We start from the raw sequence: 57,671 nt of genomic DNA on the forward strand, positions 1-57,671 counted from the left end.
TTTGAACGGTTACAAGCAAAACTAAACGGCCTCAGTCCGATTGAATTCAGGACCAAGGCCGCTTAAATAATTTTTATTTATTGTACTGTCTACTTGACGGGGTGCAGTTCAAAATTCTAGGTTGCCGCTTTTTCCTTACCCCTCCTGCAGCGAATACGAAATGATCGCATTCGGCAGCTGGCGGAGAACCATCGACACGCCGCCGTAAGCGACGCCGAGCTCGCCGAGATCGGAGGAGATCAGCTCCAGATTGTGTAGGAAGCGCACGGGAATCATGTCATGTAGCGTCTTCCAAATGGCGTTAATAAGAGGCGCTCCGAGTAGCGCAAGGAGACCGCCGACGCAGATAACGCGAGGATTGTAGGCATTGATGACGTTGGCAAGGCCGATGCCTTGATAATGCCCGAGCTCGTTCACGGCTGCGATGATGCGGGTGTCGCCTTGCTGCAAGCCCTGCACAATGTCACTGAACGCCGTTTGCTGCGGTGTTGTATCCAACATGTCGTACAGCGCCTTCACAGAGGCGTACATTTCCCAGCAGCCTCGGTTGCCGCAAGAGCATTTTTTTCCGTTCATATGAATGGTGGAGTGTCCCAAACGACCTGCGGTTCCAGACGAACCGGCAAAAATCTCGCCTTTATGATACACGCCAACCGAGAGTCCCCAAGAGGAAGTTACGTAGACGAGATGATCCACCGTACGGGAACGGCCGAACTGAACTTCACCGATGGCCCCGGCGTAAGGCGCAGGATGGATGTAAAACGAAAGATTCGGATGAGGCTTCGTTAAGCTATCCAGCAATGGGAAATTCGTCCAACCGTTCAGGTTCGCGCTATATTCCACGACTTTATCTTGAATGTTGTAGTAAATCGGGATGACAATGCCGACACCGATGAGACCGAGTACACGATGGGCGTGTTCTTTCTCCAAAGCGGTGAGGATGCCAGATATGGCCTCAATCACAGGCTGCGGCTCGCTACAGGACATAGACACGATGCGGCTGTCCAGCTTTTTCCCTGAAATGTCAGTGATCAGCACGGTGAATTGATTGACTTCGATATCCATACCGACACAGATGCCGGCTTGATCGTTCAAGTCGACTAAGGTAGGCGGACGCCCACGGGAAGTGCCGGTGGTGCCAAGCTCCACAAGGAGTCCTTTTTGCAAGAATAAATCGACGCAGCTGGAAACGGTCATTTTATTGAGCCCGGTGATCGCGGCAATTTTAGCTCTGGAAATCGGGCGATAGGTGAGAATGGCTCCGATGGCATGCTCCATATTTATTTTTTTCACGAGATCAAAGTTGCCGATAGGGCTCTTGATATTCATGGTTAACCCCCTTAACATGAAGCGTAACACCCTTATTTAGTAAAAATACTATACAAATAAATCGAAGTTGTCAAAGATAAAGTTTATTTTTCCTAAAATGGTTGACGACATGTAGATCTGGTGCTAACATGAAAAACAAATCAAATCCAACTAAAATAGTCTGAATTTAAAAATAACGTGAAAAGTCGACCAGAACACTGGAGACTCCTGCACTTCCTCGCCAAAGTCGACGGAAGAAGTAGGAGTTTTTTTATTTCATGTTAGGAAAGAAGGGGTACATAAAAAATAGTGTAAAACTACAAAGAAATACAGTTTTTCAAATATGGAAAAAGAATTTTTTAGAAATTAATGCATTTTATTAGTATAACATTTATATTAAATAGGGAATGAACTGAAATCGTTTTCCTAATTAAGAACAAGGGGTGTTCAAAAATGAGGAAGTTGAGTCTAGCAAGTACGATCTTAGCATCATTCTTATTGGTGACTGCGTGCTCTTCGCAATCCACAAGCACGACGACGCAATCTGGTGCTAGTTCACCAGCAGCTGCTGCATCCAAAGCGCCGGAAACACAGAAGCCGGCAGACATCAAGGGAGAAATTTCATTTTGGTCTTGGTCGCCGGAGGATAATATTTGGCAGCAATTGATTAAGACTTTCAACGATAAATATCCGAATATTAAAGTGAATTATGTGCGTACGCCATCAGGTGATTATGAGAAGAAAATTCAAGTAGCAATTCAAGGCGGTGAAGTGCCGGACGTCATGGCGTTTCAGAACGGTCCGATGATCAAAAATTACTCGCCGATTCTTGAACCGCTCGCCCCTCTCGCCGAAAAGTCGCTCGGAAAAGACTGGGAAAAGTCGTTTAAGCAGACACCGCTGGACTCCGCGAAAAAGAACGACTTTAAGACGCTGCCGACTGGCGTAGCTGTCACGCCTTTCCTTTCCTATGATGTTGATCTCTTTAAAAAGGTCGGGGCTGAGCCGCCAAAAACGTACGATGAACTGAAGGCGGTCGTGAAAAAGTTTGAAGACGCCAAGCTGCCGGGCATCGTGCCTCGTTTAGGATTTGCAGGTGGGAAAGGTACGACAGTAACCGATGTCTTTTACACGCTGGTGAATCAGATTGCTCCAGGCAAGCTGTACGAGGCTGATGCAGGCAAAGCGAAGTTTACGGAGCCTGCGTTTATTCAAGCGACGAGTGCATTCAAACAATTTTACACAGATAAGCTGTTTCAAGATGGTAATTTGACAACGAAATTTGATCCGGATCTTCGTGAAATGTATGAAGGCAAGCGTCAGCTTCCGATGATTCTTGTTGGTGCTTGGATCATGACGGACGTTGCGAATAAAGATGGATTAAAAATCGGCGACCGTACCTTCGGTCTCGCACCAATGCCGACGATTGCCGGCGGAAAATCAAGCGTGCTCATTAACGGTGACGTGCCATTAGGCATTTCTAAGGATTCCAAGAACAAAGAAGCCGCATGGCGCTTCGTGGAATTCATGGCAACTGGCGAGTACCAAACGATTTTGAGCAAGGGTCTGCAATTTTTGCCGGTGAAGGAAGGCTTGTCGATGGATAAAACGAATCTGAAAACCGACATCGAGAAGCAATCCGTCGATCTCATTATTAATGAAATGACGAAGAACGTTGGCGGTATTCGTTTCTTGGATAATGCTTCGATTGAGCAAGCGATATTTGTGAATTTGCAAAAGGTAGCAAGTGGAACCATTACTGCAGAGCAGGCTATGGCCGAAGTGCAAAAAGCCTCTGATGCCGTGAAACGCTAATCTACATGACATGCACAAGGAGTGAATCTCTTGCCAGCATCGAGGACGAGAGATTCCCTCATTGGGATGTGAAGTGAGGAGGATACCTGTGGAAATGGCCATAACCGAACCGAGATCAACTAGCACGATCATCAAAAAAAAACGCAGGAGAAGCTACACGGGGTTACTGTACGTTCTCCCACTTCTTCTCTTCGTGTCTGTCTTCACGTTTTTTGGCATTTTTTATAACGTTTATATCGGCCTGTTCGAATGGACGGGGATCGGTGCCAAGTCGTTTATCGGATTGGATAACTATGTGCATCTGTTTCAGGATGCGAATTTTTATGAGGCACTCGCTCATACGGGATATTTTCTACTGCTGACGATACCGCTCTCCTTACTGATCGGGCTGCTGCTAGCCATTTTACTGAACGGTGTGTGGAAAGGGGCGAGCTTGTTCAAGTCCATTTTCTTTCTCCCGCATATCATTGCTGTTGTTACGATCGGGACGACGTTCTCGGGAATTTACGAGCCGAACTTCGGCCTGCTGAACAAGGTGTTACAAGCGCTGCATTTGTCCGGTTGGACGCATGCGTGGCTATCGGAGCCTGGCTCCGCCTTAAATGCGATTGCGGTGGTCTATATTTTTGCCAATAGCGGCTTCTATATGTTGATTTACTATACGAGCCTTCTTCATATTGATCAAGACATATTTGAAGCGTCTACCATGGATGGTGCCAACGTCTGGAAGCAAGTCTGGTATATCCTTGTGCCCATGTTGAGTGGGACGCATATTACATTGAGTATTTTAGGGATTATCCACGCCCTGAAGGTGTTCGATTTAGTTTGGATTATGACAGAAGGCGGACCGGGCGGGTCGACGGAGTTGATCTCCACCTTTTTATTCCGGGAATCGCTGCTAAAATACAACACGGGCTACAGTGGTGCGGTATCTGTCGTGCTTTTGCTTATTGCATTCGGGTATACCCTTGTTCAATTGCGTGTGTACAATCGGGTGAGGAGGTAGTGCTATGTTTGGTCATATGAAGCTGACGGAAAAGCTGTCCATGAATGTTCTGCTCGTCCTTTTGGCACTAATCTGGCTGATACCTCTCGCTTATTTACTCATGTACTCATTTGAAGGTGGGGTATGGGAAAATTATCGGGCCGTGCTGACGCTGGATTTGTTTCCGCATTTTCTGTTGAACAGTCTGATTGTCTCGACGTCGGTTGTCATACTGCTGCTAGTGGTCGTCGCTTTTGCGGCGTATGGGTTCAGCAAGCTTCGTTTTCCTGGTGATACCACCGTATTCGCTGTGTGTCTCATCGGGCTCATGATTCCGCCGGTCGCCATGCTGGTGCCGCTGTTTCAAACGATTAAATCGTTTCACTGGATGAATACGTATCTCTCCTTGATCGGCCCGGAGGTGGCGATGAGCATTCCGTTCTCGCTGCTGCTGGCGCGCAATGCGTTTGATGAGATGCCTGGCGAGCTGTTGGAAGCAGCGCAAATGGACGGCGCGAGCAGCTGGCGCAGGTTTGCACAAATTGTGCTGCCGTTGGCAGTTCCGGTATTAACGACGATCGGCATTCTTGCCTTCCTGAATTCTTGGAATCAGTATTTACTCCCGCTTGTGTTTATCAACAAAGAGACGATGCTGACGGTGACGATGGCGCCGAAGTTTTTTATTAATGAATATACCTCTGATTATCATAAAGTGTTTGCTGCGCTGGTGCTTATTACCATTCCTATCGTGATTCTGTATCTATTCGGGCAAACGTATATGCAGCGTGGTCTAACGAGCGGTGCAATCAAATAAGAAGCATGACAAGGAGGTACCGATGAGAGAACGGCAAACGACTACGTCTAAACCGAATATTGTTTTTCTGATTGCCGATGATCACCGCTTTGACGGGATTGGGTCTTATGGCAATCCAGTTGTCCAGACGCCAGTGCTGGATCAATTGGCTGCGAACGGCATTCTTTTTCAATCCATCTACACGATGGGCGGTCAAAATGCTGCGCTATGCGTGCCGTGTCGTGCGAGCCTGCTGACGGGAATGAATGTGTTCAATGCGACGGGTTCGGCAGGTGAAGTGACGTTGGGCCAGACAGAGAACAAGAAGCTCTGGGCGCTTAATCCCGACTGTACGTACTTGCCGGAGGTGTTTCGCACGAGCGGATATCGTACATTCGGTACGGGCAAATGGCATAACGGCAAGGAAAGCTTTGCTCGCAGTTTTATGGAAGGGTCTTCCATTTTCTTCGGTGGTATGGGCGATCATGTAGGGCTTCCGGTTCATGAATACGATGCGACCGGGCAATTTCCCGATGAGGCTGCGCGGCTTTCTACGACGTTCTCTTCGGAGTTGTTTGCGGACAGCGCCATCCGTTTTATTGAGGAGGCGGCGGCTGAGCCGGAGCAGCCTTTTTTCCTATACTGCGCGTTTACCGCGCCGCATGATCCGCGCACACCGCCGCCTGCGTATGCAGCGCAATACCCTGCAGCGGCGATTCCGCTGCCAGATAATTTCATGACCGAGCACCCGTTTGATAACGGCGAGCTGTCGGTTCGAGATGAGCAGCTTGCTGCGCTGCCGCGCGATCCGGCGGAAATCCGCCAACATATTGCGGACTACTATGCAATGATCACGCATCTGGACGAGCAGATTGGTCGGATTGTGCAGGCGTTGAAGGAGCATCAGCTCGACGGGGAGACCATCATCGTCTACACGGCTGATCATGGTTTGGCGCTTGGGCAGCACGGTTTATTAGGCAAGCAAAATGTGTATGAGCACAGTGTGCATATTCCGCTTCTGATGCGCGGTCCGAATCTGCCGGAAGGCTTTATCGTGAACGGCTTAGGTTGTCAGATGGACATTTTCCCAACGCTCTGCGAGCTTGCCGGACAGCCGGTGCCTGCGCACGTGGAAGGGAGCAGCATGCTGCCGCTTGTGCAAGGTGTTCAGGGGGCAGGCCGAGAGAGCGTGTTCGCGGTGTATAAAAATATGCAGCGCATGGTTAACGATGGCCGCTGGAAATATATCCGTTATATGCGTTCAGGTGAACGTGGAACGAATCGGATTCAATTGTTTGATTTAGAGGAGGATCCTGGCGAGGTGTGGGATCTTTCGCAGGAACCGGAAATGCAGGTGCATGTAAGTAGACTTGAGCAAGTTCTGCTCGATTGGCAGAGGGCTGTGAAGGATCCTCTTTTGCAGCAAATGAACGCTTAGTAGAAGAATGGAGGTGCTGCTCAGGATGAGACGTCCGAATTTCTTATTCTTGTTTCCAGATACGCATCGAGGGGATTGGATGCCCTATCCGCCGGATGTCTTGGCGGCGCTCGGGATGGAGGAGCTGCCGCTGCGCATGCCGAATCTGGAGGCTTTGATGTCACGCGGCGTGACGTTCACCAGAGCGATTACGCCTTCTCCGCTATGTGCGCCAGCTAGAGCTTGTCTGGCTTCCGGCAAGCGGTATGAGCAGGCGGGCGTCGTTGGGAATCACATGAATTACGATGTGGAGCAGCGGACCTTTTATTCGGTGTTGAAGGAGCAGGGCTACCGAGTAGGCGGTGTCGGCAAATTTGATCTCACGAAGGCAACGCCTTGGTGGGGGCTGGACGGCTGGGTCGACGAGCTGGGGCAAATGGGCTTTACCGATGGCGTCGATAATGCCGGCAAAATCGATGCCATTATTTCCGGCGCGGAGTCGCCGAAGGATCCGTACATGGCCTATTTGTATGAAAAGGGGCTCGCCGAGCTTCATCTGCGGGATATGACGGGGCGGGGGCATCAGACGCACGCCACGGACTTGCCGGACGAAGCATACTGCGACAACTGGCTGACGCGCAACGGGCTTGAGATGCTGCGGGGATTTCCGCAGGAGCAGCCTTGGTTTTTGATGGTTAATTTTACAGGGCCGCATGAACCGTGGGATGTGACGCAGAGCATGAAGGCGCAGTGGAACGATGTTTCGTTCCCTGAGCCGCGGGGCAGTTCGAAGCTGGTCAGCAACTCCAACGAGATTCGGCAAAACTATGCCGCTATGCTGGCGAATATTGACCGCAAGGTAGGAGAGCTCTTGGAGGAAGTTGCTCGTCGTGGAGAACTGGAGCACACGGTTGTCATCTATGCTTCTGACCATGGCGATATGCTAGGAGATCATGACAAATGGGGCAAATGCAAGCCCGAGCGCGGCTCGATCTCGATTCCGCTCGTAATGAGCGGACCGGGCATTGTACGCGGGCAGGTTCGCTCTACGTTGGTAGAGCTGCAGGATGTCGGGCGTACCATTGTGGAGCTGGCCGGGGCGGATATGCCCGAGGCGGTGAATGCAGTGTCGTTGGTCCCGGTGCTTGCAGGGGACGTAAACGAGCTGCGCGAGGTGCAGATCTCAGCGCTGGATGAGGGGCCTCAGCATCCAAGCGCTTGGCGAGTCGTCGCGAACAAGACGTGGAAGCTCATTGTGGAGCGGGATCGGCGGGAGCGGTTGTATGACTTGGTTCGTGATCCTTGGGAGTGTCGGAATGTTGCGGAGGCGCATCCGGATGTCGTGGCTAAGCTGCAAGCTGAACTGGAAGCGGATAAGTAACACACTTTTTGATACCGAGAACCGGATCACCTCTTCACTGAAGAGGTGATCCGGTTTTTTTTGAACATTGCGATGACCACCGATAGTTCGATATTTCCGAACTAAAACGAGGATTACGTTTGAAAAAAGGCCTGTAGTCCGATTCTGCCGAACTATTTCCCCATTTCTCATGAGGAAAGTCCGTTTGGGTTGATTTAGTTAGGCTATTTCGGACTATTTCAGATTTATTGATGTGTACAGTGAAATTAGTTCTGTAAATTCGAACTATCGGTACAGCCTTAGCAGCTCCCCCCTGTCAGATGGCATATACAAGCTCTCGAAACATACAATGAGATTGTACAAGATATTGCTGGATGATGGGGGAGCTATGAATCCAAAAACACGAATGATTTTACAAATTGCCGCGACTTACATGGGGACTGTCGTTGGTGCAGGCTTTGCCTCCGGGCAGTCGATCATGCAATTCTTCACGATATATGGTGACTATGGCGGGGTTGGCATCTTAATTGCCACGTTATTTTTTATATGGATCGGTACGAAAATGATGATTCTTTCCCACAGGCTGCAAGCCTCCTCCTATCAGGAGCTGAACAATTATTTGTTCGGTGACTTTTTTGGGAAAGTCGCTAATACCTTGACGTTTATCATCCTATTTGGCGTCACCGCTGTGATGATGTCGGGTACGGGCTCTATTTTTGAGGAGCAGCTGGGGTTACCGTATCAATTGGGCATTATCCTTAGTATTTTACTGAGCTATCTGGTGATGAACAAAGAAATGAGTGGCGTTCTGGCGGTAAATTCACTTGTGATGCCGTTGATGATCTTTTTCATGGTACTTGTGTTCATCAAGGTGATCGGCTTAGATGGCATTGGGGAAGCTTTACATTGGCAAGGGCAGCAGCCTTGGAACAATTTGAAATGGATAGCTAGTCCCTTTACCTATGTTGCACTAAACTTTGCATTTGCGCAGGCGGTCTTGGTACCATTAGGGAGTGAGGTCAAAGATGAGAGCACGCTGAAATGGGGAGGCCTCTGGGGTGGCGTAGGGCTAGGTGTTATGCTACTCATTAGCCATTTTGCGATACATACGCGGATGCCGGAAATCTTGAACGTTGATATTCCCATGGCTGAAATTATCCGAGATTTCGGGCGTTTCTTCCATGTTCTATTCATCGTGGTTATTTACGGGGAAATACTTACGACGATTATTGGCAATGTGTTTGGCATCACTCGACATATTGGGCGGATCTATGCGCTACCGCGAAATTGGGTAGTTCTAGCTACGTTGTTCTCCTGTTTGTTAATTAGTCAGGTAGGTTTTACTTCACTTCTCACTTATTTGTATCCGCTTTTCGGGTACATGGGGATGATTCTGCTTATTTTTTTAATGGTAAGACCTGCACCTGGCAAGTAATGTTGGATAAAAAGTTGAGGAGCACGCATCATGTTGGTTCAAAAAATAGCTGATTTAGAGATTCGTCGTTTGCAGTATAAGGATGTGGCAACGATTGCGGCTTTGATGAAAGACGTGGTGACTCGTCTGGCTTCACAGGATCTTTTTGCGGCGGATAATGAAGAATACTTTCACGCTCACATTGAAGATAAAGGTGAAATCTATGGCGCCTTTCAAAATGGTGAGCTTGTTGCCTATACATGTCTGGCATTTCCTGGGTTAAGTGAAGGTAATCTTGCTAGGGAGTTCGGGGTGCCTGAGCAAGAGCTGCCTTACGTAGCCGTCCTTGATGCCACAATCGTCCACGAATCGGTTCGAGGTCGAGGTTTGCAACGATATTTCAATGAGTTGCGTGAACAACGTGCACGGGAAAAAGGCTGTCGCTACCTGTACGCTACTGTTCATCCAGACAATGGGGTGAGCCTTGCGAATTTAGAAGCACAAGGCTTGATCCACCAATTTACTCGGCCCATGTATGGTGGTAAACTAAGGCATTGCTATGCCAAAAGGTTACAATAATAAGGTGAGAAAGGATTGGAAAGCAGCATGATCAGAGAGATGACGATACAAGACTATGAGGGCATGATCCAATTGTGGAATGAAATTGACGGGCTGGTCCTCAGCGAGGCCGATTCGAAGGCGAATATTGAGATGTATTTACATAGAAATAAAGGCCTCAGTTATGTATACGAAGTGGACAATGAAGTTGTCGGAACCATTCTATGCGGGCATGATGGCAGAAGGGGATTTATTTATCACGTTGCTGTAAGTCCTCAATTCCGGAATCGACGCATTGGCGTTCAGCTGGTTGAGTTAAGCTTGGGTAAACTGAAAGAGGAAGGCATTGATAAATGCCATATCTTCGTTCTCGTCGATAATGAGGTAGGAAGCCAATTTTGGGCTAAAACGGGTTGGGCGAAACGCAGCGGATTTGCGGTATATTCGAGGGACACAATTAGGTAGTCGCAGACGCTAACCAAGATAGCAGGAGCTGCAGGAAGCAGCTCTTTTTAATTTCAATAAGTGCGGGGGAACTATGCAGGAAGCAATTGATGAACTAGTCCGTCATTATTTTATAGATGCAGCTTATGAAATAGAGTCGGTTCCTTTTGGACTGACAAACACAACCAAGATTATAAGAATAGATGGAGATAAGTACGTAGTTCGAATCTACAATCCACACACCAAACATATAGCAGGACTTGAGCTAGAAGGCAAAATAACGTCTTTTTTAAGTAAACAAAATCTTACATTTCAAGTGCCTGTGTTTCTTCGTACACCTACTGGCGAGGATTACGTACAATTGTCGAACGGTATGCTAGGTGCTATTGTGTCCTTTGTTGAAGGGGACGTTCCTACATTGGTGGACATCAAGCATGCTGCTGATTACGGTCGTGTTGTCGGGGAAATATCATCTGCGCTAAGTAAATATGATGAATCGCTGGGATATGCGGGAATCGCTTTTTTGGACATGTTTGCAATTCATCTACTTGCGGATCATCAGGCTGTCATGTCGTTTATGGCGGTTCCGCCTTTTTACATTTCCGAAGCCAATTTGACGTTCTATCATGAAATGATTTCTTCAGTGAATAAAAATCTTGGTCAGTTAACGGAACTGCCCATGCAGCTTGTGCATCACGATGTCCTGATTTTTAACTTATTGGCTCTGGAAAATAAGATCTGCGGTGTGCTGGATTTGGATTTAACGTCACGTGATGTCGGCTTTATGGAATTCGCCATTGCCCTGAATCATGTTCTGCAGATGAGTCACGGTTCGTTGGAACTGGCTGAAGCTTTTATTAGAGGCTATGCTGAATTCCGAACATGCTCGCGGCAAGAAATCGATCAACTTCAGTTATTGACTCAGGTGTATCATGTGGCGGTTCTTCATTTTTATATAGGCCAGCATTATGCAGGGAACGCCATTGAACAGAATTTCACATACATATTGAATCAATTCTACACCAGACATCACTGGTTGAATCAAAATAGTGGATACATTCAAGAGTTATTACAATCTTACTTGCTGGAGGAAAAATGATTACATTTAACATTTGCTTCATTAGACAAGGCAATCATGTGTTATTACTAAATCGAGAGTTCCCAAGTTGGATGGGATGTTGGAATGGCATTGGCGGGAAGCTTGAACGGGATGAATCCCCAAGGCATTCTATGGTTCGTGAAATAACGGAGGAAACCGAAATAGCCGAATCGGACTATCTCCTGCTGTATAAAGGACTGGTCACGTGGACCGTAGATCACCAGGAGTTCGGGGGCATGTACTTGTATGAGGCACAGGTTCAGGAGGATCACGTGTACAGCACGCCTAGAAAAACTTCGGAGGGTATTTTGGACTGGAAATCCATAGAATGGATTATGAACCCGAAGAACCAAGGGCTCGCTGCGAATATAACAACCGTCATGAATTACTTGAACGAAGAATCACCTTACCATCATCATTGCAACTATGTAGAGGGGAAATTGGCTGGTATTTCATCGGAAGTCATTGACGAGAAGACGGAAGACAGTGAACGGATGCAACGATATGCAGCGTTATATACCGAGAGATTGGTAGGTGTAAAATGATCTATGTTGAAACGTCTAGACTCCTGTTACGCGATTGGGAAGAAGCGGATTTAGCGCCATTTTGTCAGCTGAATGCGGATGAACAGGTAATGAATTATTTCCCAAAGACTTTATCGAGCGATGAGACAAACGTGTTCTATCAATCCATTATTTCTGAATTTAAGGAATGTGGATTCGGGCTATATGCCGTGGAAGTCAAAGAAACTAAAGAGTTTATCGGGTTTATTGGGTTTCATAGGGCCAACTTTGAGGCTGATTTTATGCCGTGTATAGAAATTGGATGGCGTTTGAAGCAAGAGGCATGGGGCAAAGGCTACGCAACGGAGGGGGCGGCAGCTTGTTTACAGTATGGATTTAACGAATTGGGATTAACCGATGTGTATAGTTTCACAGCCGATGTGAATAAGCCTTCACAAAATGTCATGATCAAAATTGGCATGCGCTTTGTGAAAACATTCGACCACCCGAAGGTTGAGCGGGATAGTTTTTTGAGTAAGCATGTTCTGTATCACATCAATCGGAAATAAAATTGAGGTTCTCATGTATATACGGAGAAAACTTGGGCATACTAAACATTACTGCGTTAGAATTGAAAAAAGAAGTAAACCTGTTTACCGGATAATGTTCGAATAATAAATGTATCCATTTTGGAATTGAAATTGAATAAAGTATTGCCTGCAATATGTTTAAGTTCTCTTTTTCGGATAAAACGCAAGAAGGAAGAAGCTGTGATCTATGGATCCGGCTTCTTTTTTTGTTGTTAAATATATACAAATTCATCCAAATGCAATATTATGGTAAAGTGGTACAGCAATAAAGTCGAGGTGTCTGGTTATATGTATAAAGCGGTGTTTCTTGATTTTTACGGTACGCTCGTGCATGAAGATGATGTCTTAATTGAGGAAATATGCCAAAAGATTTTGACATCGACATTTACGCAAACAACAACGAAAGACATCGGGAAATATTGGTGGAATGCTTTTTCTAAAGCTTTTTATGCATCATATGGTGATCATTATAAAACACAGCGTGAAATCGAGCTTTGTTCCCTAGAGGATACGATTTCCCATTACAATTCGTCTGAAAATCCAAGAGAACTAAGTGACATGTTATTTAAGTATTGGGAAGCTCCTGATCTCTTCGAGGACACTCCTGTATTTTTGCGAAACATTCGCCTACCTAAAATCATTCTTTCAAACATTGACCGGCATGACATTGAATCAGCCATTATTCATAACGGGTTATCCTTCGAAAATATAATAACCAGTGAAGACGTCAAATCGTATAAGCCCAGATCTGAAATGTTTCAACATGCCCTGAAGACCTTTCATCTTAATCCCTCGGAGGTATTACATGTTGGTGACTCCTTGACTAGTGATGTTGCAGGTGCCCAAAACGCAGGTATTAAAGTTGCATGGATAAATAGGAAAAATAAAGATTTGCCAGCAAATTGTAACCCAGATTACATCATCACTTCGTTGGAAGAACTGATTCCTTTGTTATCTAAATAAACATGAGAAGGTGAGCGCATGAACATAGAAATAGAAAATCTAAAACCAAAAGCAATCCTCATAGACCTAGATGATACCATTATCTCGTATGATCAAGGTGTAGATACAGACGCCTGCTGGCGGAGAGCCATTCTTACACATCTACAAGGGGAAAAGGCAGCTGCTCAAGTAGATGACATGCTCTCCGCTATTAAAGATCGCGCCAAATGGCACTGGAGTGATCCTGAGAGACACCGAATTGGCAGGCAAGATCTAACGTCAGCAAGACAGGAGATCATTGCGGCAGCTTTCCTGAAATTTGACATTCATGAGCTTCATCTAGCAAGAAATATCGCCATAACTTTTGGGGAAGAACGCGAAAAAGCTTTGACCATTTTTGCGGATTCTGTTGAGACCATTACCCAATTACGAGCGCGCGGTATTAAACTTGCCCTAGTGACCAATGGAAATGCGAAAGTGCAATGGGGCAAAATTCATCGCTTTGAGCTTTCTCAGCTTTTTGACTGCATCGCGGTTGAAGGAGATTTAGGCTTCGGCAAGCCAGATGAACGGGTGTATCAGCATGTTCTGGAACAATTAGGCGTCACGGCGGAGGAAGCATGGATGGTTGGCGATAATTATGAATGGGAGGTAGTGTCGCCACAGCGCTTGGGAATTAAGGGCATTTGGGTTGATCACAAAGGCATGGGCGTCACTTCTAACGAATCCGCGCAGCCTTTTATGATGATTAAGTCATTGGGTGATTTGCTATCCGTGATATGACCCGGAATATCCTGCTGTCCTTTGTGTTTCATGTTTTGATTCTCGTTATATCAGGTATGCTAAAAACCCACAACCGCCCCGGTTGTGGGTTTCACCATTTGCGCTTACGCATGTCTGCGCGCCCGGTATTGTTTCCAGTGAAAATAGATGAAACATCCAAAGCAAAATCCGCTTAAAGCCAGCACGACAGCTAGGGTCAGCATGCTTAGTGTAATATAGGCCAGTAGCGTGAAGTTAACTAGGGAAGCCGTAATCGTAATGATGAGAAAAAGAATGGTCAACAAGTTGTTGAAACGCAGCAGCTCGCGGCTTTCTGTTCTTGTACTAACAGGGAAGAGTGGAGAGAACAGTCGGACAAAAAGGTTGTATTTTACGCCATAAGAACGACTAATGATCTGAACGATCAAAGGAAGGACCAAAATCCAAAACTGTTGACTGAGTACACTCACAACAATACATAGCAAAATACCAAGTTGATTACCCCGCACATAATGCAAAGGAACCTCATCTACACAATCGTAATTGCCCCGCAGTAGTTGGTTCGCCATGGTTATCCTCCTATCACAATGAATTGTTATCCTCATTATACATTAATTCATAGTATTCTGATAGGGATTTACAAAATAATTTTACCGTTGGTTTTTCATATACATACTTGGGGTCATGCCCTGCCATTTACGGAATTGATTCGTGAAGTGGTTATAATTTTGAAATCCAACATCATAACAAACGTCTGATGCACTGCGTCCCGTATGGGCTAGCATGAGAACTGCCTGTTGGATCCGCATGCGATTGAGTGTATCAATGATGGAGTAGCCGGTGCTCTCTTTAAAAAGATGAGATAATCGCGACGGGGAGAGGCCGACGGTTTGAGCAAGATCTTCAAGCCGGATCTGTTCACGCATCTGTTGTGAAAGCAGGAGAAGAACTTCTTCAATGCGCGGGTCCATTTTGCGAATGCTTTTCTGCGCCATGATGAGCAGAATTTCCCGCAAGGAGCTGCTGCAAAGTTCGAACCAATACTCGCCGCGTTCCCTGGAATCTGCCAAAATACGGGTGAAAGCCAAGTGAATCCGCTCTTGAATCGATTCGTTCTCGAACGTGACGAGGAACTGCTCCTCCGGCGGAAGCAAGTTGGTCTCCGGCATGGAAGCAGGGAAATGGACCCATACAAAATGCCAAGTATGGTTTTTCACTGTGCCATAATATTGCGGAGTTCCAGGTGCCAAGATGAGGAGAGTTCCTTTTTTACAAATATGCTCGGTACCTTGGTGATTGACGTAGCCTGTGCCCTCCAAGGTAAAAATCATTAACCAATCATTACGGCCTTGAGGGCGTTTCGTCACATAGGAATCAGATTCTAGGAAATTGCCAGCGAATATCGCATTTGTATCCAAAATCATGGTGGGAAATCCCTTCTTTATCTGCATAAGTTAACTCCAAGTATATCATAAAATAGCAGGATCGTAGGAATCATTAGCATGATTATTACTTCTATGAAATTGTTTTTTTCGTTATGCTTAAGACATAGAAATTCAAGTTGGCTGTGGAGGTCAGAGCGATGACGAAAACACTAGTAAGATTGACGAAGGAACAAAAGCAGCATTTTGAATCAGAGGGATATTTGATTGTGAAGGGCTTATTCTCAGAAGCAAATCTAGCTGAAATTGACGAGACTTTTGAAGCGATCAGTCATCAAACGATTCCTGGTTATTTTGTGCCTGAGCTTACGGGGGAAGTCGTAGATCCATTGAAACGCTACCCGCGCGTTATGCATCCGCATCGATTTAATGAGACGGCAAAGTCATACATGCTACATCAGCCTGTATTAGAAGTATTAGCAGATTTGTATGAGGAAGAAGCACTGGCTGCGCAAAGCATGTTTTATTACAAACCGCCGGGCTCTCGCGGGCAGGCGCTTCATCAGGATAATTTTTACCTGCAAGTGGAGCCAGGCAACTGTATTGCGGCTTGGACGGCAATCGACGCGGCTGACGAGGAAAATGGCGGATTGCTCGTTGTACCTAAAACGAACGAACTCACAATCTCATGTCCTGATATCGCGGATTCCAAAGAATCATTTACGACGCACTATGTCAAACCGCCGAAGGACGAAAAAGCAATGCCGGTCATTATGGACCGAGGCGATGTCCTCTTTTTCAATGGTAATCTGATACATGGTTCGTATCGAAATAAGACGAAGGATCGCTTCCGCCGCGCGTTCATCTGCCATTACGCCAATGCCTCTGCGACGCATATTAACACTCATTATCGACCTTTGTTCCGCGCCAACGGGGAAGCTGTTTCTTTGGAGGCTAACCCGGATGGCGGACCATGCGGCAACGAGTTTGAGACAGTGTACCCACATTAAACATGAATAATCGATGGAAAAGAATCGTTTCTAAGGCAGAGTTAGGGCCTGGGGACGATTCTTTTTTTAAATAGTTAGGGATTCCCTCGTGTATCGCTTGACAGGCTAACCTGTTCACTTTAATCTAGAGGTAAATGTTAAACGTTTAACCGATGGAGTTGAAACATAGATGAGTAAACCAAAACAAGTTACCATTGTAGAAGTGGCAGCAGCAGCAGGGGTATCGATTGCCACGGTCTCCAATGTGCTGAATCGAGGTGGGATTCGCTCGTCCAAAGAGACGATTCGCAAAGTCGAATTGGCAGCAGAGCAATTGGGGTATCGCCGCAACACCATGGCAGCAGGGTTAAGCCGGAACAAAACGTTTGAGATCGGTCTTATCGTTCCTGGTTTGAACAGCTATTATGGAGGGTTAGCGGAGCATTTGCAGCTGGAAGCTCACCATGCAGGCTATCATTTATCTGTCTTTTCCTCAGGCGGATTTGATCCGACGATCGAGCGAAGAAATTTAGAGGTGTTGCTGCAGCGCAGAGTGGATGGACTAATATGTCACGGATTAGCGATGGGGAAGGAGTCCACACGCGAAATTGTAAATAGCGGAACGCCTTTAGTGCTCATCAATGGCTGGGGGTGGCCGGAGGATATTGCGGTAGGGGCCGTCAATTTAGGCTTTGCTGAAGCTTGCAGACAGTCAACGAAGCTGCTCGCGGATCGCGGCTGTGATGAACTCATCTATGTGAGTAGCAAGCACTCGAATGTCATTGATGAGCAGCGCCGGAATGGATTTCATCTAGGTTTACAGCAGCTGACCGTGGAGATTCCACATCGCATCGTCGAAATGAAGGAACTGGACTTGGAGTCATTCTTCAGGGGGCTTATGGCGGGGAGCGCGCGTCGTACGGGGATCATTGCGTTTGATGACCATGTCGCTTTCAAGCTGCTTTCGGCCGCCAATAAGCTGAAAGTCGACATACCGGACCGTCTGCAAATGATCGGCATTAATAACGAGTATCTTGCTATGCATAGCTACCCTGGTATCTCGACTTGGGACATTCCTTACGAGCTCCAGGCCCGAATGGCCATTAGCAAGCTGCTGCATAAGTTTGGGCATGCCGTAGACGCGGGTGAGGAACGGGAGTTTGAGGTTCCGCTTGTTTTTATAGAACGAGAAACGACCAGATTGATGGAGTAAAAATGATGCGTCGCAGTCCCCTTTGGAGGGGATTGCGGCGTTTTTTTATTTGTAGGCGGAAATAGTGAGCATGTTCTGCGATATCTTTTTCGGTTCCCTCGTACCACTATGCTCCTCCCAGCCCCGTCCCCCGTCCCCCGTCCCCCGTACCTCCGTTCTCCCACTAGCTGGATTTTATGTAGTTAATTTCTCGGAATTAGCGGGAAAACGAGGAGTAGATGGATTTTGTACAGTTAATTTTAGGCGTAAGGGCCAATTGAGTCGAAACTGTGGAAATTAACTGTAGGTTTTCCAGTAAGATTGAATTTGGAGCGAAATCGTCCCCAAATAGCTGGAGTTTTTCCAGTTATACTAACGCACAAACTATAATGAGAGGCATGAAGGGCCCCTTCATGCCAGGAAGAGATTAGCGTGTTTAAATGCGCGGAAAGCTGCAGAGGGTGGTTTAGAAGGTAGGTTGGAGGGATGCCGATCATTCTACAATCACCATTTGACACAGTTAATACAATTCCCCTATAGTCAAAGTATTCTGATCCCAAAGGCAGGACTACGATGACAACTTATCCCTACTCACGTATTAAGGATGAAATCAAAAAACGAATCATGGAAGGCGAGTGGCTAAGCGAAGCTAGGCTGCCATCGTCGCGTGATTTTGCTAAATACTACGGCTCCAGTGTGAACACGGTGGAGAAAGCGATCAAGGAACTGTGCGCAGAGGGCTTGCTGACGAGGGATAACCGCAGGGGCACATATATGGAAAAAGGTGTCGCAACCCAAGAAGCACTAACAACTCCAGCCGGACAGCATCGCTCAGGCTTAGTGGCGGCCTCCGTCATCGGGATTGAAAATCCACTATGGGCCACAGCTTTACGTGGGATTGAAGATGTGCTGCATCTGCACGGCTTTCACTTGTTGAGCTATAGCGATGACCGCAACTTAGACAAGCTGGAGTCGTTGATGAAAGGTGCGATCGCTAAGCGCGTGGACGGCGTGATTCTTAGCCCGATTTACGATACAAAGCATGAAGAACGCAATCAACGGCTGTATCAATTATTGCAAACCAATGGCATCAAAGTTGTCTGTCTAGACCGCCATTTATATAACAGTGATCTTCCGTATATTACTAGCGATAACGTTGCGGGGGCGTATAAACTCACGAAAATGCTGATCGCAAAAGGTCATAGACGGATTCTTTTCATACGTAACTCCGATTTGAGCACGTTCCACGAACGCTTACTGGGCATGAAGCAAGCTTTTATGGATGCAGGCGTTCCTTTCAACGCGGATCAGGATGTGTTAATTCCTACGAAGTTTGAGAACTTCGTAGATGAGCTGGAAGCCTATAGTCATAAGATTTCAACAGTGATAAAAGAAAGCGCATGTACGGCTATTTTTGCAGCGAATGATCAAATCGCAGAGGCGGTTATCGCAGCCACGGAGCTGCTTGCACTCTCGATACCGCAGGATCTCTCGCTAGTCACCTACGATGCTTTAAATGTGAACCGGAAATTGAAGCGCAATGTAACGGGGGTTAATCAGCCGTTTTATGATATGGGGAGAGCCGCTGCCATGCAGCTCATGAACGAGCTGGAGGGGAAGAACCAGTTCTCGGTTCAGGGTCAGATTTGTCGAGCGGAAATTCATGATGGCGATACGATAGCTAAAATAGGCTGAAATATAAGGGGACTCCATTAAATGGGGTCCTTATTTGTATTAACTGTATTAAAATGTAGGCGAAAACCATTCCTTTATTGACACATACAAATGATCAACTTATTATTTAATTATATTTATAATACAGATAACGCTAAACTGTATTAATTATATTGATACAGAATTCATCATCATCCGACAAACGGAGGCTCACTCATATGCAATCACAATCCAAAGAATTGCTATTCCACATCGAAAAGTGGCTCAGAGAAAAAGATCAACTCATCTACAGACCTATCGCAACCGTCGATTTTCAATATACGCTTGTTAATCAATGGCTTCCCTACGAGGAAGCAATAGCAGGCTCGTTCCAAGCCATTGAACCCGGCACGCAATGGGGCATTAACTCGCACTACGGCTGGTTCAAAGCCACAGTAGCCATAACGCCCGAGTGCGCTGGCAAACGTGTAGAGCTTCATTTTAACATTGGCGGTGAGAGTACGATTTATGTCAATGGAAAGCTGGCTGGCGCTAGCGATTTGCAGCATACCGGCGTCACACTATCACGAGATGCCTCCAGCGGAGACGTGTACGAGATCCTTACTGAAGTCTACGCAGGCCATGATCGTCCATTGCCAGTGTACGGCACCTCACAGCTTGTCATTGTTAACGAAGAACTGTATCAGTTCTTCATCGACCTGCAAACCTTGCTGCAGCTTCGCAATGGGCTCGACTCCGCATCCCTACGCGTTAGCGAGATCGATAAAGGCTTCCGCAAGCTTATCACGACGTTGGACTGGGGAACCCACGACAACAGCGACTATGCTGGACTTGCGAAGTTAGCCCACCAAGGACGCCAAATTTTGAAACCGCTGCTAGATTGCGTGAATGGTTCTACGGCTCCAAAGCTGTATATGATGGGTCAATCCCATCTAGATATCGCGTGGTTATGGCCGATTGAAGAGACCAAACGGAAAATTGCCCGCACCTTATCCAACCAGATGGCGCTTCTGGATCAGTATCCGGAGTATAAGTATGTGCAGAGCCAGCCGTATTTGTTCCAAATGGTGAAAGAGCTATACCCTGAACTGTTTGAACGCATGAAACGTTACGTTGCGGAAGGCAGAATCATTCCGGAAGGCGGCATGTGGGTTGAGCCGGATACGAACATCCCGAGCGGTGAAAGTCTAGTTCGTCAATTCCTATACGGCAAGGCGTTCTTCCGTGAACAGTTCGGCGTAGATAATGAAATGCTGTGGCTGCCAGACGTGTTTGGCTATTCGGGAAGCTTACCGCAAATTATGCGGAAGAGTGGTATTCGTTATTTTGCATCGGTCAAAATGTATCAAACCTACGACAACGTAGCGGATCCGTTCCCCTACAATACGTTTACGTGGGAGGGGATTGACGGCTCGACCGTCAATGTCCACTTGCTGGATTATGGTCCATTCCCGAATCCAACGGATGCAGCGTATGTCCTCCTCCAGTGGAATGAACGTATTCAAAAGCAAGACATTTCCACCCGACTCGTACAATTCGGATACGGGGACGGGGGCGGCGGCGCGAATCGCGACGACTTGGAATTCCTACGAAGATTGGGCAACCTGGAAGGTGCGCCACAGACGGAGATCGCTTCGCCGATCGATTATTTTGAAGATGTACAGCAGCGTGGAATGCCAGATAGCCACTATGTTGGGGAGCTTTACTACCCTGCGCACAGAGGAACGTTCACCAGCCAAGCGAAGATGAAGAGCGGCAATCGCGCTGGGGAATTTGCATTAAGAGAGGCAGAGCTGTGGAATGCGATCGCATCTAAATTACATGGCCATACCTATGCCCAACAATCCTTAGCCGAAACATGGCGTAATCTACTGCTGCTGCAGTTCCACGATATTTTGCCTGGGACATCAATTACCAGAGTACACGTGGAGGCGGAGAAGGCCTTCGAAGAAGTATTGGATTCGGCAACTAAATTAACAAACGAAGCATTAACGGCACTGGTATCGTCTACTCGTGAAGGACAGTCGCTCTTTAACTCCTTAGCGTGGGATCGCTCGGCGATCGTGGAGTTGCCAAACAGCGACGGCCGAGACAACAAGCTTCCAAACTCGCAGGTACATGGCGGCAAAACGTATGTCCAAGTGGAGCTTCCAGCTATGGGCTATACCACCGTAGATACAGCAATTAACCGCAAGGAATCCGTCATCAGTAACGAGCTTTCAGCAACACCGACATCTCTAGAAAATCAATGGCTGAAACTTAGCCTCAACGAATATGGTGAAATCACCAGCATTATCGATAAGGAAACAGGCGAGGACTGGTCCAACGGATTAAGCAATCAATTCCTTATGTATCGCGATCAAACGTCGAATTACGATGCGTGGGAAATCGACCGCCGATACACAGAATCACCGATTGAGCTGAGCGAAAAAGCACGGATTACCGTGCTGGCGGAAGGTCCTCTTTTCGCAACTATACTTGTCGAGCGCACGTTAAATCAATCCACACTTACGCAAGAAATCCGCTTAGAAGCGGGAAGCGGACGTGTTGATTTCCGTACAAAAATCATGTGGAAAGAGAAGCACAAGCTGCTGAAGGTTGGTTTTCATGTGAACCTGCACAGTCATGAGGTGCTGAATGAGATTCAATTCGGTTATGCGAAAAGACCAACGCATTTCTCACGCCTCCACGACGCCGACCGATACGAAGTCAATCAACACAAATGGTCCGCGCTGGTAGAAGGAGACCGCTGCTTCTCCCTTTTAAATGATAGTAAATATGGGATGAATGCTGCAGGGAAGCAAATGAATTTAACCCTGCTGCGCGCTCCGATGTACCCGGATGATCGAGCAGATGAAGGCTTGCATGAGTTTACGTATGCGATGCATGTTTGGAATAAAGGCTTCATGAGCAATCCGGTCATTCAGGAAGCTTACGAATTGAACAGTCCTGTCGTAGCTGCTGCAGGCACCGTGCACCAACCGTTCAGTCTCATGAGCTGCGATCGCGCGAACATCATCCTGGACACCGTCAAGCTTGCTGAAGATGGCTCCGGTGATTGGATCTTAAGAGCGTACGAAGCTAAAGGCGCAACGACACGCTGCTCACTCCACTTGGGCATAGCCGTCACACAAGCGTGTGAAACCGACATGCTGGAACAGGATGTCATCATGGATTACGGCGATCGAACAGGCACCAGCACCCTGGCGTTATCCTTTACACCTTTTGAAGTAAAAACGATTCGAATTAAATAATCATCACTGTCCGAGAAAGTCCCTATGATGCAAATCAGTAGGGACTGTTCCCGTTGAAACGGTTATAATAAGGTGCATGGGATTCGTGCCTACGATTGATTAGACAGAAAGGGGAGCTGGCATGAAGCTTTGGCGAATCGTTCAGGAAAAGAAGTATTTGCTGCGCATTTTTTTATGGATCAACTGCATGATGCTGCTCATTTTACTTTCATTTTCCAGCCTTATCTATGTGAATGTTGAGAAAAATGTGTTTCAAAGCGAATACGAGGGAAGCCAGAAGGTCTTGTCTCAAATGAAGTACAATATCGATTATTTGGACACGATGATCAGCAAGCTTACCTTTTCTACCTATGGAAATAATGACGTCAAGGCGCTCATGTATTTGAATGACGAAGAGACGTATGATCATATGAATACGATTAATAAATTGAACGCGACCGTCGTCGCCAATTATCCGTTCGTTCAATCGGTCTATGTCTATAACAACCATAAGAAGATGTATTATTCGACGTTCGGTGATTTGTACCATAAGGATGCCGAATTAGATAAGGTTCTCGCGGAGAATCCGCATATTACCCCGTTAAAGGCGATTGTGCGGAAAATGCAAACCGGCGGCAGCGCTGCGAACCCAACCTATGATACCGTGCTGAGTTATATCATGTTTGAAAATGTGGATGAAAAAGGCGTGATGGACGGCGCCATCATTCTGAACGTGAAATTGGACTGGCTCGTCGATAACATTCGCACGATTAACCAGTTTGATTCGCGAACGCAGAGCGATTTATATATTTTAGACAATAAGAAACAGTTCATTGAAACCGATACCAACCATTTGATTGCTGAAAATGCTTCGGCCGTTACGATCAAGCAAGCTTTCGAAACGTCGGTCTCCCAAGATCGGATGCAAGCGGGGGAGCCTGCTGGATTTTATGAGTCGAAAGTGAATGGTGAGAAGTTCATCATCTCGTACATCTATCTGGAAAACACAGGCTGGACGTTGTTGGAAGCGAAGCCGTATAAAGAAGTGTACGCAAATTTGAAGCAGCTGATGGATACGATTTTGTTAATTACGGGTGCAGTATTAGTTGGGGCGTTGATCCTAACCTTATCCGTCTCTCGTGGCATTTATCGACCAGTTAAAAGGCTCATGGAACAAACATCGCTATCTGGAGCTGGAAAGGATGGGTTCCTGAAGCCTGGGGTGAAGGATGAGTTTTCGTATTTGACCGAGGTATATCGCAAGTCCAGAGAGCAGTTGTATGAATATAATTTGGAAAAGAACAATAATACAAGCATTATGAAGATTTACTTTTTGAAGAAGCTGATGGCCGATAGCTACAGTATGAATGCTGCGGAGTTTGAGGATGTTTTGCGGTTGCTGAATGACGCTTTAACGAAGGATAAGCCGTTCTTGATCTGCGTTCTGCGCATCGATGAGTACAAAAAATTCCTTAGCCATAAAAGCTTGGCTGAAAGAGAACTGCTGCGCTTTGCGATTGCGAACGTCACGACGGATGCACTATCTCAGATGAGTGTTGCTCAAACCGTGGATATGAAAGACGACTCGTTCACCATTTTATTGAACACGTCTGATGGTCAAGAGGACTCCGTGGAACAGGTGGAACAAGCGCTGCAGGAAGCGCAAAACTACATTCAGAAGCACTATCATATCTCTTTTTCGGCGACGGTTAGCGATGTCATTACGGAGTATACGGCGATTGCCGCTGCCTATAACCATACCTTGGCGAATAGCTCTTATCGGTATGTGTTTGGCACGAAGTCTGTGATCACCCAAGATCGGATCGATAGGAATATGGGGAATGTGGATGTCGAGCAAGTGTTGGAGATGGTAAGCAAATTTACGGATGCGGTGCCGAAGGGGAATGGGGTCAAAACAGAAGAAAAACTGCGCGATGTGTTCGCGCTGATCCGGAAGCTGGACTACGGCAGCATCATGTTGGTGAGCATGCAGGTTGTGCATCATTTGAAGAAGACGATTTTTGAAATGAACCGTACGAGTAAGGAGCCGATTGCTGTTCCGTCCAGACTCATGAGCCGTGAGTTGTACGAGGAGGAGACGATTGAACAGTTTGAAGGACTTTTGCTGGAAGCGGTACGTGCTATTCACAGCGAAGGGGAAGAAAAAGGCATCCAAGGCAACCAAGTCGTTGCCGATACGATCAAGGAAATCATTGACTCCAACTATTTCGATTCTTCCCTCTCTGCGGCAAGTATTTCTGACATGATGAGACTGCCTGCTTATAAGCTGAGCAAAATATCCAAGATCCACCTCGGGATGTCGATTCCCGAATATATTAATCAAGTGAAGCTGCACAAAGCGGTGGAATGGATGGAGAACTCCAAGCTCAGCATCCAGGAGATTATGCAGCGCGTGGGTGTTGAGAACGAGAGTTATTTTTATAAACTGTTCAAGGCCAAGTTTGGGATGACGCCGAGGGAGTATATGGCGAAGCGGACGCGGTAGTATAAGGAAAAAAGCCTCGGTTGACCATCATTAATGGACACCCGGGGCTTTTTATTATGTTGTAAAGTCTTATTTAATTGTGTATGGCAATTTAAATGTCCAGAGAAGTGTACCATTTTCTGGGCTTGTGCTGTCGATACCGAAATCGTTATCGTTCGTGATCGCAAGTGTATCGCCATTGATGAGCGAAACACCTTCAATTTTCTCGTAAGGGAACTTGAATTGCACGGCATCCAGTACGGTTCTCTTCGTTGTAGGCAGAATACCAGTTGCTTTCAGATCTGCCGTTGTCATTTGCTCAATCGTTTTACCTGTTGCTGCGGAAGTGTCGTATTTACCAAGAATATTGGTAGCTGTTGAAAGGTCAATGGCATAAATGCGCTTCAACTGTGCTTTATCGCCAGAGAATTTATCCCGCTCATCGATTAACAGCGTATTCTCGTTCACGACAACCATATCGGAGATTACGATATCTCCTTGAGCCAGCTCTTTAAATTGCTTCGCATCTTCAAGGACGTATACAAACTCAGCAACCGGGTTAAGCGTCGCAAGATCAAACTTAATAATCCGCACCTGACGTGAATTGTCCATTGCTTTATCCGGATTACGAAGCGCATTTTGCATCGCCATGAACATATATTTGCCATCAGGCGTAATCCCAACAGCTTCAGCTCCGCGGTTTTGGCGCAGTTTGTTGTATACTTCTGGCAGCGTCTCACGAGATGGCACAAGCGGAGCGGACGCCTGACTTGCCCAACCTTTAGGCACAATACGCTCGATGATCGTGCCATCGCGTTTCACATGGACTATTGAAGGACCGTACTCATCGGAAATCCAGAAAGTATCATCTTTCGGATTGTAGGCCAAGCCTTCGATATCAAGTCCGTATGGATCGTAAGCGAGTACCTTCTCGCCTTTCGCATCATAAGGCTCTTCGTCGCGCCCTTTAATATTTGGAAGCCCGGTAATCGTTGCTTTGCCTGAAACAGGGTCTACACCTGCGAGCTTCAAAGGGAACTTGTCTAAAATGTTGATTTCACCTTTACTAACCTCGATTTTATAAATCGTTGGTATGTAGTCTGGAAGCGGGAACGTGCGCACTGTTTTACCATTAATCGTCGGTTGGCCGTTTGGTCCGCGATCTGCTGTCGTATAGAACACATTATCAGGGTCACCTGGCAGGTGCGTTAACGAGGAGCCTACGCCCATTTTAATGCCTTCGGCAAGATTGGGTGCCTTAAGCTCGTATTTACCAGTCAAAACAGGCTTGTCCGTCAAAGATACACTGCTGCGGAACTCATCCCAATCGACATATTTGCCCATGGCTTCAGAAAGTGCGCGAACTGGCATGTACAAGCTGCCGTCCAAATTGACTGCCGGTGCTGATGGCTTAATCACTGCTCCATTGCTTGAATACGTTACATTTTCGGAGGTTACCCCGTTTACTTGCTGAGCCGTTACTGTTCCAGAAACCGCCACAGGAAGAGTAAGCAGTAAAGATGTTAACACGATCCATTTACGTTTCATTCGTAGTCATTCTCCCCTCGGTATTGTCCGCATTTTTCTTAACTTCTTACTTATACCAAAGTTATGTATGGGGCATGTAAATGGCATATTGCGAAATTGTAAATTTTTGCATAAGAGCGATTGTGATATACTGTATATGTGATATACATTTTCGGCATGCAAGGATGATGGAGGATTATGAGGATAGATGATGAGATTGATGAGGAAGTTATACAGAGCTTACCCTCAGGGGTAGCCCTGAGTTGGGGATTTATTAAGCAGCCTAGCAGGGGCCCGAAAGGCGAGCTTAGTATTAAGAAAATTGTGGACGCAGCCATCGTCATTGCGGATCGGGACGGTCTTGCGGCGGTTTCGATGAGCAGAGTCGCACAGTCATTGGGGTTTACGACGATGTCCTTGTATCGCTACATCACAAGCAAGGAAGACTTGCTCGTGCTGATGCAGGATGCCGTCTGCGATATTCCAATTCCACCGGAAGTAGCGGGTAAGCCGTGGCGCGAGGAAATAGGGGAATACGTCTGGGCTTGCGTAGATGTGTTTCGGAAGCATCCGTGGTATGGCGATATTCCGATTACGAGCGTTCCCCTTGCGCCAAATAATCTACAAGTGATCGACTGGATGCTGCGGATTATGCGGGATTTCCCGCTGAACGATTTCGAGAAAATGTCGTTCCTATTGCTCGTAAGCAGCTATGCTAGAGCATGCGGCCTGATTGCACGGGACATGGACAAGGCCATCCGCGATGGCGCGAGTCCGGAAGCATTCAGCGGCATCAACTATGGTGCTGCACTCAAGCAGTTGGTTAAGCCGGATCGTTTCCCCAATCTGTATCCGATACTGATGGCCGGTGCTTACACGGATGAGGTGGAGAATCCGATCGGTAACGATTTGGATTTTGGGCTCGAGCGGATATTGGATGGGATCGAGGAGTACCTGCGGCGGAAATAGTGGAGTAGGGGAAAGTTGATAAAAAAACGGCTGTCCGCAAGTAAAGGGATCTACTTGGGAGGGCCGTTTTTTATTAGAAGCTATTCATGTGGCTGCGAAAAATGCAAAAGTGCAACCTTTGTTATCGAGTAAACCTCGCGATCTGAAATGCGTGCGAAAATGCAACTATTTTGCTCGAATTCACCCTTTGGGCACCTTTTCGGGGCAAAAGGATGCCTTTTTGCACTTATTTATCTCGTTTGAGCTGTTTTCCCCGAAAATAAGTGTACTTTTGCATTTTTGGACGATGTTCCCAGTAAGGAACACGACCTGCTCAGGGTGAGAAGCAAGCTCACTTCCCGCCCTTCCGACGAAAAGCCAGGATACACCAGCCGATGGCAACGATCAGCAGGACTGCGCACCAACCGATGGCCCACCAGCCATTGTTTAACACCGGCGTGCCGGTAAGCAGCGCACGGATCGTCTCGATCACCGGGGTGATCGGCTGATGATTGGCGAATCCTTGCAGCCACGACGGCATCGTGTTCGTTGGAACGAAGGCGCTGGAGAGATACGGGAGGAACAGCAGCGCAAAGCCGTATCCGCTGGCAGCGGAAGGGCTGCCCGTGACGAGACCTATCGCGGCGAACAGCCACGTAAAGGTCAGAATGAACAAGATGATGATGCCAATGGCTCCCAGCCAATCTATGAATGAGCCGTTCGGGCGGAAGCCGACGAGCAGGGCGACGCCGATGACGATACAAGTAGCCAGCAAGTTTCGTGCAAGGCTTGCCGCGACATGCCCCGTGATGACGCTTATGCTGCTGATCGGCATGGTACGGAAACGGTTGATAATGCCGTTGGTCATATCCGTGGCCACATCAACAGCTGTGCTGGATGAGCCGAAGCCTGCGCACAGAAGGATAATACCTGGTACGACATAGTTCACATAGTCGCCGCTCGGATCGAGTGCACCGCCGAAAATATAGGTGAACAGCAGCATTAACATCACAGGAAGCATGATGGCCATCATGAGCGACTCGACGTTGCGCAAGCTATGACGGAAGCTGCGTCCGATGAAGACAGTATTGGTCGAAACGAAAGACGCAGGTTTTGGTGCACTTTGAACTTTATTCACATTCATACAAAAGAAGCCTCCTTATGATCAGTTGTCGTTAACGCCAGAAAGACGTCGTCCATGCTTGGCTTGCGAATGAAGATGCGCGTACCCGGCGGGCACGAGCTGCCTAAATCGTTCAACGTTTGGCGAACATCCTGAACCGTGCCGCTCGTCGGGATGGACAGAATGACTTCGTCCAACTGATTCCTGAGCTCGATGACTTCGCCGCCAACACGAGCTTTTAAGGACTCGGCGGAGCCGGATGCGACGATGCGTCCGTGATTCAGCACCGCGATTTCGTCTGCAAGCTGATCCGCTTCCTCTAAATACTGCGTCGTCAACAGAATTGTCATGCCTTGCTGCTTCAGTCGCAAAATCGTCTCCCATAGAGCGCGACGGCTCACCGTATCTAAGCCCGTCGTAGGCTCATCGAGGAAGAGCACGGGCCGGTTGACGACAAGGCTGACAGCAAGATCCAGCCTACGGCGCATGCCGCCGGAGTAAGTTTTTACCCGCCTACCCGCCGCGCCTTCAAGCTCGAATTGCCTAAGCAGCTCGGCAGCTCGCAAGCGAGCCTCACTCGTAGATAAGCCGGACAAGCGGCACATCATGATGAGATTCTCTTGGCCGGTCAGCACCTCATCCACCGCAGCGAATTGACCTGTGAGCGAGATTGAGCGTCGCACCGCATCGCGGTCAGTGATAACGTCGTATCCTTCGATAAAAGCGTCCCCCGCATCTGGCTCAGATAGCGTCGACAGGATGTTAATTAATGTAGTCTTACCAGCACCGTTAGGCCCAAGCAACGCAAATATCGTACCTTTGCCCACCACCAGGTCGATGCCGTCTAAAACGGTTTGTTTGCCAAAGCTTTTGCGCAAGCCGCTTACTTCAATAGAATTCATAGTCATTCATTTGCCCCCGTCCTTTGAATTGTCGATCATACAAACAGTGTATTGCATACTCAGTTATTTATGATCGTTCTCAAGACCGATATTGCACTCCGTCGTGCGAATCATTCATTTTGCCTCAAACGCTCCCTGCACCCCGCAGAAACCCGCATTCTATAAGGGTTCGCCAAGCCTCGATTACGAAAAGTACAGTAGAAAATCAGCCGATTTTCAAATCGTACAGTCTATTTTAACCCCAGCAAAAATGAGCAGTATCCAATTCCCTACCTACTTTCGTATGATGAAATCGCAAAGAGGACGCAAGGCCATACAGACAGAGGGAGGTAGCATACTTGGGAATCTTCACAGCTTTACGCAAGGAATGGAAGCATCTCTGGAAGGCGAGAAGCTTGTTTCTAATCGGACTGCCGGCCATTATCGTGGTGTTTATCTTTTACTACTTGCCTATGTACGGTATCGTAATCGCCTTCAAAGATATCAACTACGCCAAAGGCATTTGGGGAAGCGATTGGGTAGGGCTGCATAACTTTAAGTTTTTCTTCAACTCACAAGATGCACTTAGGATTACACGAAACACACTGCTATTAAATGGATTGTTTATCGTGGTGGGTATGTCCTGCGCTTTAGTCATCGGGTTAATGCTGGCGGAATTGGGCCGAAGATGGGTGAAGCTGTTTCAGACAATCTTGTTCTTTCCTTATTTTCTATCGTGGGTCGTCGTAGGTTTCGTCAGCTACATTCTGCTGAATCCTACCTTCGGCGTGATCAATAAGACGTTGGAGCAGCTCCATTTTGCCCCGATCGATTGGTACAGTAAGCCGGGGTATTGGCCTATCATTTTAACACTCACCTACTTATGGAAAAATGTCGGCTACACCGCCATCATCTTCTTCACGGGACTGCTGTCCATCGATAACAGTTATTATGAGGCTGCTTCTATAGATGGCGCTTCGCGATTACAGCAAATTCGGAAGATCTCGATCCCGCTCATTTTGCCGCTGATTACGATGCTGTTTATGCTCAATGTGGGTCGCATCTTTTACTCGGATTTCGGATTATTCTACTTCGTCCCCCGGGATGCTGGGATGCTCTACCCGACGACAGATGTCGTGGATACGTATGTGTTCCGTTCGCTGCGGGTTGTGGGAGATTTGGGAATGGCTTCTGCGGCTAGCTTGTACCAGGCGGTTGTTGGTCTCATTTTAGTCGTAACGACCAATTTGCTGGTCAGAAAATTTAATAAAGAGAATGCGATGTTCTAAGGAGGAGGGTGGCGGTGAAATTATCTATCAAGAAAAAGTCAGAAAATAACTGGCTAATCATTCTATTCTTTATTATTCTATCCATGTTGTTCATCTATCCCATGCTGTACGTCATTTCGGTCTCACTCTCCTTCGACGGGGATATCGCCAAATATGGCTACAAGCTGATTCCAGAGCGGATTACGTTAGTCGCGTATTCGTATATTTTTCAAACGCCGAAGGCGCTGCTGCAATCCTATATGGTGACGATTTTTGTGACCGTTGTAGGAACCGTGTTAAGCTTGATACTCACTTCTTCCTTGGCGTATATTATGACTCGGAAGGATTATCGGTATAGTAAAATAACGAGCTACTTCGTATTCTTCACGCTGCTTTTTAATGCAGGACTGGTTCCGTCGTATATCGTAATGACCAGTGTTCTGCACTTGCAGGATACGATTTGGGCCTTAATTCTTCCTTATGGCGTCAGCGCTTGGTTTACAATGCTCATGAAGGGCTTTATGGATGGATTGCCGTTTGAAATTATTGAGTCAGCTAAAATCGATGGATCTTCCGAACTGAGCACTTTCGTGCGAATTGTTCTTCCGCTTTCGAAACCAGCCCTAGCGACAGTAGGTTTGTTCTACGCCCTGGCTTATTGGAATGATTGGTGGCTGGCGATGCTGTATATTCAAAATGAGAATCTGATTCCGCTTCAATACTACTTGCAGCGTATCATGTCTAATATCGAGTTTTTGACGAAAAATATGCAAGCGGGGATCAGCATTGATATGAGTGCGATTCCAGCTGAATCTTCCCGTATGGGGATTGCCATTTTGGCAGCTGGTCCGATGTTGTTCGCTTTCCCTTTCTTCCAGAAATACTTGATTAAAGGATTAACAGTTGGCGCTGTTAAAGGCTAGCTCCATGTAAGTTTCCCATCGTTTGTCAATCCGAATCCGGATCGGATGATAATAAATAGCTTCATTAGTACCAATTCGACCATGAAATCAGGAGGGTTCGATCATATGAAAAATAGAACAATTAAAGCGTTATCTCCCGTTATTGTAAGCTGCGTGTCCCTTTCTATGCTGCTCAGCGCTTGTGGTTCCAGCACGAACAGTTCTTCACCATCCCCAGCAGCCGCTACTACACCTGCATCTCCAGCGGCTTCGACAGCTGCTGCGTCCCCAGCAGCAACGGAGCTTAAACCATATGAAATTACTTGGTATTTGCCACAAAGCGTATTCCCTGATGCGAAGCTCGTTCAGGATGCGATGAGTAAGATTACCAAAGAGAAAATAAACGCAACATTGAACATCCAATTGGTTGATTGGGGTACGTACGATCAGAAAATGCAAGCGATTGCAGCTTCTGGCGAGAAAGCGGATCTGATCTTCACATCCAACTGGACGAATGACTACCTGCAAAATGTAAACAAAGGGGCATTCCTCGATATTACGGATTTGCTGCCGAAGTACGGTCCAGATATTCTGAAGCAAGTTCCTCCATCAGCTTGGGATGCGGCGAAAGTCAAAGGCAAGCTGTATGGGATCATCAATACGCAAGTTCTAGCTCGTACACCGGGTGTACTAATCAATAAAACTACATTGGACAAATATGGCTATAAAGCTGATCAGTTTAAGACATTGGCCGATTTGACACCATTTTTCGAAAAAGTGAAAGCATCTGAGCCTGATAAATATCCGTTCAGCTTAAAAGGTGATATGGATGTCATGGGCAACTACGGCAGCGCCATCGGTCTTGAATATTTTTCACAAAAGAACCCAGGTGTTGTTCGCATCGACGATGCTTCCTCCAAAGTTGTGAATCTGTATGAGACGAAGGAATTCACGGCCTTTTTGAAACAAATGCGCGAATGGTATTCCAAAGGCATTATTCGTAAAGATGCAGCAACGATTAAAGATACGAACTCCGATGAGCTGGCAGGCAAATATGTCTCCTCCACGTTCACGGTTATCAATCCAGATACAGCAGCTAACCAAGCGCAAAAATTCGGTGGCGGCAACGCAGCGAACGTAGCAGCGATCGAGTTCTCTAAGCCTTATATGAGCACAGGCTCCATTATTGCGACTATGACGGCGATTTCCCGCACATCCAAGGATCCAGCAAGAGCGATGATGTTCTACAATTTGATGTACTCCAATGCGGAACTATTCAATTTGATGAGCTATGGTATTGAGGGCAAGCACTATACGAAAGTTTCGGACGGTCTGATCAAAAAGATGGATAATGCGGGCTACTGGGTGGATTCCGGTTGGGAGTACGGCAACATGTTTAACTCGTACCGTACAAGTGAAACGCAGCCGAAATGGTTCCCAGCAGGTCCAGATAAGAACGCCGCAGCGATTCCTTCTAAAATTCTCGGCTTCTCTTTTGACCCAAGTAACGTGAAAAGTGAATTAGCGCAAACCGCATCCGTCGTGGACGAATTCTATGCGGGATTGATCACAGGTATTGCTGATCCAGATACAACATTGCCAGCGATGAATGCCAAGCTGAAAAAAGCAGGCTTGGACAACATTCTTGCTGAAATGCAGAAACAAATCGATGCTTGGAAAGCTTCAAAGTAGATGAATGAAAGCCGCTTCTCTTCTTTTTAGAATGATGATAGCGGCTTTTTTTTCTAAAAAATGTACTACGAATCAACAACAACGAGGAGGTTTTGTAATGAGAAAAGCATGGGTTGCTAGTTTGGCACTCATCGTAGCAAGTGTATCTGTGATCACAGCGGTTGGTGTACCGACAGCGAGCGCAGATTCGATCACCACCAATCATGCGCAAAGAATAGTAAGCGCATACAAAGGGACATGGACGTCACCGCCGACGGATAGCAACTTCGGCAACACGACCAATGCACCGCTGCTGGGGAATGGCGATATCGGTGCCGTCATGGTTGGCAATATCGATGCCATGACGATTGCGCTGGGCAAAAATGAGTTTTTCTCCGTGGCGGAGCATCAACTGAAGTCCATGGCCAGAATGGGCATAGCCGTATCAGGGATGTCCGGCGCGTCTTATCTGACCGAGCAAAAGCTAGCGAGCGCGCAGGTGGATGGCACTTTTTCTCTGTCAGGCAATACGATCAACACGACGAGCTGGGCGCAGTCGACTGATACGACGAACAATTTGTACCTGACGAAATTTACGTACACGGGCAGCGGATCCAAGACGGTCACCGTCTCGCTGGCAGCAGCGAATCAGAACACGTTTACAAGTACAGCAGGTTCCTCAGGGGATATTCTGTATCGTGACGTTCGGGCAGACAATACGGATACCGTGAATGGTATCACTACGGTTAAAGCTCGTGTGGCAACGAGAGTTATCGGGATAATGGGCACGATCACAGGTGGCCAGCTGCAATTCACCGTTACGCCTGGCAACACGTATACCCTCGCTACGAGTATTATGAGCAATAAGGATTCCTCAAATTATCAAGCGCTTGCGCTTAGCAATATTAACTCGAAGACACAAGGCGATATCGATACGTTGAAAGCAGCGCACCAGTCATGGTGGGAAAGCTTTTATAGTAAATCGTTCGTTGAAATTCCGAACAAAACGATTGAGAAGTCGTTCTACGGTTCGCTGTATTTGCTCGGAAGCAGCTCGCGAACAGGTGAAGCGCCTCCAGGTTTGTGGGGAGCATGGATTGCCCGAAACTCAGATTGGGGCGGGGATTATCATCTGAATTACAACACAGAAGCACCGTTCTATTTTGCCATGCCGACGAACCATGTTGAATTAGCGAATGCGTACGATAAACCCGTACTTGATTGGGTTCCGAAAGCCCAAACGGCAGCGACGAACGCTGGATATACAGGCGTGTATTATCCGGTGGGGATCGGTCCATTTACGATGGATACGGATGGCAATTATCATAATCAAAAAACAAATGCTGTGTTCGGCGCGACCGTGATGCTGGATCATTACTATTCAACGGCGGACACGACGTATGCGAATACGATTTATGGGTTTTTGAAAGAGGCAGCGAAGTTCTGGCAGAATTACTTGACGTGGGATGGTACTAGGTATGTAATCACGAACGATGCGCAGCATGAAGGTGATGCCTATCCGCAAACGAACGGCGTCATGTCACTTGGTTTGGTTCGTTATGTGCTTCAAGGTTGCGTGGACATCAGCACGGCGCTGGGCACAGATGCCACTTTGCGAGCAACTTGGCAAAATATCCTGAACACGCTCAGTCCGTTCCCGACGCAGACGAGAAACAGCCAGACGGTATTCCGCTATACAGAAGTGGGGCGGGATTGGAGCGGGGATAACGCGATTGGGATTCAGCACATTTATCCGGGACGTCAAATCGGCCTTTCCAGTAATGCCACGTTGATCCAAACGGCGAAGAACATGATCGGCCAGATGGCTCGCTGGACGGATGGCAACGGAACGAATACGTTTTACCCTGCAGCAGCACGGGTTGGGTACGATCCAGCGACGATTCTGACGCAGCTTAACTCTTTTGTCAGCAGCGCTAGTTATAACAATTTGCATATTAAAACGGGTGGCGGCGGCATTGAGAATTTCAACGTTGTGCCTGCAACTCTAGCAGAGATGATGCTGCAATCGTTCCAGAATAAGATTCGCTTATTCCCGAATTGGCCGAATGGTACGGATGCGAAATACGGTGATTTTCGTGCGGACGGTGCGTTCCTCGTTTCGAGCAGCAAGAAGAATAATCAAGTGGAATACGTTCGTATTATTAGTGAAAAAGACAAAACAGCCGTCGTTGCTAATCCATGGAGCGGGCAAACCGTGCGCGTTTATCGGAATGGTGCGGATGCAGGCACGATGTCGGGCGCAGATTTGACGATTACAACGTCGGTTAACGAGACGATCCACCTTGCACCAGACGGTACTTCTTTATCCACGATTACTACGGCGATGAACCAAGCGTTAGGGCAAGTGATTGTAGAAACCGTAATGGCAAACCCGACCAACAGTCCTGGTGGTGAAGAGAAGGAGAAAGCTTTCGATGGCTCATCCGCTACGAAATGGCTCGTTTTTGCTAATGCAGGTTGGATTCAGTATCGCTACAGCACTCCGAAAGTGATCAACAAATATGAGATTACGTCAGCGAACGACTCTCCAGCGCGGGATCCAAAGAATTGGACGCTGAAGGGCTCCAATGACGGAAACGTTTGGACGACGCTAGACACGCGAACTAACGAAACATTTGCAAGCAGATTCCAAGTAAAATCGTATACATTTACGAATAGCACGGCTTATACGTACTATCGCTTGGATGTCTCGGCGAACAATGGGGATACGTATTTGCAAATTGCGGAGATTAACTTCATCGCATCAACAACGACGCCAACGAATGTGGCTTTGAACAAGACGGTGACGGTAAGCGATGAAATTAATTCGACTGAGTCTGGAGCGAAAGGAATCGACGGCGTTGCCACCACCAAGTGGACATCACAGCCGATCAATCTTGTCCCAGGAGACAAATGGCTGAAAGTCGATTTGGGTACGAACTATGCGATCACCCGCTGGGTCGTGAAGCATGCCAGCTCGAATGGGGAAGCAGCGAGCTACAATACGAAGGATTTCAAGCTGCAGAAGAGCAGCGACGGTACGAACTGGACCGACGTGGATACCGTTACTGGGAACACAGCTGCGACAACGGATCGGAATGTAACGTCATTTTCCTCGCGTTACGTCAGGCTGTACATTACGACAACAGTTCAAAGCGATGCCGGCTACGCCGTGACGCCGGGCGATCGGAGTAATGCGCGGATCTACGAGTTCGAAGTGTACGGGAACTAGAGCGCATACGGGCCAAGCTGAATGATCAGGAGAGTGTCCTTTTATGGGACACTCTCTTTTTGAGATGTGTCAGGAACTTGACGCGGCAGTACCAGCCTATTGCGCAGGATGACGAGGCGTAAGAGGCTGGATGTGCAGCTGCCTGCGCAGAACGGCAATGCCCTTGATCTGCTGCGTCCGGTCTTTTTTGTTTAGCGTGCGCTCGATTTTACCGCAAAATGTGATTTCAAGCTTTTGGCTCTGTGTGTTGGCGATTTCGAGCTGCTTGATCACCGATCGGAACATCGGAGCAAACAATTTGATCCGAACAAATGTGTGCGTTTTATCGGGAGCATTCTGTGAAATCGGCGCTGTCTTGAGCACAATTTCCGCCCATTGCTGGCCATTACGATCAGGAAGCGGCTCGGAGATGCTGCTGAACGTCCCTCGCATGATGACGACATCTTTCGGCTTCGGAACTGAAAATTTGTTGTACAGTTGATCCCAGTTCTCCACATACATGTCCGACCATCGTGTAGTTGTCCCGAATATGCGGAGCTCTAAATCGTTAACGGCTATGTTGCGCTCCCATTCGTGCGCAATTTTGGATAAAGCTTTTGCTGAATGGATATAGTCGGAAAGCTTCTTCTCCGCCCGATCATAATCGCCTGGCTGCCCAATTGGAATAAGATCGTCTGCGAGCAGCTCCATCAGCCTATGTTTTAATTCGTTAGGTGCGGTGATCTTTATTTTAAAATCTTTATTTGTGATGACGCCGTGTGATCGGCTGGAGGGCAATTTGAGTCTCGCGTGCCTGCCCAAGTCGTACTCACACACTTCGCGATTAATCGTCCAATGTGTTTTCATCCCAATTTTGAGGTGAAAAAAATGAGGGATATACAACCCGTTTCGAAAATGAGCGTTTACAAAGGTAACGGGCACGCCACAGTATTCACAGGTCAGATCGTTTCGGAGCGCAGCGTCCAACTCGGCGTCTTCCGCAGTAATGCGCCTGCTTGTTGGGTGAATGGCTGAAAACATATGTAAATTCGATGACAAGTCAATGCCTCCCAAGTGTCGTATCATACCAATATAATACGTTATATGAAAAAAGCTCAAGTAATCCCTGAGCTTTTTTCAGCGTCTATTGATCATAAATGATTTGGTTGAATCCCGTGCATTCACGCAGGAAGTCGATAGGAGGACCGATACATGCTCGACCCTGTAAGATAATTCTAAAGTGACCATGAGCAATGTCGCCAAATTGCCCAATTAACTTCAATTCGGCGAGGAAAAGACCAAATTCTCCGCCAATAGCAAGTGTTGGATTTGCCAAACTGAGCGTGCCGCTGAAAACCTCTGCCCCAAATACTTTGAGCGTTCCTTTAATCGTCAGTCCTTTGGGATCAACATCTAGTTCTAGGCTTAAACCTGGAATTAAACGCACAGGGATACAAACATGACCTTGCGGGCATCTGGTAATCGGAGGGAGCAGTAAATTGTTAACGATGCGCTGCGTAAGTGTAAGGTTTTTGAATATCTTTTTTAGCTGCTTAAGAATGATACGCAATTTCTTCTTCGTTTCGGCATTATATTTACCGAACTTATAAAGACGAGCAACCATTTTAAAATTCATAACAACGTTTCGTTTAATCGTTTTTAACTGCATGATGATATTGTTTAAGTCTATGCTATTATTTTGTTTGCCTGAAAGAACGAGCTGCGTTCCGATCGTGTTCTGATTTATGAGAACTCTATTGTTGATAGCCTTCAGCTGTCTCATGATCTGCTGTAATAATGCATTCTTATTATTTTTGCATGAGCAGGTGTGTCGGAATTCATCTATTTTCTTTCTATTGAGAAGAACGCGAGTGTTAATCTCTATCATTTGTTTATAGATTTTGACGTAGACACGTTTATCCACTTGTTTAACTGCCAATGTTTTCACCCCCTTTTGCGGTACTATAGTATATGTGCAGTTTCCTATTTTGGTATAGGACAAGGACTGAGTGGGCTTGGAGGAATTAGCAGGATGGATGATTGGATAGGAATAATTGCCTAAAAAGGAAAGAAGCATGGTAAAATGAGGAAAGTAAATGGCAGAGAGAACGTTGCAGAATACTAACTTAAAGAATACTGATCAGAGGTGGACAATGAACAGCTCCAACGAAAAGCTCCAAGGCATTAATTTACAAAGAATCATCGCATTTTTTATCGATCAAACTTGGATTTCCATCATAACGATCTTGCCGATTCTCCTCAACTTCAACTCTTTCATGGAAGATCCGAGTAGTCTTTTTAAGATATTCCCAATCGTTATGACGATAGCGTTCTGTCTTTATTTATTCAAAGATTGCTATAAAGGCGCAAGCATCGGGAAGCGAATTGCAGGACTCACGGTCAAATCGCTCGATGGCCAAGAGGTCCCAAAACTATTAAATTTAATTCTCAGAAATAGTTTAACTTTCATTTGGCCTATCGAACTAATATCCGTGTTAGCCAGCAAAGACGGGCGAAAACTTGGAGATCGCATCGCCAAAACAGCCGTATTTTCAACTGGGAAGAAAGTAAGCTTGCTGGTTAAAATTGTATTGCCTATTTGTGCATTTATTTTGTTTGTTGGTTTTACTTTCACAATGACAATCACATTGCTGAAGAATGATAGATCCTACGAGGTTTCAAAACAGTTTATTAGAGAGAATAGTGAAGTTCGATCTCAACTTGGAGAAGTTATTTCTTTTGGTTTCATACCAATGGGCAGCGTTTCCATAAGTAACGGTAGAGGCGAGGCTGATTTTACGATGAAGGTGAAAGGCGCGATGAAAAGTACTACGATCCGAATTCATTTAACGAAAGAGCCAAGCAGTGATTGGCAGGTAACGGATTACAAGTTGGAATAATTGAAGATAGTCTTAGAAGAGTTAAAACAGGAGATTAAGGACCACATGACGTTTTACAACCACTACCGGTACCAGTGGAATCTAAAAAGATGCCCTCTGTTCAATACAGAGATCATCTTCTTCAATATGCCTCGACTTTTTTGAGTGTCCTATACGAAGGGTACAGTTTAGGGATGGGCTTTTTGTCTTGAGCGATTAAATCGATAGGAAATGTCCACAAGTTCCAGTATATATTTTAAATCTTCCTTTTTAGCATAGCCCTCTTCTAGTTATTCATCCACACCGAGTCTATTGGTTCCACATATGTTGTGGGGGAATACACCAATTGAATGGAGGGAGGGATAGCTATGCCCGGACTAGTACGTACAATCAACGGAACGACCACCCTTTTTGCAACAGCTAGTATAAAATCTAAGCAAGAAGGCATTTTAAGCGCGAATATCGGATTGGTTACAAACGCCAGACGAGGTGTCTCCGAGATCTTGCTGAACATCACGCAGAATGCATGTAATCTAGCAACATTCAAAATACAATCTTTGAATCGTACAAGCAGTAGACTCAAAGCTTCCTTTGGAAAACAAGTAAAAGGTATCTCAAGTGCCAATTTAATTATCCAAGATAAAAACGGCAATATTTCGGCGAAAGGATTTATCAATAAGAAAGCAATCGTGCCCATTAGACTTGGATGCGGTTGCCAAACGGGGGGCTCTTGCTCGGGTACCCAAAAAATACGATTCAAAGACGGCACAACCTTGCATATCAGCATGGATAGATCTCTCCAACTTGCTCTAAAGCGACTATTTACTAAACTTGAGCGTGTGCTAATGAAGCTGATTCCGCAAAGAGGCAAACGAGCGACGATGGATCCTGATTGTAAAGCAAGATGTATTCAGATCGGAAATAATTGTAAGGCTGCATGCGGCATCTTCGCTGTCTTATGCACACCTATCTGTTTGAGTGCGCAGGCTGTTTGTATCATTAGCTGTTTGCCGACTTAGCGGCTGATTATGACTTGTTGTCTAGTATTTAAGAAATGCTTATATTCATGCGGCGGCCACAAGAAAAAGCGTACATCCCAACCAATTGGGATGTACGCTTTTTTCCATAATCAACCTACTCTAATTATCACAAGCTCCTTCGGCTGCACTTCCCCAGAAATCCTTCCAGACGCCACATGCAGATCAACAGGCTGCCCGTGCCAGATTTCAGCAACATCCTTCAATTCTGGGTAACCGTGTACCAACAATTCCCCAGCAATCGTCTCATCCTTATCGTTATACAGCGTGTAAATCACACTGGACTCATCATCACTTGGAAACATGTTGCAGTGTAAGCCAGCTTTCAATGTTGGATACAGCGGCAGCGGCTTGCTGCTTTGGAAGTTGGCTTTATTCGCCTTCCATAGCTGCTTCCATTTTTTAATCTGAGCTTTGTGCTCAGCATGATAAGGCAGCCAGCTGCCGAAAACATCCTGCCAGATGAGAATGCCTGTCCCGTTGAAGATCGCGCGCTTAATCAGCAAATCCTTACGGACGCCTACGTGCCAACGCGAAATAATCGGCGAGAAATGCTCCGTCATGACGTAGCGGAACGCGTCCACTTCAGGCATGGATTCTCTGTTTTTGAATTGATTCCAGGAACCTGTAATCAGCTTGATCTGATTCCGTTTCTTCGGACGGACCTCGGAACAGAAGACAAAGCCCGGCTTAACTTCGTTAATCGCTTCGCGGAACCCGTCAGGTACGCTGTCCATCGTATCGAGGAAAACACCGTCGATATCGGTTTCCCGAACCACCTCAACGATGCTGAAGGTAGACTGTTTGGGGGATTCGTCAAATCCAATGTCCCACGGCTTGAACGGGAGGAATACTTTGACGTCCTTTGCGTGAAACTTCGCAACCAGTTCCTTCAGTCCTGTCATGCCGCCAGGGAAATCTTCGAAAAACTGCCACTGATTTCGACGATCGACACCGAGGCGCGGGTATTGGTGCCACAGCAGCACCGAATCGTAACCGCCGAATGCCTCGCCTTCCGCTAGGAAGCGATCGACTTCAATCTCATTCGTTTCGAAGTTATAGATCTCTTTGCTATACAAGTAAGTGAAATGCTGAATAAATGTGTCCCTGTACCACTGCAGTTCAGGTCGCTTATACTCCTGAAAGTTAATCGGCATACGAGCTTCTTTGCGCCACGCACTGAAAAACTCCGTCCAGCCGTTATTAATAGCGGTGAATTTAATTTCCATCACATCCGCTAACACCTGATCAGGACGAAGCAGGAAGCGATGCTGCTGCAATTCGTTTAACGTCGTCCAAGGCTTCATGTCCATGTTGCGATTTTGGACCCAGATGAACCAATTTTCGTTCAAATTGGGAAAAGCTAAACTGAACCCCTGCTGTTGATTGGGGTGAAAGATACCAAGAGGCATGGTGAATTCAACATGCATTTGAACAATGCTGCTGCCATCACGCTTCGATTTCGGGTTCGATGGGAAGAAATAATGGTTCGCTTCTCCGTCGACAAGTTGAAGCTGAGCAAGATAAGGCATGCGCATATACACTTCGCGCGGCCCCCATTCATCCCATTCCGCTGCCAATTGGATCAGGAAACGGATCGACTGCTCCTCAAGATGGTGCAGAAGAATCATTTTCGCGAACAATCGGTTCTGCCCGAGTTCGACGCTAAGCTCGACGGATATCATTTCTTCCGTAAGATCGGAAACCGTATCAACCTTGCCAACCACCCATTGGCTAGCAGGAAGGGAATAACCACCCTCAACCTCCATGACGAATAATTCCCGCTGTTCGGCCGACAAAGCTTCGCGGACAGGAATCGCATTATGCTTCAATGAGTGCAAGCTGATGCCGTCGTTCACTTGAAGGGTGAAACCCATTTTTTCGTTTTCAATGGTGATGCATCCGGTATGATTATCTGTTCGTATCATGGTGAGCCTCCTTCACACAGCGGAATCCGACAGTTTCACAGCGATTCAAGCCTTCATTCAGCAATTGAAATTTCAGATGGAAATCGGTTGGATGCGGACCACCCTCGGCGTGCCAAGTATGCTGGGCTTTGTAGTAGGAGCCGCCGCGCAAGAAGGTGAATTTATGCTGTGCGTCATCCACGACATCTGCGACCCATTCCCATGTGTTGCCGCTCATGTCGAAGCAGCCGTACGGGCTTGCGCCCTCCGGATAGGCATCAACAGGCTGCGTATCCTGCCCTGCGTCATGGCAACGATCTGCCCCAAAAGCCGTGCCCCACGGCCATTTTAATTTGTGATCGCCGCCTGCCGCGAGCTGCCACTCGGTTTCGCTGGGAAGCCTGCTGCCATAGTGAGCAGCGTAAGCCTCAGCATCCCGCTGGCTGACCCAGATGACAGGATGATGTTCCTTGCCACTAGGCGGTTGCTTGTCCTGCCAATGCTTGAGAAAGTTGGTGTCATCGTCTGGCCAATATCCACTGGCATTGAGAAATTGTTGAAATTGGAGATTGGTCACAGGGAAGCGATCTATATAAAAGTCAGATACGGTCACGAATCGAGGACCGTGATCACATTGGCAGTCCCCTTCCATGATGCGGTGCTGCACGCGATAAATGTAGGATGTGCCTGGAATGAAAACGCGTTCATCGTAGTTTGTGTCATTTGCAATTGGAGTGGAAGTCATGGGTAATCGTCTCTCCCTTAGGACAAATTAGAATGAGCTTTGAAATACATAAGCTAGTTGACAACGTTCACTAAGACCATTTACAATCAATCACAATCATATTTGATTAAACGGTTAACCACAAGGAAAAATTTTGGAGGACTGATTTTTATGAAGAGTACCTTTCAAGATTTGATGGATGCTGCCGGTCGGATGGGCACGTTCAAAGAGACCATTATTGAGCGTGTGATCGAAGAAAATGCCGAGTACTGGGCGATGTACATGGAAACGGAACTGCTGCCTGGTGAATGGGTGAAAACGTTTTTATGGTTAGGCTTTCCAAAAGGTGCACAGGCTAATCCGGCTGTCATGCACATTCATGGCGGGGGCAGTCAGACGCTTAATCTTGACCATGTTAAGCATTTGGTGAGTCAAGGCTATGTTGCGCTAGGCTATGATTGGAAGGAAGAAATCAGCGGGGCGGACCGATTTAGCGATTTGGCAAATATGCCACTTTCTGATATGGAAGATGAATATGACCCTTTGCAATCGGTCATGCTAACGAGAGTCATTCATGCTAAGAAAATGGTTACTTGGTTAAGCTTGCGTGATGAGGTTGATCCTCATCGGATTGGCGTATTTGGTATATCCAGAGGCGGTACCATTACGTGGCTGCTGAATGCGTGGGACGATCGGCTGAAGGCAGCTGTTCCGATTTACGGCTGCGGGAAGCATTTGGCTCCTGGAAGGCTGAATCGTAATATCCGTAAGGCACATAGCTTAGAGGATACCTTGGAATGGAACAGCATGTTGGACGGTGTAACGTTAGCTTCGCGCCAGCAGGCGCCTGTTCTGGTGATGTCAGCCACCAATGACTACTGGGGCTGGATGGACGCCATTTGTGAGGCAGCGGTTCAAATCCCGCAGGCAAATCGAGGCTTATTTTTCGCGGCTAACCAGAATCATCAGCTCGACCCATGGGCTGGGAAAACGCTGGATCACTGGCTCGCTGTGCATGTAAAAGGGGAAGGACAGAAGCGGCAAGCGCCGCGCGTCACCTTCAGCCTTTCAACCACAGAAGGATATGACAGCCTGCGTGCGCATGCTATTTTAGAGGCGTCATCCATGCTCCCTGAGAAACTCCGCTTTAGTTGGTCTTGGTGGGACTTCAGCGAGGTGCTTCCGCCGGGCAGGTACTGGCAAGTTGTAGAGGTGGATGCTTCCGCAGAAGCTAGTATTGAGATTCCCGTGGTGGATCCACAAATAAGCGGCTACATGTACATAGATGCCGTATTCGCCGATGGCGTCAAAACGAGCTCTTTTCCCGTTCGTTTCTCACCAGCGTATATCGGGGTGAATCGTACGATAGAGAAGTCCAGTCACATGCTGCTTGCCGACTTCTCCAAGGGTCTTGATGGATGGAGCTGCCCATTCATGCGAACGGAGCCCTATGATGCAGCATTTCAATATGCCTTTCTTGAGCATCCGCAGGGAGGCAAAGCCTTGGGCATGGATGAGCCGGGAATCCCATTTGAGCTAGCGACGAATAAGCTTGTGGATCCGATGATGGCCAGCTTAAGTGATGCGAATACACTTCAGCTCCAGCTGTACAATGAACTTCCTGGGCATTGGGTCGTCACCCTGCTATACCGTCCTGATCAAGCGGGCCAAAAAATGTGGACCCATGAGCTCACCGTAAACCCGGGGTGGTCGGAGTTTGACTTACGTCGCAGCGCGTTTCACAGCGAGGAAGGAACGGAGCTTCCCTACTGGGATAAAGCGCATAGAATCGTGATTTCCTTCCAAGGGTTAGCTGAAATAGGTCCCAGAGGAAGTGCTGCGATTGGCAAAATTTTATTCATTTAGGAAAAAAACATAGATTGACACCGTTTTCATATTAAGATATTCTTAGTTTGCAACATTGCTTAATCGGTTAACCAGCTTGATTAATCGGTTAACCATCGTAAGTAGGTAGAAAGGGGTTGAATCCGATCGCATGAGTGCCAAATTGAAACAAATATGGACTGACAAAACGCTTTACTTAATGCTGCTCCCTGGCTTGCTCTATTTTATTATCTTTCACGTATGGCCGATTATTGAGATGAAACTAGCCTTCTATGATTTTCGGATTATGGGGGATAACGTTTTTGTAGGATTCAAATATTTCCGAGAATTATTCAGCACACCGATCTTTGCTCAAGTTATTAAAAATACATTAATCATCAGCGCGATGAAAATGTTTCTGATTTTTCCGATTCCGATCATTTTCGCTCTAATGCTGAATGAGTTTATGAATGGCAAGTTCCGCAAAGCGGTGCAAGTCATTTCATACTTACCCCACTTTCTATCCTGGGTTGTTATCGCGGGGATTTGGTTTGAGTTTCTTTCCAAGTCAACGGGTGCAGTGAATGGATTAATTCAGTTCTTCGGCTTCCCGGCGCAAGACTTTCTAACGGATAAAGATTCCATTCGCTGGGTGCTTGTCGCAAGTGAAGCATGGCGTAACATTGGTTGGGATTCGATTATCTTCCTTGCTGCCATTCTTGGGATTAATCAAAGTCTCTACGAAGCGGCGTATGTCGATGGAGCAAGTCGTTGGCACATTATTACCCGCGTGGTGATTCCGCATCTGTATGTACCGATGGTGACCATCTTCATCCTAAACGTTGGTTTTATTATGAATGCGGGTCTGGATCAGGTGTTAAACTTCACGAACGATTCCGTCAATAGTCAGATCGATATCATTGATACTTACGTGTACCGCGTTGGTTTAATTAACGGACAATATTCATTTGCCACAGCGGCGAATTTGTTCAAAAGCGCGATTGGCGTTGTGCTCGTTCTTTCTACACATTTCATTTCCAAAAAACTCACCTCAAAAGGTGCATGGTAAGGAGGCAGTTTCATGGTAGGTAGAAAAATTACCGTACCCAAGTTGTTGATCGGGGCCATATTATCCGTCCTTACATTGACGATGTTTGTACCGATTATGAACATTTTTGCTAAAGCGTTCTCCAACCCTGATAAAGTTCGCTTCATTCACGGCTATGATATTTGGCCAAAGGGCTTCTCACTTATCCACTTTCAAGTTGTATTCAGTAATGAATTGATCGGCAGGGCGCTTGCGAACTCTTTGTTTATCACCATCGTCGGAACAATCTCTAGTGTTTTCTTTACGACGATTACAGCCTATGTGTTAACTCGTAAAAACTTGGTGGGTAAAACACCGCTGATGATTTTCCTCATCATTATTATGATTTTCGAGCCTGGAATCGTGCAGGAGTATATGGTGATCAAAGACCTTCATTTACTTGATAGTCTCTGGGCTATGGTGATCTACCGTACGATTAACGTGTTCTACCTTATCATTATGATGCGCTTCATTGAGGAGATTCCTGAATCTTTGTTGGAAGCCGCTAAGATCGATGGGGCCGGGCATATGCGAATATTTACTCAAATCGTTTTGCCGCTATCCAAAATACCGATCCTGACCATCAGCATGTTCTATATTGTCGCTAGATGGAATGAGTTCTTTAAATCAAGCATTTTCCTTTCCAGTCGTGAAAATACAGTTCTACAAGTACTTCTCAGACAGTTCATCGTAGAAGGTGATACCTCGGCGTTGGTGGGGTCAACCAATCTATTGGAAAACAACACCATTGCTCAGCTCGATTTCTCAGCTTTAAAGGCAGCGACCATTGTTATCGCGATGATCCCGATTCTTGTGCTATATCCCATTATTCTCAAGCATTTTGCGAAGGGTGTAATGGAAGGCGGCGTTAAAGAATAGATGCTTACCACTTAAGCCTTTGCTTAAGCTGCCAGTATTCTGGCGAAAAACTTTTAGGAGGAACATACAATGAAAAAAGTGCTACTTACGTCGGTTGCAGCGTTAATGATGCTAACCACAGCGTGCAGTTCCGGGGGGAACAAAACAACTGAAACAACGTCGCCTGCAGCAACAAATGCAGCGTCACAAGGTCCAGTAACACTTAGCATTGTAGCGAAAGATTTCGCGGCAGACGATCCTAACGTTCAAAAGTTGGTAAAAGGCATTGAAGAAGGTATGAAAGCAGAAGGCAAAAACATTAAGCTGCAAATCGTACCGGTACAAAGCGGAACATATTCCGAAAAATTAGGACTTTTATTGCAAGGTGGTAATATCCCTGACTTGATGTACTTCCAAGGTGGCGACTATCAATTTGCGATTACGCAAAAAATCCTAACAGATTTGACGCCTTACATTGACAAGTCCACACATGTGAAAGCTTCGATGAGCGATTACAACAAAGAAAGAATGAAAAATTACCCTTACTTGTTGTGGCTATCCCCAATTAACAGTGCCGTACCAGTTGTCCGCACGGATTGGTTGGATAAAACAGCGTCTGGTAAAGAAGTATTAGCGAACCCAACACCAGATAACTACTACACGTTCTTTAAAGAATTGAAAGATAAAAACGGCGCGAAATACGCCTATACAACAGCTGGCAACTTAGATGAGCTAGATGTGATCTTTGGACAAGCATTTGGCGTAACATCCACATGGTTGAAAGGTGCAGATGGCAAGTACGTATATGGCAAAACAAGCGCAGCTGAGAAAGAAAAATTGGCCTTTTATGCGAAGTTGTACAAAGATGGTTTGCTGGATCCGGAATATTTGACGAAAAAGTTTGATACGAAAGAGAAAGCTTTCTATGATGGCCAAGCAGCGGTTGTCGCTGGTACACAAGGTAAAGTTATTGATATTTATAACACGAAAATGACAGGGCAAAATGGCGCAAATGCAAAGCTAACTCCGCTTCCACCTGCAAAAGGAAAAGGACAAGGCTATACGCCGGTTGATATCAGTAAAGAAAGCCGTGGATTCGCGATTTCCGCTGGTTCCAAGAATAAAGACGCAGCTTTCTCAGTACTTGAGTATATGGCTAGTCCAAAAGGACAATTGCTGGACAAGCTCGGTATTGAAGGTCAAGAATACACAATCGTTGATAACAAAATTAAACTAACAGATAAATTCGCTTCTTGGTTCCCGCATTTCGTAGAGTCCACAAGCAACTTCAAACCGGACAAAGCGTTTGACCCAGCGACGCCTTACCTATCAGCACCGGCAGTGAAATCTTTGGAAATGTTCACTTCCATGTCTACCAAAGACAATGCGTTTATTATGCCTGCTGACTTGGCAGCGAAATGGGATGCAGCGCTTGCGGTATACAAAGGATTTGCGGCTGATGTTGTAACAGGTAAGAAAACAGTAGCAGATTTCGATAAGTTCGTAGAGCAATGGAACGCAGCTGGCGGTAAAGATGTTACAGAATACGCAAATAAAACGATTAAATAAATAGAACTGCAAAGTGTGGGGCAGGGATGCCTCACACTCCCTGTAGAGGGAGTGGAGAGAAATGATTACTTTTGCTGAGAGAGTTAAAGGTGTAGTGTTCGGTACAGCTTATGGCGATGCTATGGGCGCTGTTGTTGAGAAGTTAACGTATGGTGAGATTAAAAGCAGGTACGGCCGCGTAGATACCACGATGACGAAGTGGTGGAAAGCGGATTGGCCGGAAGCTGCAAGGCTTGGCCGAATGAGAGGCGAAGGTATCGTGACTGACGATACATTAATGACGCTTGCTCTGATGAACGTGTATTGCACGGAACAGCGTCATCTGGACGCTTATGATCTTGCCAATGAGTTCGTGAAGGAAATCGCCTTCCGACCTAGATATATTCCGGAGTTTGGTAAAGAAGCTTTAATTATGGATAGACTCTTCTATCCAGAGAAACACATTTTCAATCGCCATGTGCTTGCGAATTGCGAGCCTCGCGAAGGCGGATACGGCAACATGGTTAACTGCGGCGCGGCTATGTATATTGCTCCAATCGGAATTGTTAACGCATGTAATCCGAAAGCAGCTTACGATGAAGCCATTCTATTTGCTTCCGGGCATCAAGTCAGCTATGGCTTAGAAGCGGCCGGTGTAATGGCTGCCTGTGTGGCCCAAGCGTTCGTACCGGGCACAACGGTGCAAGATATCGTGGATACGGCTTTGCGCTATGCCAAGGATGGCACCAAAAAGGCGATTCAAGACATCTGCCAAGCAGCAGCAGAGCTGAAACAAGAGAAAGAAGATCGCGATAAAGTCGTCGCTCGTTTTCATGCAGTTATTGCTCATTATTCTCCTATGGGAGACGATGTGACGCGAAGCATTGATAAAGTAGGCATTCCTTCCAATCATTATACGCCTAGTCGTTTGTTTGCTATTGAAGAGCTTCCCCTAGCTTTAGCTTATATCGTTTTACATGATGGCAATATGCTGGAAGCTGTGAAAGACGGTGTCAGCTCTGGCCGCGATACCGATTCGATCGGTGTCATGATCGGTGCCATTCTCGGCGGGATGCAAGGTGTAGCCGCGATCCCAGAGTCGGAGATTGCCGTGTTGGAATCTGCGAACAAGCAAGACATCGCGCACAATTGTGATCGTTTTGTCGATGCTGCAACAGCGATTATTACAGAAGATTTAGAAATAAATATGCGAAGACAAGATCAACTTCGTTTTAAATAAATAAAGGCGGGTGTTTGGTGTGATACCATCAAATTATTTGGAGAAATTATATGCCGGCTACTTGGGCATGAACATTGGCATCAGGATCGGTGCGCCTGTTGAGCCAACGATTTGGACATATGAAAGAATTAGAGATACTTATGGTGAAATCACCGACTATGTTAAAGATTATAAAAATTTCGCTGCAGACGATGATGCGAATGGTCCTTTCTACTTCTTAAGAGCACTCTATGATGATGCAAAAGATCGCGATATTACGCCGAATGATGTTGCTCGTGCTTGGCTGAACTACACGCGTGAGGGCATTGGTATGTTCTGGTGGGGCGGTTATGGGATTAGTACAGAGCATACGGCTTACATCAATTTGAAAAAAGGAGTTCCAGCTCCTCAATCGGGTTCGATTGAACAAAATGGTCTAATTATGGCTGAGCAAATTGGCGGTCAAATCTTTATCGATACGTGGGGCTTAGTGAACCCAGGTAATCCGAAGAAAGCTGCTGATTTCGGTGAGGCTGCTGCTCGTGTATCCCATGATGGCGAAGGCGTTTACGGCGCTAGATTTTTCTGCGCGGCGATTTCTGCCGCTTTTGAAACGAGTAACATTAATGAGATCATCGAAGCAGGTCTTGCTCAAATTCCTGCTGAGTCTACGTATAACAAAGTGGCAAGAGCTGTACTGAAATTCCACGCAGAGAACCCAGGCGATTTCCGAGCTTGCCGCGATATGCTTGAGCGGGATTGGGGCTACGATAAATACAGAGGCGTATGCCACATGATTCCGAATGCTGGTGTATGTATTTTGTCCATGATCTATGGTCAAGGTGATTTCAATCGTACGGTTGAAATCGCAACGATGTGCGGCTGGGATACGGATTGTAACGCAGGTAACGTAGGTACGGTTCTAGGGGTTGCTTGTGGGATTTCGGGTATTGCTGATAAATATCGCAAGCCAATCAACGATTCCATCGTGATGTCAGGGATTTCAGGTTACTTAAATATCTTGGATATTCCTACGTACGCGAAAGAACTTGCGATCCTTGGTTATAGACTAGCTGGTGAGGCTTGTCCGCAAGAGTTGAAGGATAGCTTTGTTGAAGATGAAATCTATTTTGATTTCGATCTGCCAGGTTCCACGCATAACTTCCGTGTATCCGATCCGTTCTTCTGTATGACGAAGCATTCTTCGGAGAAAGCATTTAAAGGTAAGGGTTCCCTTGAAGTCGTATTTGACCGTATGACGCGTGGCGAGCTGTCCAAAATTTACTATAAGCCTTTCTACACACGTGATGAATTCAGTGATGAAAGATATTCCCCTGTATTCTCACCAAAAGCTTTCTCGGGTCAAACGGTATCCATGAAAATTTATCTCGACCAATGGGGCGGGAATGAATTGATGGGGGTTGCTCCTTACGTACGATTGGCTAACAGCAAGAAAGAGTTAGTGCAGGGTTATGTGAAGCTGGTAAACAATGATTGGCTGCATCTTGAATTCCAAATTCCAGACTCCGAAGGTGAATTGATCGACGAAGTTGGGATCGTATTGGAAGCTTACTCGACACGTAAACCGAAAAGTCTAGGACGTATTTTCATTGACCAGTTCAGAATTTATGGTAAAGCGGATTATACGATTGACTTTGCTAAGCAAGCGGTCAATTTCGGCTGTATCACACCGTTTGCTCATAATTTAGGCGCATGGAGCATTGAAAATGGTGCGATGTACCTCATGACGGCGGAAACAGCAGAAGCTTACACAGGTGCGTACTTCGCCAAGGATTATAGCTATACCGTCAATGTAAAGCCTCATGTAGGTCTATCCCATTTGGCAGCTGTTCGAGCACAAGGTGCAATGCGCGGTTATCATGTTGGCTTTGACGGAGAGAACGAAGTTTCCTTCTATATCAATGATTTTGGGTTCAAGAAGCTAGCAAGCGTATCTTACCCTTGGCAGCATGAGCAAGATTATGTTTTCAAAGTGACTGTACAAGGAAGTACAATTACTCTATATATTAATGAAGAAGAAGTGATAAAGCATACCGATAACACCTTTGAATATGGTATGTTTGGTGTTAGTACAATTGCTGCGGCAAGGACATCTTATAGCAACATAAGATTAACCGAGATTTAGTAAGATGACACCGCTGGGATGGTAGCTGATAGAGGCCATTTCAGCGGTTTCCCTTATGCTGTCAGCCAATTGATGCATTAGAAACTTGATGGCGAATTGGGGATGGGATGAGAACATGGTTCGAGAGAAAAAACCTACATTAAAAGAAATTGCCGAGCTTGCGGGTGTAACCAAAGCGACGGTTTCAATGGTGCTGAATAATACAGGAAGAGTCAGTCAAGAGCTGCGGGAAAAAGTGAAACGGCTTGCCGATGAGCTTGATTATCGTCCCAATGTTATTGCTCAAGGCTTGGCTCGTCAGCATATGAAGCTGATCGGCATGGTGATTCCGTCATTTCATGATGACTTTAGTCATGAGGTGTTTTTGGGCATTGAAAATTATGCCAAAGAGCGCGGTTACAAAATCTTAGTAGGACTCACGAACAATGAAGGTGAAGCAGAGGACAGCATTATTGAAGAGTTTTTACAGCTGAATAGTGCGGGGCTGATCATTCATCCTTCTCCCAATGTTGACAGTAAAGAGCGCATGTATCAGAAGCTTCAGCAAGAGAAGGTTCCTTTTGTATTTTATACGCGTTATCCCATAGATGGTAATACCGATTATAACCGTGTCCTCTGTGACGATGTGCTTGGAGGAAGGTTAGCTACAGAGCATTTGCTTGAAAAAGGTCATAAACGGATCGCTTTTTATACGAATCGATATGTCAAGCATACGAATGACTCCATCAATAAGAAAACAGGGTATGAGTTAGCACATAAAGAAGCTGGCCTGGCAGTGGATCCGCAGCTTTCGGTCAGCTCGGATATGTTTTCCGCTGACAAACCGATCAGTGACTGGGTTCGGGCGCATCAAGTAACGGCCATATTCGTATCAACGGACTATACCGCGATTAATATCATGGAAAGGCTGCAAAATAGCGGCATTCGGATTCCTGAGGATGTGGCGATTGTCGGCTACGATGATATTCGTATGGCTAAGTTATGTACTCCTAAGCTGACAACCGTTCGAGTGCCTAAGAAGGAAATCGGAATGAAAGCAGCGGAGCTGGTATTGTCGATGATTGAGCATCCGATCCTGCGTCACAAACATGAAACGATCGAGACGCCAGAGCTGGTGGTCAGAAGGAGCAGTTAAGCCTATGGAAACAAAGTTTGTACGAAACCGCGTTGAAAAAGTAAGACGTTCTACCCTTATTGTCCCTGGCAATGTGGAACGCTTTATTCAGAAAGCAGTAACGCGCGGTGCAGATACAGTACAGCTTGATTTGGAAGATAGTGTTCCTATCGAGCAGAAGGACATCGGCCGTCAGATGGTGCGTGAAGCCCTGAACACGATGCCTTTAACTTCTACACAAATCAATGTGCGATTAAACAATGAGTGGGACATGTGTGAGAAGGATTTAACTTGCAGTGTCGCTCCGCGGCTGCACAGTGTAACCATTCCTAAAGTGGAAGATGTCGATATTATTCGTAACGTTGAGGCGAAATTGACAGATTTGGAACGGGAGCGCGGCTTGTCTGCAGGACATACAGAAATCTCGATTCTGATTGAATCCGCACTAGGATTGTCTCGCTTAGGCGAACTGCTTGCGGCGAGTGATCGCATTAGCACGGTAACGCTCGGGAATGAAGATTTCTGTCTCGATTTGGGGATTGAAGCCTCATCGACAGGCGAGGAGCTATTTCCGTATTATGCGCAAGTTGTTTTGCAAGCACGCATTCATCAGGTAATGCCGCTTGGTTTCGTGTCTTCAATTGCGGACTTTCGGAATTTAGATAACTTCAGACGTTTAGCGGAAAAAAGTAAGCAACTCGGCTTTATGGGCAGCTCCTGCATTCATCCAGATCAAGTAGCTATTCTGAACGAGGTGTACACGCCGCGGCAGGAAGAGATCGAGAGAGCAATGGGCATTGTTCAAGCCTATGAAGAAGCTGAGCAGCAGGGCAGATCGTCCTGTTCCTATATGGGTAAAATGGTAGATCCCCCCGTTTATTTGCGGGCGCAATTATTACTGAAACGCAACACGATTCTGGTAGGCAAGGAGTGAGTGACAAATGAATACAGCTATCGGGCGGATGTTGAATCCGTTATCCATCGCGGTCGTCGGTGCCAGTGAGAAAATGAATTACGGTGGCCGCTTAATGAAAAATTTACTGACGCAAGGTTACGCGGGGCAATTATTTCCCGTCAATCCAACAAGCAAAGAAATTTTCGGCGTACCTTGTTACGCTTCACTTGATGATATCCAGGCAGAGATCGATTTGGCTGTCATTATTGTAAAAGCAGAGCTAGTCGAGTCACTGCTTGCACAATGTGAAGCAAAAAAAGTCGGTTCTGTCTTGATTATTAGCGCCGGGTTTAGAGAGGCGGGAACAGAGGCAGGCGAACAGCGCGAGCGTATGTTAACCGCATGGTCAGAACGCACAGGTATCCCAATCTGTGGACCTAACTGCTTGGGGATTAGCTCCAGCACGGCTAACATGTGGGCGAGTTCAGCTTCCTCCATCGGTGAAAGTAAGCGTGCCGGCGGATCTGTCGGTCTTATTTCACATAGCGGCGCTACGGCGTTCGGTCCTTTGCTGAATCGTGCCAATGATTACGGAGTTGGCTACCGCTACATCGTTTCCACCGGCAATGAAGCAAGTGTCTCAATGACACAGTTTGCCGATTTCATGCTGGACGATCCGGATGTGACTGCAGTAGGATTATTCATTGAAGGCATCAAAGATGGTAAAGCCTTCGCTAAGCTTGCGGATAAAGCACTTAAGCTGGGCAAACCGCTTATTACGCTGAAGATTGGTGAATCTGCTGTAGGACAAAAAGCAGCAGCAAGCCACACTGCTTCGATGACTGGCGATCAGCAAGTATTCGATGCTTTCTGCCGTCAAAAAGGCATCCTAGCAGCGAAAGATTACGAAGAGTTCATCGCGCTTGTGAAGAGCAGTGAATATAGCAAACCGCTTACGGGGCGTCGCTTCGCGGTATTATCGCATTCCGGCGGCATCGGCGGGTTTGTTGGCGACAAAATGGGTGCTGTAGGACTAAGTGTACCTCAGCTCCAAGCAAATACTGTTTCCCGCATTGATACGCTGCTGACTGGATTCGGAACGGCGAACAATCCGCTCGATTTGTCCGGTACGATGCAAACGGAACAAATTCTGGAGATCCATGCCGCGCTTGAAGACGAGGCAGAATTGAACGGAATTGTATACGCAACCCACGGGAAATCTCCGTTAACAGAACGCCTTGGCGCGCTGGATCGTTCATCCAATAAGCCGTTGTTCTGGTTGTGGACAGGAAGTCTGGAAGATCCGGAATTGCAAGCTGTTAAGAAGCTGCCAATACCGCTCTTCTTTAATCCGAAGCAATTAGCTTCCACGCTTACACGTTTGGTCGAATTTTATGAGCGTTCACAAGGTGCTGAATTAAGCGAAGAGCTTGCAGCCAATCGTACGACGATAGATGGCGCGGCGCAATTGCAGGAATTTGCGAAGATGACGAGTTCGTTGACACTGACGGAGATCGAAGGCAAGCAAGTGCTTCAATCGGTCGGGATCTCCGTGCCAGAGAGCTATTTCTTAGCGGTGGATGGCGATATCGAGTCGTTCCTAACGTCCATACCTTTTGATGGCAAACGCTATGTGGCAAAGCTTGTTTCACGAACAATTACGCACAAAAGCGATAGCGGCGGCGTAGCTTTGAACTTGAAACAGCCGGAGCAGGTGCGGGAATTCTTTGAGCGTCGCATTCAGCAAGGTGCAGACACAGCTGATGTAGATGGTATGCTGTTGGAGGAAATGGTCGGCGACAAAATCGAGTTGATCCTGGGGTCGACAAATGATCCGATCTTCGGACCTGTTGTTCTGATCGGTCTTGGCGGTGTACTCACCGAGCTGTTCCAACTCGTTACTTGGCGTGTGGCTCCTTTCGACAAAGAGGAAGCGAAGCGCATGCTCGGCGAAATTAAGGGGCTTGAGAAGTATTTGCAAGGCTTCCGCAACATACCTGAAACGGATATGGATGCTTTACTTGATACCTTGGTCACTTTCTCCTACTGGGTATATGAGCAGCAGGATACGATTGAAAGTGTCGAGATTAATCCGCTTGCTGTATTACCGAAAGGTGAAGGGGTTAACGCGCTCGATTGTGTCATTACATTGAAATCAGATACTGAGCAAGCGGTGTACAGCGAAATCTAGGGGGTGCAGCATGCAAGAAAAGACAGCAAAAATCGTCGTGGTTGGCAGCATCAATATCGACCTCGTCGTGAAGTCTGAACACATTCCTGTCGCCGGTGAAACCGTGATAGGGCAGGAATTCGTCACGATCCCCGGCGGCAAGGGGGCCAACCAAGCCGTTGCTGCCGCGCGGTTAGGTGCACAGGTTGAAATGGTTGGCTGCGTAGGCGGCGACGCTTTCGGTAAACAAATGCTGGAGCAATTAGCTAATGAAGGTGTAGGCACATCCTACATCACGGTGGATCCTCAGCAAACGACAGGTGTGGCGCTCATTCAAGTGCAGGATGGGGAAAACCGGATTACGGTTGTCCCAGGTGCGAATGCCAGTGTGACGCCAGCGCATGTAGACCGCGCCAAGGATGCGTTTGTTGGCGCAGATGTCTTGCTTGTCCAACTTGAGATTCCGCAAGAGACGGTTTTGCGCGCTGTTCAAGTGGCGCAAATGCATGGCGTGAAGGTCATCTTGAACCCCGCGCCAGCTGCGGTGCTGCCGGAGGAGATTTGGCCGTTCGTTGATTTGGTGACGCCGAATGAGACAGAAGCAGCCATTCTGACTTCTGGACAGCATGAGGGTCCTGCTGCTGATGATGCGGGCATCATGGACGTGCTGCGCAGCATGACAAAGACCGATGTGATCATTACCCTAGGGGAAAAAGGGGTTTCCTATCACTTAAATGGGGTAGCAGGCACCTACCCTGCCTATCGTGTTAACGTTGTGGACACGACGGCAGCTGGTGATTCCTTCAATGCAGCCTTGGCGGTATGGCATGGTGAAGGTCACACACTGGAGCAATCGATCCAGTACGCGGCGAAAGTCGGCGCGCTGACGGTATCGAGCTTCGGTGCTCAAACCTCGCTGCCGACACGGCAAGAAGTGGAGCAGTTTGAGGGGACTTTTAACAAGTAATAAGTGAAATTATGGGAACCAGCAGACATTGTGTTTGCTGGTTTTTTTGCAGAGATTATATGTTTTGGGGTAAGCGAAGCTTACCCCTTATTTGCGTCCGTGCGTCGACCGCGGCGCTAGCGGCACAAGGACCTGAGGCAAAGCCTCAGGTTTTTCTTAGTGATACAACCGAATGAATCACAGCGACGTCTAACTAGTATGCTTATTGTCGGCCAAGGAGTGATTGTGTGAAATTTAAAATCATGATCTATCTCATCTCAATCGTGTGCATACTCACTATTTTTACTGTATATAGAGAAGATAACGCAGAGCTCCAAGATGGCAGCCGCCAGATCTCTGCGGAGATGCACGAGCTGATTTCCAGCTACATCATCCAAAAATACGCAAAGGCATATATGCAAACTGAAAAGCAGTTTGAGGTCCACAAAATATATGGAACGAGCGAGTCCAATGGCATCATCCGTGTCTATATGTACTCCTACTTTGGTGGCTTTACGAAGAGTTTTGGGTTGAAAAGTCAAGCGGGACACTCGCTTCCAGCTCGTATTGAACTGAAGAAAGAGGCAACTGGCTACAAGGTAATTGATTACGCCGAACCCCAGGATGGCAGCTTATATCAATCCTCTTTGAAACGAATATTTCCTGAGAAATATGTAAAAATGGCGCAACGCGATACGGGTCATATTGAAGATTTACAACAAGAAATGGATGCGAAAGTGAAGCAATGGCTGGAATTGCCGAAGTAGTTTGAATGTGATGATATGGTGATGAGGAGGATACGATGCCTAGAAAAAAGAAGATAGTGCTCATCACTCTAGTT

The 57,671-nt window shown here is 46.8% G+C and carries 47 protein-coding genes (1 of these 47 running past the window's edge); 37 read left to right on the top strand and 10 right to left on the bottom strand.

Going from position 1 to position 57,671, the window contains the following annotated elements:
* Positions 1-135: 135 nt before the first annotated feature.
* Entirely contained in the window at positions 136-1,329 is a 1,194-nt protein-coding gene (locus AC58UX_RS29915) for an ROK family protein (protein WP_497259640.1), read from the bottom strand.
* A gap of 432 nt (positions 1,330-1,761) precedes the next feature.
* On the opposite strand from AC58UX_RS29915, the gene AC58UX_RS29920 reads away from it, so the two are divergent.
* From AC58UX_RS29920 to AC58UX_RS29980, 13 genes are all read left to right on the top strand, one after another.
* Positions 1,762-3,123: an ABC transporter substrate-binding protein gene (locus tag AC58UX_RS29920; RefSeq protein ID WP_497259642.1), complete on the top strand. Its 1,362-nt coding sequence runs from the start codon at positions 1,762-1,764 to the stop codon at positions 3,121-3,123.
* Between the two features lie 94 nt (positions 3,124-3,217).
* On the top strand, positions 3,218-4,129 hold the full coding sequence (locus AC58UX_RS29925) for a carbohydrate ABC transporter permease (RefSeq protein ID WP_497259849.1): 912 nt from the start codon (positions 3,218-3,220) through the stop codon (positions 4,127-4,129).
* 4 nt (positions 4,130-4,133) lie between these two features.
* Positions 4,134-4,922 (top strand): carbohydrate ABC transporter permease, encoded by a 789-nt coding sequence (locus tag AC58UX_RS29930; RefSeq protein WP_497259644.1) that lies wholly within the window; start codon positions 4,134-4,136, stop codon positions 4,920-4,922.
* A gap of 22 nt (positions 4,923-4,944) precedes the next feature.
* Entirely contained in the window at positions 4,945-6,339 is a 1,395-nt protein-coding gene (locus tag AC58UX_RS29935; RefSeq protein ID WP_497259646.1) for a sulfatase family protein, read from the top strand.
* 25 nt (positions 6,340-6,364) lie between these two features.
* Positions 6,365-7,699 (top strand): sulfatase family protein, encoded by a 1,335-nt coding sequence (locus AC58UX_RS29940; RefSeq protein ID WP_497259648.1) that lies wholly within the window; start codon positions 6,365-6,367, stop codon positions 7,697-7,699.
* Positions 7,700-8,066: 367 nt separating this feature from the next.
* Positions 8,067-9,113, top strand: coding sequence for a YkvI family membrane protein (locus tag AC58UX_RS29945; RefSeq protein WP_497259650.1), 1,047 nt, complete (start codon positions 8,067-8,069; stop codon positions 9,111-9,113).
* A gap of 30 nt (positions 9,114-9,143) precedes the next feature.
* On the top strand, positions 9,144-9,671 hold the full coding sequence (locus AC58UX_RS29950; protein WP_497259652.1) for a GNAT family N-acetyltransferase: 528 nt from the start codon (positions 9,144-9,146) through the stop codon (positions 9,669-9,671).
* A 39-nt stretch (positions 9,672-9,710) separates the two neighbouring features.
* The gene (locus AC58UX_RS29955) at positions 9,711-10,115 is read left to right on the top strand and encodes a GNAT family N-acetyltransferase (protein ID WP_497259654.1); all 405 of its coding nucleotides are present in this window, start codon (positions 9,711-9,713) and stop codon (positions 10,113-10,115) included.
* 73 nt (positions 10,116-10,188) lie between these two features.
* Entirely contained in the window at positions 10,189-11,193 is a 1,005-nt protein-coding gene (locus AC58UX_RS29960; RefSeq protein ID WP_497259656.1) for a phosphotransferase enzyme family protein, read from the top strand.
* Positions 11,190-11,738 (top strand): NUDIX hydrolase, encoded by a 549-nt coding sequence (locus tag AC58UX_RS29965; protein WP_497259658.1) that lies wholly within the window; start codon positions 11,190-11,192, stop codon positions 11,736-11,738. The genes AC58UX_RS29960 and AC58UX_RS29965 overlap by 4 nt, the downstream gene beginning before the upstream one ends.
* The gene (locus tag AC58UX_RS29970; RefSeq protein ID WP_497259660.1) at positions 11,735-12,265 is read left to right on the top strand and encodes a GNAT family N-acetyltransferase; all 531 of its coding nucleotides are present in this window, start codon (positions 11,735-11,737) and stop codon (positions 12,263-12,265) included. Before AC58UX_RS29965 ends, AC58UX_RS29970 begins: the two co-directional genes overlap by 4 nt.
* A gap of 309 nt (positions 12,266-12,574) precedes the next feature.
* Positions 12,575-13,249 (top strand): HAD family hydrolase, encoded by a 675-nt coding sequence (locus tag AC58UX_RS29975; RefSeq protein WP_497259662.1) that lies wholly within the window; start codon positions 12,575-12,577, stop codon positions 13,247-13,249.
* Between the two features lie 18 nt (positions 13,250-13,267).
* Positions 13,268-14,011, top strand: a complete 744-nt coding sequence (locus tag AC58UX_RS29980) for an HAD family hydrolase (RefSeq protein WP_497259664.1) — start codon at positions 13,268-13,270, stop codon at positions 14,009-14,011.
* Positions 14,012-14,115: 104 nt separating this feature from the next.
* Here the strand turns inward: AC58UX_RS29980 and AC58UX_RS29985 are convergent, their stop codons facing one another.
* Positions 14,116-14,559, bottom strand: a complete 444-nt coding sequence (locus tag AC58UX_RS29985; RefSeq protein WP_497259666.1) for a DUF4395 domain-containing protein — start codon at positions 14,557-14,559, stop codon at positions 14,116-14,118.
* Between the two features lie 81 nt (positions 14,560-14,640).
* A complete protein-coding gene (locus tag AC58UX_RS29990) occupies positions 14,641-15,414 on the bottom strand; it encodes a helix-turn-helix domain-containing protein (RefSeq protein WP_497259668.1) in 774 nt (257 codons plus the stop codon).
* A gap of 158 nt (positions 15,415-15,572) precedes the next feature.
* Here AC58UX_RS29990 and AC58UX_RS29995 point away from each other — a divergent pair, with 158 nt between their 5' ends.
* From AC58UX_RS29995 to AC58UX_RS30015, 5 genes are all read left to right on the top strand, one after another.
* Positions 15,573-16,382: a phytanoyl-CoA dioxygenase family protein gene (locus AC58UX_RS29995; protein ID WP_497259670.1), complete on the top strand. Its 810-nt coding sequence runs from the start codon at positions 15,573-15,575 to the stop codon at positions 16,380-16,382.
* A 169-nt stretch (positions 16,383-16,551) separates the two neighbouring features.
* Positions 16,552-17,574: a LacI family DNA-binding transcriptional regulator gene (locus tag AC58UX_RS30000; protein ID WP_497259672.1), complete on the top strand. Its 1,023-nt coding sequence runs from the start codon at positions 16,552-16,554 to the stop codon at positions 17,572-17,574.
* Between the two features lie 552 nt (positions 17,575-18,126).
* The gene (locus AC58UX_RS30005; protein ID WP_497259674.1) at positions 18,127-19,248 is read left to right on the top strand and encodes a GntR family transcriptional regulator; all 1,122 of its coding nucleotides are present in this window, start codon (positions 18,127-18,129) and stop codon (positions 19,246-19,248) included.
* A 197-nt stretch (positions 19,249-19,445) separates the two neighbouring features.
* Positions 19,446-22,481: an alpha-mannosidase gene (locus AC58UX_RS30010; RefSeq protein WP_497259676.1), complete on the top strand. Its 3,036-nt coding sequence runs from the start codon at positions 19,446-19,448 to the stop codon at positions 22,479-22,481.
* 121 nt (positions 22,482-22,602) lie between these two features.
* Entirely contained in the window at positions 22,603-24,966 is a 2,364-nt protein-coding gene (locus tag AC58UX_RS30015; protein ID WP_497259678.1) for a helix-turn-helix domain-containing protein, read from the top strand.
* A gap of 69 nt (positions 24,967-25,035) precedes the next feature.
* Here AC58UX_RS30015 and AC58UX_RS30020 read toward each other — a convergent pair whose 3' ends face one another.
* Entirely contained in the window at positions 25,036-26,493 is a 1,458-nt protein-coding gene (locus AC58UX_RS30020; RefSeq protein ID WP_497259680.1) for an esterase-like activity of phytase family protein, read from the bottom strand.
* A gap of 177 nt (positions 26,494-26,670) precedes the next feature.
* Between AC58UX_RS30020 and AC58UX_RS30025 the strand changes: the two genes are divergently transcribed.
* Complete coding sequence (locus tag AC58UX_RS30025) at positions 26,671-27,441, top strand: TetR/AcrR family transcriptional regulator (protein WP_497259682.1); 771 nt, start codon at positions 26,671-26,673, stop codon at positions 27,439-27,441.
* Between the two features lie 331 nt (positions 27,442-27,772).
* On the opposite strand, the gene AC58UX_RS30030 is transcribed toward AC58UX_RS30025, so the two are convergent.
* Together AC58UX_RS30030 and AC58UX_RS30035 are read right to left on the bottom strand one after the other, a co-directional pair.
* Positions 27,773-28,564, bottom strand: coding sequence for an ABC transporter permease (locus AC58UX_RS30030; protein ID WP_497259684.1), 792 nt, complete (start codon positions 28,562-28,564; stop codon positions 27,773-27,775).
* The gene (locus AC58UX_RS30035) at positions 28,561-29,451 is read right to left on the bottom strand and encodes an ATP-binding cassette domain-containing protein (protein ID WP_497259686.1); all 891 of its coding nucleotides are present in this window, start codon (positions 29,449-29,451) and stop codon (positions 28,561-28,563) included. The genes AC58UX_RS30030 and AC58UX_RS30035 overlap by 4 nt, the downstream gene beginning before the upstream one ends.
* Before the next feature lie 332 nt (positions 29,452-29,783).
* On the opposite strand from AC58UX_RS30035, the gene AC58UX_RS30040 reads away from it, so the two are divergent.
* The 4 genes from AC58UX_RS30040 to AC58UX_RS30055 all read left to right on the top strand — a co-directional run bounded on the left by AC58UX_RS30040 (position 29,784) and on the right by AC58UX_RS30055 (position 36,497).
* Entirely contained in the window at positions 29,784-30,713 is a 930-nt protein-coding gene (locus tag AC58UX_RS30040; protein WP_497259688.1) for an ABC transporter permease, read from the top strand.
* Between the two features lie 14 nt (positions 30,714-30,727).
* Positions 30,728-31,615: a carbohydrate ABC transporter permease gene (locus AC58UX_RS30045; protein ID WP_497259690.1), complete on the top strand. Its 888-nt coding sequence runs from the start codon at positions 30,728-30,730 to the stop codon at positions 31,613-31,615.
* Between the two features lie 105 nt (positions 31,616-31,720).
* Positions 31,721-33,286 carry a DUF3502 domain-containing protein gene (locus AC58UX_RS30050; protein WP_497259692.1) on the top strand — a complete coding sequence of 522 codons (1,566 nt, stop codon included), beginning with the start codon at positions 31,721-31,723 and terminating at the stop codon, positions 33,284-33,286.
* A 97-nt stretch (positions 33,287-33,383) separates the two neighbouring features.
* The gene (locus tag AC58UX_RS30055) at positions 33,384-36,497 is read left to right on the top strand and encodes a discoidin domain-containing protein (protein WP_497259694.1); all 3,114 of its coding nucleotides are present in this window, start codon (positions 33,384-33,386) and stop codon (positions 36,495-36,497) included.
* 96 nt (positions 36,498-36,593) lie between these two features.
* Here AC58UX_RS30055 and AC58UX_RS30060 read toward each other — a convergent pair whose 3' ends face one another.
* Positions 36,594-37,535 carry a hypothetical protein gene (locus tag AC58UX_RS30060; RefSeq protein ID WP_497259696.1) on the bottom strand — a complete coding sequence of 314 codons (942 nt, stop codon included), beginning with the start codon at positions 37,533-37,535 and terminating at the stop codon, positions 36,594-36,596.
* A gap of 85 nt (positions 37,536-37,620) precedes the next feature.
* Complete coding sequence (locus AC58UX_RS30065) at positions 37,621-38,415, bottom strand: hypothetical protein (RefSeq protein ID WP_497259698.1); 795 nt, start codon at positions 38,413-38,415, stop codon at positions 37,621-37,623.
* 157 nt (positions 38,416-38,572) lie between these two features.
* On the opposite strand from AC58UX_RS30065, the gene AC58UX_RS30070 reads away from it, so the two are divergent.
* Positions 38,573-39,376, top strand: coding sequence for a cytochrome c oxidase assembly factor Coa1 family protein (locus AC58UX_RS30070; protein WP_497259700.1), 804 nt, complete (start codon positions 38,573-38,575; stop codon positions 39,374-39,376).
* Between the two features lie 347 nt (positions 39,377-39,723).
* The gene (locus AC58UX_RS30075) at positions 39,724-40,374 is read left to right on the top strand and encodes a hypothetical protein (protein WP_497259702.1); all 651 of its coding nucleotides are present in this window, start codon (positions 39,724-39,726) and stop codon (positions 40,372-40,374) included.
* Between the two features lie 110 nt (positions 40,375-40,484).
* Here AC58UX_RS30075 and AC58UX_RS30080 read toward each other — a convergent pair whose 3' ends face one another.
* Both AC58UX_RS30080 and AC58UX_RS30085 read right to left on the bottom strand, forming a co-directional pair.
* On the bottom strand, positions 40,485-42,320 hold the full coding sequence (locus AC58UX_RS30080; RefSeq protein WP_497259704.1) for a hypothetical protein: 1,836 nt from the start codon (positions 42,318-42,320) through the stop codon (positions 40,485-40,487).
* The gene (locus AC58UX_RS30085; RefSeq protein ID WP_497259706.1) at positions 42,304-43,044 is read right to left on the bottom strand and encodes a formylglycine-generating enzyme family protein; all 741 of its coding nucleotides are present in this window, start codon (positions 43,042-43,044) and stop codon (positions 42,304-42,306) included. The genes AC58UX_RS30080 and AC58UX_RS30085 overlap by 17 nt, the downstream gene beginning before the upstream one ends.
* Positions 43,045-43,194: 150 nt before the next feature.
* Between AC58UX_RS30085 and AC58UX_RS30090 the strand changes: the two genes are divergently transcribed.
* From AC58UX_RS30090 to AC58UX_RS30145, 12 genes are all read left to right on the top strand, one after another.
* Positions 43,195-44,889: a dienelactone hydrolase family protein gene (locus tag AC58UX_RS30090; RefSeq protein WP_497259708.1), complete on the top strand. Its 1,695-nt coding sequence runs from the start codon at positions 43,195-43,197 to the stop codon at positions 44,887-44,889.
* A gap of 130 nt (positions 44,890-45,019) precedes the next feature.
* Positions 45,020-45,916 (top strand): ABC transporter permease, encoded by an 897-nt coding sequence (locus AC58UX_RS30095; RefSeq protein WP_497259710.1) that lies wholly within the window; start codon positions 45,020-45,022, stop codon positions 45,914-45,916.
* 12 nt (positions 45,917-45,928) lie between these two features.
* Positions 45,929-46,813, top strand: a complete 885-nt coding sequence (locus AC58UX_RS30100) for a carbohydrate ABC transporter permease (protein ID WP_497259712.1) — start codon at positions 45,929-45,931, stop codon at positions 46,811-46,813.
* 69 nt (positions 46,814-46,882) lie between these two features.
* Positions 46,883-48,361: an extracellular solute-binding protein gene (locus tag AC58UX_RS30105; RefSeq protein ID WP_497259714.1), complete on the top strand. Its 1,479-nt coding sequence runs from the start codon at positions 46,883-46,885 to the stop codon at positions 48,359-48,361.
* A gap of 61 nt (positions 48,362-48,422) precedes the next feature.
* A complete protein-coding gene (locus AC58UX_RS30110; RefSeq protein ID WP_497259716.1) occupies positions 48,423-49,580 on the top strand; it encodes an ADP-ribosylglycohydrolase family protein in 1,158 nt (385 codons plus the stop codon).
* Between the two features lie 19 nt (positions 49,581-49,599).
* On the top strand, positions 49,600-51,705 hold the full coding sequence (locus AC58UX_RS30115; protein ID WP_497259718.1) for an ADP-ribosylglycohydrolase family protein: 2,106 nt from the start codon (positions 49,600-49,602) through the stop codon (positions 51,703-51,705).
* 115 nt (positions 51,706-51,820) lie between these two features.
* Positions 51,821-52,840 (top strand): LacI family DNA-binding transcriptional regulator, encoded by a 1,020-nt coding sequence (locus tag AC58UX_RS30120; protein WP_497259720.1) that lies wholly within the window; start codon positions 51,821-51,823, stop codon positions 52,838-52,840.
* 4 nt (positions 52,841-52,844) lie between these two features.
* On the top strand, positions 52,845-53,753 hold the full coding sequence (locus AC58UX_RS30125) for an HpcH/HpaI aldolase/citrate lyase family protein (RefSeq protein WP_497259722.1): 909 nt from the start codon (positions 52,845-52,847) through the stop codon (positions 53,751-53,753).
* Positions 53,754-53,760: 7 nt separating this feature from the next.
* Positions 53,761-55,905 (top strand): acetate--CoA ligase family protein, encoded by a 2,145-nt coding sequence (locus AC58UX_RS30130; RefSeq protein WP_497259724.1) that lies wholly within the window; start codon positions 53,761-53,763, stop codon positions 55,903-55,905.
* A gap of 10 nt (positions 55,906-55,915) precedes the next feature.
* Positions 55,916-56,851: a ribokinase gene (gene rbsK / locus AC58UX_RS30135; protein ID WP_497259726.1), complete on the top strand. Its 936-nt coding sequence runs from the start codon at positions 55,916-55,918 to the stop codon at positions 56,849-56,851.
* 227 nt (positions 56,852-57,078) lie between these two features.
* A complete protein-coding gene (locus AC58UX_RS30140) occupies positions 57,079-57,597 on the top strand; it encodes a hypothetical protein (protein WP_497259728.1) in 519 nt (172 codons plus the stop codon).
* A 35-nt stretch (positions 57,598-57,632) separates the two neighbouring features.
* Positions 57,633-57,671 carry the beginning of a YjcN family protein gene (locus tag AC58UX_RS30145; protein WP_497259730.1) on the top strand. Its footprint extends 240 nt past the window's final position, so only the first 39 of its 279 coding nucleotides appear in the window; it begins with the start codon at positions 57,633-57,635; its stop codon lies beyond the right edge, outside the window.

It is taken from the genome of Paenibacillus sp. J22P90 (genome assembly GCF_059692195.1).

Excerpts from the sequence above, each read along its gene's own strand:
- AC58UX_RS30000 (WP_497259672.1), top strand. The coding sequence starts at position 16,552 with ATGAGTAAACCAAAACAAGTTACCATTGTAGAAGTGGCAGCAGCAGCA.
- AC58UX_RS30110 (WP_497259716.1), top strand. The coding sequence starts at position 48,423 with ATGATTACTTTTGCTGAGAGAGTTAAAGGTGTAGTGTTCGGTACAGCT.
- AC58UX_RS30020 (WP_497259680.1), bottom strand. The coding sequence starts at position 26,493 with ATGAAACGTAAATGGATCGTGTTAACATCTTTACTGCTTACTCTTCCT.
- AC58UX_RS29935 (WP_497259646.1), top strand. The coding sequence starts at position 4,945 with ATGAGAGAACGGCAAACGACTACGTCTAAACCGAATATTGTTTTTCTG.
- AC58UX_RS30005 (WP_497259674.1), top strand. The coding sequence starts at position 18,127 with ATGACAACTTATCCCTACTCACGTATTAAGGATGAAATCAAAAAACGA.
- AC58UX_RS30105 (WP_497259714.1), top strand. The coding sequence starts at position 46,883 with ATGAAAAAAGTGCTACTTACGTCGGTTGCAGCGTTAATGATGCTAACC.
- AC58UX_RS30055 (WP_497259694.1), top strand. The coding sequence starts at position 33,384 with ATGAGAAAAGCATGGGTTGCTAGTTTGGCACTCATCGTAGCAAGTGTA.
- AC58UX_RS29995 (WP_497259670.1), top strand. The coding sequence starts at position 15,573 with ATGACGAAAACACTAGTAAGATTGACGAAGGAACAAAAGCAGCATTTT.
- AC58UX_RS30025 (WP_497259682.1), top strand. The coding sequence starts at position 26,671 with ATGAGGATAGATGATGAGATTGATGAGGAAGTTATACAGAGCTTACCC.
- AC58UX_RS30095 (WP_497259710.1), top strand. The coding sequence starts at position 45,020 with ATGAGTGCCAAATTGAAACAAATATGGACTGACAAAACGCTTTACTTA.
- AC58UX_RS29940 (WP_497259648.1), top strand. The coding sequence starts at position 6,365 with ATGAGACGTCCGAATTTCTTATTCTTGTTTCCAGATACGCATCGAGGG.
- AC58UX_RS30085 (WP_497259706.1), bottom strand. The coding sequence starts at position 43,044 with ATGACTTCCACTCCAATTGCAAATGACACAAACTACGATGAACGCGTT.
- AC58UX_RS30120 (WP_497259720.1), top strand. The coding sequence starts at position 51,821 with ATGGTTCGAGAGAAAAAACCTACATTAAAAGAAATTGCCGAGCTTGCG.
- AC58UX_RS30015 (WP_497259678.1), top strand. The coding sequence starts at position 22,603 with ATGAAGCTTTGGCGAATCGTTCAGGAAAAGAAGTATTTGCTGCGCATT.
- AC58UX_RS29975 (WP_497259662.1), top strand. The coding sequence starts at position 12,575 with ATGTATAAAGCGGTGTTTCTTGATTTTTACGGTACGCTCGTGCATGAA.
- AC58UX_RS29915 (WP_497259640.1), bottom strand. The coding sequence starts at position 1,329 with ATGAATATCAAGAGCCCTATCGGCAACTTTGATCTCGTGAAAAAAATA.
- AC58UX_RS30100 (WP_497259712.1), top strand. The coding sequence starts at position 45,929 with ATGGTAGGTAGAAAAATTACCGTACCCAAGTTGTTGATCGGGGCCATA.
- rbsK (WP_497259726.1), top strand. The coding sequence starts at position 55,916 with ATGCAAGAAAAGACAGCAAAAATCGTCGTGGTTGGCAGCATCAATATC.
- AC58UX_RS30090 (WP_497259708.1), top strand. The coding sequence starts at position 43,195 with ATGAAGAGTACCTTTCAAGATTTGATGGATGCTGCCGGTCGGATGGGC.
- AC58UX_RS30050 (WP_497259692.1), top strand. The coding sequence starts at position 31,721 with ATGAAAAATAGAACAATTAAAGCGTTATCTCCCGTTATTGTAAGCTGC.
- AC58UX_RS29985 (WP_497259666.1), bottom strand. The coding sequence starts at position 14,559 with ATGGCGAACCAACTACTGCGGGGCAATTACGATTGTGTAGATGAGGTT.
- AC58UX_RS30075 (WP_497259702.1), top strand. The coding sequence starts at position 39,724 with ATGCCCGGACTAGTACGTACAATCAACGGAACGACCACCCTTTTTGCA.
- AC58UX_RS30070 (WP_497259700.1), top strand. The coding sequence starts at position 38,573 with ATGGCAGAGAGAACGTTGCAGAATACTAACTTAAAGAATACTGATCAG.
- AC58UX_RS29920 (WP_497259642.1), top strand. The coding sequence starts at position 1,762 with ATGAGGAAGTTGAGTCTAGCAAGTACGATCTTAGCATCATTCTTATTG.
- AC58UX_RS30130 (WP_497259724.1), top strand. The coding sequence starts at position 53,761 with ATGAATACAGCTATCGGGCGGATGTTGAATCCGTTATCCATCGCGGTC.
- AC58UX_RS30035 (WP_497259686.1), bottom strand. The coding sequence starts at position 29,451 with ATGACTATGAATTCTATTGAAGTAAGCGGCTTGCGCAAAAGCTTTGGC.
- AC58UX_RS30080 (WP_497259704.1), bottom strand. The coding sequence starts at position 42,320 with ATGATACGAACAGATAATCATACCGGATGCATCACCATTGAAAACGAA.
- AC58UX_RS29960 (WP_497259656.1), top strand. The coding sequence starts at position 10,189 with ATGCAGGAAGCAATTGATGAACTAGTCCGTCATTATTTTATAGATGCA.
- AC58UX_RS29970 (WP_497259660.1), top strand. The coding sequence starts at position 11,735 with ATGATCTATGTTGAAACGTCTAGACTCCTGTTACGCGATTGGGAAGAA.
- AC58UX_RS29930 (WP_497259644.1), top strand. The coding sequence starts at position 4,134 with ATGTTTGGTCATATGAAGCTGACGGAAAAGCTGTCCATGAATGTTCTG.
- AC58UX_RS29965 (WP_497259658.1), top strand. The coding sequence starts at position 11,190 with ATGATTACATTTAACATTTGCTTCATTAGACAAGGCAATCATGTGTTA.
- AC58UX_RS29925 (WP_497259849.1), top strand. The coding sequence starts at position 3,218 with ATGGCCATAACCGAACCGAGATCAACTAGCACGATCATCAAAAAAAAA.
- AC58UX_RS30010 (WP_497259676.1), top strand. The coding sequence starts at position 19,446 with ATGCAATCACAATCCAAAGAATTGCTATTCCACATCGAAAAGTGGCTC.
- AC58UX_RS29990 (WP_497259668.1), bottom strand. The coding sequence starts at position 15,414 with ATGATTTTGGATACAAATGCGATATTCGCTGGCAATTTCCTAGAATCT.
- AC58UX_RS30125 (WP_497259722.1), top strand. The coding sequence starts at position 52,845 with ATGGAAACAAAGTTTGTACGAAACCGCGTTGAAAAAGTAAGACGTTCT.
- AC58UX_RS29945 (WP_497259650.1), top strand. The coding sequence starts at position 8,067 with ATGAATCCAAAAACACGAATGATTTTACAAATTGCCGCGACTTACATG.
- AC58UX_RS29980 (WP_497259664.1), top strand. The coding sequence starts at position 13,268 with ATGAACATAGAAATAGAAAATCTAAAACCAAAAGCAATCCTCATAGAC.
- AC58UX_RS29955 (WP_497259654.1), top strand. The coding sequence starts at position 9,711 with ATGACGATACAAGACTATGAGGGCATGATCCAATTGTGGAATGAAATT.
- AC58UX_RS30030 (WP_497259684.1), bottom strand. The coding sequence starts at position 28,564 with ATGAATGTGAATAAAGTTCAAAGTGCACCAAAACCTGCGTCTTTCGTT.
- AC58UX_RS29950 (WP_497259652.1), top strand. The coding sequence starts at position 9,144 with ATGTTGGTTCAAAAAATAGCTGATTTAGAGATTCGTCGTTTGCAGTAT.